Genomic DNA, 57299 nt, shown 5'->3' with positions numbered 1-57299 from the left:
CATCACGCTGCCCGTCCGAATGGAACAGGTTGATGATCCCGCGTTGCGAATGCATGACATTGTAGTTCAGATCCTGCTCAAGACCTTCCCACAGCTTCAATGAGTGCGAGTAGAACTCGGAATTGCCCTGCAAAAAGTAATTCGCGCGCACAATGGTGGTGTTGCGCCCGACATTGCCCCCACCGATATAGCCCTTTTCCAGAACAGCGATATTGGTCAGACCATGTTCCTTGGCCAGATAATAGGCCGTGCTCAACCCATGACCTCCGCCGCCGATAATGACGATGTCATATTCGGATTTCGGTTCAGGCTCGCGCCAGTGCGGCGTCCAGCCTTTGTTGCCGGTCAGGCCCTCTTTCAGGACACGTAAGCCGGAGAAACGCATTCAGACCTCCCTACAGGTGTGTCGGCATCAAACCAACTTCACCCAGCAGTAACAACGCCGGAATCCGGTTCCACTCCTGTTTTCGACGAAAACTTGTCGCTGGGCGACCAATCCACACACTCTGACGACTTCGGCCGAAATGAAAAGTGGCCAACCCATTGGTTGGCCACTCAAGAAGTTTCTGCTCTTTGCGCGCTCAGAGGCCCTTGGCGCGATAGCTTTTTGAGACGCGGTCGATCGCAACGATATAGGCCGCCGTGCGCAGATCGTCGACATCCGCGCGATCATGCCAGACTTCGCTCATCGACTGATAGGCAATGCGCATCGTGTCATCGAGACCAGAACGCACCAGCTCCAACTCGCCAGCGCCCTTTAGGTACTTGGCCTTGAAATCCGGAGACATCGACCATGCGTCACCCAGATACCGATCTAGCCGCTGCAATTCGCTAACGATCAACTCATGCCGAGCTTCTTCCTGACGCCGCTGCATCCGGCCAAAACGGATGTGGCTGAGGTTCTTGACCCATTCGAAATAGGACACGGTCACACCGCCGGCGTTTGCATACATGTCAGGGATGATCACCGTACCTTTCTTGCGCAGGATCTCATCCGCACCCGCCGTGACAGGCCCGTTGGCGGCCTCGATGATCAGTGGTGCCTTAATACGTTCGGCGTTGGATAGGTTTATTACCCCCTCCAGCGCCGCCGGAATCAGGATGTCACACTCGGCTTCAAGTACCGCGCCGCCCTCGGCGGAATGCGTGGCGTCGGGATAGTCCTTCACGCCGCCATGCTTGACGATCCACTGCCGCACGGCTTCTACGTCGATGCCATCGGGATTGTACAGTGCGCCATCCCATTCGATGATGCCGACCACACGCGACCCGTCTTCCTCGCTGAGGAACTTGGCTGCGTGATAGCCCACGTTACCCAAACCCTGCACGACGACGCGCTTTCCGTCCAGCGTGCCTGACAAGTTCGCCTTCTTGACGTCTTCCGGGTTTCGGAAGAATTCGCGCAACGCGTATTGGATGCCGCGCCCGGTTGCTTCGACCCTGCCCGCGATGCCCCCCGCGTTCAGCGGTTTACCTGTCACACAGGCTCGCGCGTTGATATCGGTCGTATTCATCCGCGCATATTGGTCAGCCATCCACGCCATTTCGCGCTCGCCTGTTCCCATATCGGGCGCAGGCACGTTCTGTGAGGGGTTGATCAGATCGCGCTTTGCCAGCTCATAGGCAAAACGACGCGTGATCTGTTCCATCTCATGTTCTTCATACTGGCGAGGATCAATGCAAAGGCCCCCTTTCGAGCCACCAAAGGGCGCTTCGACCAGTGCACACTTGTAAGTCATGAGCGCAGCCAGCGCTTCGACCTCATCCTGGTTCACCGCCAAGGCATAGCGAATGCCACCCTTTACCGGCTCCATATGTTCCGAATGAACCGAACGATATCCGGTAAAGGTGTGGATCTGCCCCCGCAGACGCACCCCGAACCGAACGGTGTAGGTGGCATTACAAACCCGTATCTTCTCTTCTAGCCCGGGCGGCAAATCCATCAGAGACGCCGCTCTGTTGAACATCAAATCAACACTCTCACGAAAGCTGGGTTCTTTAATGCCGGTCATAAAATCCTCCGTGCCGGTAGACGAGATACGTCATGACTTTTTGTCGCACTGCTTGCTAAATACCGCAATCAGTAACTGCACGTATTTTCATCAGTTTGTGAACTTTACTTTTTAGCTCCATTGGTGAGTCGGGCGTTAACGAAAGCCGCGCGATTGTCCAAAGTAGCGAAACAAAACCGTCAATAACACCGGGAATAAAGCTGAATCTCTTTAAAAACGAGCAACATAGTGTCCACTGCGCCCAAATCTCGCCACGATCCGTGGATAAATTATCAAAGTTGCGAAGTGCTGGCATCAGTGTGCCTGATCGACCGAGGAACCAATTATGCGCAAGTTTGATTTGAAAGCTCAATTCAACCGTCTCTGCCACGAAAACAGATGCTCGCGGCACTTGCGTCACTTTGTTTCTTCGACAGAAGGCACGATGACAATACTCGCAATGTTCCTAGTCATGATGGTTTTTACCGTGGCCGGGTTTGCCGTCGACGTCATGCGATATGATCGCGAAAGGGTTAGGCTACAATACGCACTGGACCGCGCGGTCCTTGCCGCAGCTGACCTGGACCAAGAGCTTTGCCCACGTGTCGTAGTGAATGATTACATCCGCAAAGAAGGCTTCGATACGGATATCATCAAAGATATCAAGGTCGAGCCTGAGACATGTACTACGAACGACGACGGAACGGTGTCTCAGGTTGCCGAACTTGAAGGAAAACGGAAAGTCGAAGCCAGCGCCGATATGAGTATCGAAACACATTTCATGAAATGGAGTGGTGTCGACTCTATTGATACAACCGCCACCAGCATCGCCGAAGAATCGATTGGTAATGTCGAAATCTCTTTGGTCTTGGACGTGTCGGGTTCGATGCGTGGTACGAAGCTTACCAACCTCAAAAGTGCCGCTGAGGACTTTATTGATGAAATGATCCTGAAGTCGGAAGACGGCAGATTGTCAATCTCAATCGTGCCCTACTCGGAACAGGTCTCGGTGCCCGACTATCTAATGGATGCGATTAACACGATCGGAGCTAACGAAAGAGCCAATTGCATCGACTTCCAGCCTTCGGATTTCACAACGACCGACTTCAACTACTACGACATCGTGGATGACGGCGGCAACATCATCAGACCTGGGGACTATGTCCCACAGACTCTTCATTTCAAGGATAATGGTTCTAGCGACAAAAGGTTCAGCGATACGCTGGTAAGCAGCAATACCTGTCGCCTTGAATCCGACACCGACCGTCGAGAGATGACCGTAATCCAGAACGACCCGGACATTTTGAAGGGTCAGATCCAGAACCTTGTGGCAAGCGGCTGGACTTCAATCGACGTAGGTCTGAAGTGGGGTCTGACCTTGCTTGATGACAGTGTTCAACCGCTTATCGCTCAGATTGCAGACAGTTCTGAAATTCCGAACTCATTTGCGATCCGACCGGCTCCGAACAAGACCTCTGACACTCTTAAGGTTCTAGTGTTGATGACGGATGGTGAAAACACTTATCAACACAAAGTGAATCCGCCTTACAATGACGGCCTCTCGGACATCTATTGGAATGAAGATGCCGAAGTGTATTCTATCTACGATGAAGAGTATGACCGCTGGGCTTGGCCTAATGTCGCCACAACTGTACAGGACAGTTCGTACAGGCGCTGGACCCGCGACAAATACCAAGATCATGCCTATGGCGATGAGACTTATATACGCTACCGCTGTACGGATTACTACAACGGCACCTGCTATTCGATGGACAGATCGCAAACACGCGAAGACTCCGAAGGGCTTTCAACAGATTCCGATCCGGTAGAACTGGAATGGCCTGACGTCTGGGCGCACACGGAAAAGTATGCAATTCGGAATATGTTGCGTCACGCTTATGGCTGGGATCGCGGCGACGAATTTGCATCAGACTCTACAACCGAAATTGGTCCATCGACCAAAAATCCAAACGTTGTGGATCTTTGCAATAAAGCCGAAGAAGAAAAGGTCATCATTTTCTCCATCGCCTTTGAAGCCCCGTCCGGCGTTAAGCAAATGTTGAAAGACTGCGCGGTCAAAGATGCGCGGTACTATGAGGCGACTGGTACACAAATCGAGCGGGTTTTTGACTCGATCAGCACCTCCATTCAGAATCTGAGGCTGACCCAATGATTACGACACTGCGGAAGCGGCTGCGTAGATTTTACAATAATGAGGATGGAAACTCGACTATCGAGTTTATGTTCTGGTTTCCTTTCTTCCTCTATGTCGCTTATTCCGGCATGGATCTGGGACTGCAATCCTTTCATCACGCCGATCTTGAACGGTCTCTGGACATAACAGTCCGAGAGGTTAGGCTCAATCGCTTGCCAGAGGGTGAAACCGAATGGGATCATGAGCTTCTCAAAGAAATGATCTGTGACGAGGCAATGATCACAAATTGCTTGGAAGACTTGGCGCTTGAGATGACTCCTATTGATCCACGCGTCGGCAATCCCCTGGACAACCCTTCTTATTTGAACCCTTATTGTGTCGACACGCCAGCGACTGTCAGGCCACCCGAGAATGTCCTTTTTGAATCGGGCACTTCAAACGAGCTGATGATCATCCGCGCTTGTCTTGAAGTCTCACCTGTCTGGGGTTTCACGATGATTGGCGGCCTTGCGAAACAGGACCCCGACGGTCAATGGGAATTGCATGCGACGACAGTGTTCGTACATGAACCATTCGGTGGGTCATCAAGCTCCCCAGACGAAGATTCGTCTGAAACTGTGGATGTAGCCGATGCCTCGAACTAAAAAATCAATTCAGGACTTTGCCAACGCGTTGCTCGTTCGCTTTCTGAAACGAGAAGAAGGTTCGATTACAGTCGAGGCGGTCCTGATCGTACCGCTGGTGTTTTGGTCGATTTTCGCGTCTTACACCTATTATGACAGCTATCGTCAAAGCGCCCGTAACATCAAAGGGGCGTATGCAATAGCTGACATTATTTCTCGCGAAGACAGCGACATGAATGTGAAATACGTTGACACCTTGTACAACCTTCTAGAGTCGATGGTCTATACGAGATCTCCGGTGTCTATGCGCGCTTCTTACATTGAGTATGATGCTGATGCCGATGCCCACAACGTAGTTTGGTCTTGTACACGGGGTGAGAAGTACATTCAGTTGACAAACACGGAGATCGTAAAGATCAAGCACCGAATTCCGGTCATGCCTGACAACGGATCCATGATTATCGTCGAAACCAATAATACTTACAGAGCTCCATTCCGGTTTGCGCTCGATTTTGCTGACTTTGAGATGGACAACTTTGTGTTTACGCACCCGCGTGTTTTTGACCAGGTCGTCAATACCCCTTGCACGGTGAGCTAATCCCTTTCCGCTAGAATCCCCGACAGCATTTCCGACATGTATTTGGTCTCGGCGGCGGCTGTCATGCCGCCTATGCCAATCCTTCGTCCGACACGCCACCAAAGACCGGGCGCCCACTGGTTTGAGCTTCGTGCATGAGTGATTACCAAGAAGCCATTTGATGGCTTAAATGCGAACACGCCCCGGTCTACGCCTTCGACATCCTCGATATTGCAGATCACCTGCCCCGAGCCTGTGCGCAATTGGGATTGGGTCAGCTCGATCCTGTCTTCGGTCGCGTACCACATGCGACGGGCTAACCAGAACGCAGCTGCCCCGGAAACCAGTAAGAAGACCTGCCAGCCTAACTCAGGCGGCGATGCCAACGCGACGTAAATGACCAACGCCCCGACCGTGACCAGCATCCCTACCCCAGTCCAGCGCCGCGGTGCCGAGGCCGCGACCGTGGCCAGCACTTCTTCTTGCATGTTGTTCTCCTGATTGTCCGCCCGCTTTAACCGCTTTGATAAGCAAAGGACAGCGCCGCGTCACCTGTCTGAGCATCTTCGCACAGCTTCAGTGTTCCAGCGCAAATTGACTACCTCAGGCCGACGCATAAGTTCCGGTCAAAGGATCAGGAGGCTTTCATGTCACTCAGACCAACTTTGGAATTCCGCAAGGCGGTCCCGACGATGGAAGGCGCGGGCGTCAAACTGCACCGGGCGTTCGGGTTTCAGGACCCGTCGGAACTGGACCCGTTTCTGCTGTTCGATGATTTCCGGAATGACAACCCATTGGACTATATGGCCGGTTTTCCGTGGCATCCGCATCGGGGCATCGAAACGATCACTTATGTCCTGTCCGGCACAGTCGAACACAGCGACTCGCTGGGCAATAGCGGCACGCTGGGTGCCGGAGATGTCCAGTGGATGACCGCCGGGTCGGGTATCCTACATCAGGAAATGCCCAAGGGGTCGGCCAGCGGTCAGATGCATGGGTTCCAGCTGTGGGGCAATCTGCCATCAGATCAGAAAATGGCCGCCCCGCGCTATCAGGACGTTCAAAGCACTGATATTCCAGAAATCATCGATGATGATGGGACAAAGGTCCGTGTGATTGTCGGTACATTCTGGGGACGTACGGGCCCAGTGGACGGTATCGCTGCCGATCCGCAATACCTGGATATCAGCATACCGGCAGGGGTGAAAAAAACCATTCCGATCGACACATACCGCCGGGCCTTCGCCTATATCTTTGAAGGCAGCGCTGCCTTTGCGGGCGCGTCTCGGCCAACTGGAATTCTTCTAGAGAAAGAGGTCGCCGGGCAAGAGGTCAACATCCGCGACATGTCAGGAGACAGGACGTTGGTTCGGTTCGGGACCGGAGACGAAATCACGGTTCAGGCCGGGCCCGAGGGTGTACGGTTTCTTTTGATCTCGGGCGCTCCGATCGATGAACCCGTGGCGTGGCATGGCCCGATCGTGATGAATACGCAGGCAGAATTACAGCAAGCGTTTCGGGAGTTGCGGAACGGAACGTTCATCCGGCCAGCGCACTAGGCACGAGTCAGGCGGTGACTGCCTTGCGGACCATGTCCCAGTATATCTGCTCGACCTCATCCAGAGACAGGCGGCCACCGCTGCGATACCAAGTGATCACACCATTCAGCATGGCAATCACCGCTAATGTGGCGATCTTGGTATCGGTGACCGAAAATTGACCCGATTGCTGCCCGTTACGCAGAATATGCTCTAACGAGTCCTCGTAACGGCGGCGCAGGGCCTCGATTTCGGCAAAGTTTTCGGGGTTCAGATTGCGCAGCTCCATGTAAGCGATGAACACCTCGTCGGGACGCTGCAGGTGAAAACGGATGTGGAACCCGACAAACTGACGCAAAGCATCTTGTGGATTATCAAACCGGTCGAGAGCGTCATAGGCGGCCATCAGATCCTGCATGTGATCGCGCATCAGCCGAAACAGCAGGCTCTGCTTGTCGGGCGTGTAATTATAGAGTGCCCCAGCCTGCACCCCCACCTCCCCTGCGATCTGCCGCATTGAAACCGCAGCATAGCCATGACGGGCAAACAGCCCCAGTGCGGCCTCGCGAATGCGGGGGCCGGTGATATCGGAATGAGAACCTTGTGTACGCGCCATGCTCCGATCGTATCTGAACAGACGTTCAGATAGAACCCCGCTTGAACCATTCCGACAAAACGTGCATCACGGGATACACGCTGCGACCCGAAGGACTGCGATGAAGCTTTTGTTGCCCATTCTCTTTGTGCTGGCCACCGCCGGCTGCGCAAATATCCCTGAGTTGGAAGGCAGCGAAACCGCCGCATTGCGCAAGGCACCCTACCCCAAGCTTATTGCTTTAGATCCCGCCCTCGGTCCTCCGACCGATCCAATCAGCGAAGCGGAAGAGGTAGAAGAAGACCTGACAGCACGCAGCGAAGCGTTGGCGGAAAAGGCCGAAGCGCTGCAGAATGCCGAGATTAACTAGGATTTCGGCCACGCCACTAGCTCCAAAAGATTAGACGGATTGCACCCCTGCCTCGAACCCGCTAAGGCAGCCCGCAAAGGACACTTCGCCATCGCGGGCGGTATTGCGAGCAGAAAGGACCCAAGGGAATGACACAGGCGCTGAGGCTTGGAATTGCCGGATTGGGAACCGTTGGCGTGGGTGTGGTCAAAATTGTGCGTCGTCATGCCGATTTGTTGCACGCCCGCACCGGGCGTCGCATCGAGATCACCGCAGTTTCGGCCCGTGATGCCAGCAAGGACCGTGGCGTAAACCTCTCGGATTATGCATGGGAAACCGATCCCGTTGCATTGGCCAAACGCGAAGACATCGATGTTTTTGTCGAACTGATGGGCGGCGAGAATGGCCCCGCGAAAGCTTCGGTCGAGGCGGCGCTGAACAGTGGCAAGGATGTCGTCACCGCAAACAAGGCACTGCTGGCGATTCATGGGCAGGAACTGGCGGAATTGGCCGAAGCCGCAGGTCGTGTCATTCGCTTCGAAGCGGCTGTCGCGGGTGGTATCCCGGTAATCAAATCTCTGACCGAAGGACTGGCGGGTAACGAGATCACGCGTGTCATGGGCGTCATGAACGGTACCTGCAACTATATTCTGACCCGGATGCAATCGCAGGAGTTGGGCTATAACGCCCTGTTCGAGGAATGCGCGCAGCTTGGCTATCTTGAAGCCGATCCGAATCTGGATGTTGGCGGCATCGACGCGGCGCACAAACTGGCGCTGCTGTCTTCGATTGCCTTTGGCACCAAGCCGAATTTCGATGGGATCGAGATCGAGGGCATTCAGCATATTAGCCTCGATGACATCCATCAGGCCCACGACATGGGGTATCGCATCAAGCTGTTGGGTGTAGCACAGCGAACGGCGCGCGGACTGGAACAGCGGATGCAACCCTGTCTAGTGCCGAGCAATTCTCCGCTAGGTCAGTTGGAAGGCGGAACAAACATGGTTGTGCTGGATGGGGACGCAGTTGAACAAATCGTTCTGCGCGGCCCCGGTGCCGGTGAAGGTCCCACTGCCAGCGCAGTGATGGGCGACGTTTGCGATCTGGCGCGAGGCTTGCATATACCGACATTTGGCCGCCCCGCGACGACCCTGCAAGACGCAGCCTCCGCCGTTACTGGCCTCCCTGCACCCTACTATCTGCGGCTCGGCCTTCTGGACAAGCCCGGCGCGCTGGCAAAGGTCGCGGCGATTCTGGGCGATGCTGGCGTCTCGATCGACCGGATGCGGCAGTATGGGCACACAGAAAGCACAGCGCCCGTGCTGATCGTGACCCACAAAACCACGCGGGCGACGCTGGACCATGCACTGGATGGCCTGCGCGCCACCGATGTGGTGGCCGGAGAACCCGTCGCCCTGCGTATCGAACAAGTCTGACCCCTTGCGGCCTATGCTGCGCGCAGGCTATGCCGGATAAAACGCCTTAGCTGACCAAAGGATATGCGAAGATGAACGCTGCCAAGATCGATTTCAACGACCGCCTGCTGTCTCTGGGCCTTGCACGGGTGGCAGAACAGGCCGCGCTGGCGTCCGCCTCTCTGGTTGGCCGGGGTGATGAGAAAGCTGCCGATCAGGCTGCCGTCAACGCTATGCGTGAACAACTGAACCTTCTGGACATTGAGGGTGTCGTTGTCATTGGTGAGGGCGAGCGTGATGAAGCGCCAATGCTCTATATCGGCGAAGAGGTTGGCACTGGTAACGGCCCGGGCGTAGACATTGCGCTGGACCCGCTTGAAGGCACAACCCTGACCGCCAAGGATATGCCCAACGCGCTGACCGTCATTGCCATGGGCCCGCGCGGCTCAATGCTACACGCTCCGGACGTATACATGGACAAACTGGCCATTGGTCCGGGCTTTCCCGAAGGTGTCGTAAGCTTGGACATGAGCCCGCGCGAGCGAGTTGAAGCGCTGGCCAAGGCCAAAGGCTGTGAGCCTGCGGATATTACCGTATGCATATTGGAGCGTCCCCGCCACGAAGCGATGATTGCTGAAGTCCGCGATACCGGTGCGTCGATCCGCCTGATCACAGATGGCGACGTCGCAGGTGTGATGCATTGCGCCGAAAGCGAAGTGACCGGCATCGACATGTATATGGGTCAAGGTGGTGCGCCCGAGGGTGTGCTTGCCGCAGCCGCGCTGAAATGCATGGGCGGTCAGATCTTTGGCCGCCTGTTGTTCCGTAATGACGACGAACGTGGCCGGGCGGCCAAGGCGGGCATCACAGATCTGGACCGTGTTTATGCGCGCGACGAGATGGTAACGGCGGATGTAATCTTTGCTGCTACTGGGGTCACCGGAGGTTCACTGCTGCCGCGCATCAAGCGGGAACCGGGTTGGGTTGAAACAACAACGCTGCTCATGCGATCAAAAACGGGCTCGGTGCGGCGGATGTCCTACCGCACGCCGATGTGGCCACACAACGAAGCATAGCGGCTTGCGCCAGCGCCTTCAGCAAGAGTATTCATAAAAGACCAAGAGGCCGGATCCGCAGGGGTCCGGCCTTAGTGCATGAGGTGAGATGTGGCATTTCTGGGCGTAGAGCAATCTCTGACGGGGCGACGCTGGATCGGACCGGGGATTGAGGTCGAGCGGTCAGCAGAAATGATGGCGCAGCAGACAGATCTGCCTCGCGCCGTCTGTCAGGTTTTGGCACGGCGCGGTGTACCGGTGATGGAGGCCGCCGGTTTCCTGGAACCCAAGTTGAAGGAACTGCTGCCCGACCCGCGATCGATGAAAGATATGGACGTCGCTGCGGCCCGGTTTCTACAGGCTGTGCGCAAGCGCCAAAAGATCGCAGTGTTTGCTGACTATGATGTGGACGGGGGCAGTTCGGCTGCGTTGTTGTTGGTGTGGCTGCGCCAGATGGGGCTTGACGCGACGCTTTATGTGCCCGACCGGATTGATGAAGGCTATGGGCCAAATGTGCCTGCAATGCAGGAACTTGCGGCTAGCCATGACCTGATCATCTGCGTGGATTGCGGAACGCTGAGCCACGAACCTATCGCGGCGGCGAAGGGTGCGGATGTGATCGTTTTGGATCACCATTTGGGTGCAGAAACCCTGCCGGATTGCGTCGCCGTGGTGAACCCGAACCGACAGGACGAAAGCGGCGATCTGGGCTATCTCTGCGCTGCTGCGGTGGTGTTCCTGATGCTGGTCGAGGCGGGTCGTCAGTTGCGTGAGGCCGGGGCCAAGGGGCCGGATCTGATGGCAATGCTCGATCTGGTGGCGCTGGCCACGGTGGCGGACGTTGCGCCGTTGATCGACGCCAACCGGGCGCTGGTTCGACAGGGCCTGAAAGTGATGACCCAAAGGCAAAGGCCCGGCTTGGTCGCGTTGTCAGACGTGGCGCGCATGGATACCGCGCCCAACAGCTATCATCTGGGGTTTCTGCTGGGGCCGCGCGTCAATGCTGGCGGTCGCATTGGTCAGGCTGATCTTGGCGCGCGGCTGCTGAGCACGGACTCGATCACTGAGGCCGAAGCCTTATCCGAGCGGCTGGATGCCCTGAATTCGGAACGGCGCGAAATCGAAAACGCGGTCCGCGCGGCGGCTTTGGCGCAAGCCGAGGACCGTGGGCTGGATGCGCCGCTGGTCTGGGCCGCAGGCGACGGTTGGCATCCCGGCGTGGTAGGTATCGTTGCTTCGCGGCTGAAAGAGTCGGCAAACCGGCCCGCTATCGTGATCGGGTTCGACGGGGATGAGGGCAAAGGTTCAGGCAGGTCGATCTCGGGCGTTGATCTGGGCGCGTCGATCCAGCGACTGGCTGCCGAAGGGCTGCTGGTCAAGGGTGGTGGCCACAAGATGGCGGCCGGTCTGACGGTGATGCGTGATCAGTTGGAGCCTGCAATGTCGCGCCTGTCCGAGCTTCTGGCCAAACAGGGTGCAGGCCAAGGCGGTCCCGCCGACTTGAAACTGGACGGGGCGCTGATGCCCGGGGCCGCGACAGTCGATCTGATCGAACAGGTAGAGAAAGCGGGTCCTTTCGGGGCCGGTGCCCCTGCCCCGCGCTATGCTCTGCCTGATCTGCAAGTGCGCTTTGCTAAACGCGTGGGCGAAACACATTTGAAGCTGTCACTTTCGGATGGAATGTCTGGCGGACTGGATGCCATCGCCTTTGGCGCATTCGACGGCCCGTTGGGGGATCGCCTGTCTAATCACGGCGGTGCGCGGTTCCATTTCGCGGGTCGGCTTGAGGTGAATACCTGGGGCGGACGACAGAGCGTGCAGCTGCGGCTGGAAGACGCGGCAGAAGCTGTCTGACAACCGTTTCAACGCCGCTCAGGAACGGCCAAAAAAGTTTCACAGCCTTGCGTTTTTCGTCTTGCGGGGGGGGAAGGTAAACCGTAAAAGGCCCTCCACAAGCCAGCGTGGCCCGTTCGTCTATCGGTTAGGACGCCAGGTTTTCAACCTGGAAAGAGGGGTTCGATTCCCCTACGGGCTACCACTTGTGCTTGTCTGGTCTAAATGGCCCGTTCGTCTATCGGTTAGGACGCCAGGTTTTCAACCTGGAAAGAGGGGTTCGATTCCCCTACGGGCTACCATTTTCTTCAATGCTAAAATCGTTCCCGGCGACGTATTCTTACAGCATCGTGTTTAGCACGAAATCTGCGCGCCCCGTTTTGAAGACGCGAAATGCGGTTGAAGGCACGCCTGTCAATGGCTGCCCCGGACCGAGTTCACCAGCATTTGGTATTTGCCATTCCATCACCAAGCCTGCACAGTTTTGGCCAACAACAGATATGATTTGGATTCCCAATGGATTACCTCAAAGAACGCAAAGACTTCGCGATCGCGATCTGCAAGGAAGCTGGCACAATCGCCTTCAGATATTTCTCCGACCGGGGCGGTTTGATCGTCGATCAAAAAGGCGCACAGGATTGGGTCAGCGAGGCAGACCGGAATGTCGAAACCTTCATCCGCCAGAGGATCGCCGAGGCTTGGCCCAACGATGGCATATTTGGCGAAGAGCATGGTGAAACACAAGGTTCAAGCGGATTTGACTGGGTGATCGATCCAATCGATGGCACCACGAATTTCGTCAATGGCATTCCGGCCTGGACCATCGTTCTGGCGGGCGTCGCTGAGGAAAATACCGAGATCGGTGTAATCCATGACCCAAATATCAATGAGACCTTCGTAGCCTCGCGCGGAGGCGGGGCAACACTGAATGATGCGCCAATGAGGGTCGCTTCGGGTGTTGCGCTGCATCAAGGAACGGTGGCAGTGGGTTATTCGAACCGGGTGGATAACCGTAACATTGTTCCAATCGTCGCGAACCTGATCGAGCGTGGGGCCATGTTTCACAGAAACGCCAGTGGCGCGCTGTCACTGGCCTATGTCGCAGCGGGCCGGCTGCTTGGCTATGTCGAAGAACATATGAACGCCTGGGATTGTCTGGCTGGTCAATTGATGATTGCGGAAGCAGGCGGCGTGGTCGAAGATCAGGACGCAGGCGCAATGATCCGCAACGGCGGTCGGGTGATCGCTGGTACTCCGGATGTGTTTGATACTTTGCGTGAAATCTCTGAGAACGCATGGCAGGCCTGACAATCTAGTCGATTGAGCGCCATCCGCTCAGCGGTTTGAGGTCCGTTAGATCGGCTTGCCAATAATGGCCTTGCCCGGGCTGATCATACCTCCGATCAATGGGGTGGCCCGACAAGGAGCACCACAGAAGGGTCCCGACGGCCCCATGGGTAACGATGGCGAGGTCACTGCCATCATGCGTTTCGATAATTGAAGTTACTGCTTGGTTTATCCGCCGCTGGGCGGCAACGGCAGTTTCCCAGCCGCGAAAACTGGTGTTGGGGTGGGCAAAAAATGCGTCAGCGGCAGCTTCGAACCGGTCACGCGGCAGAAAACCGGTGGCGCTTCGATCATTCTCGCCAAGTGCGGCATCTTGTTTTGTCGGCAGGTTTCGTGGCGCGGCAAGGATGTCGGCAGTCTCGCGGGCCTTTTGCTCGGTGCTAGCCCATAGGTGAGTGACATGTGCAAAAATCTCGCTGGCTGCAAAGGCCGCAGCCCGATGGCGACCTATCGCGCTAAGCCCCCAGTCCTGAATAGGGATGTTCGGGTCGATGATGACCTCAGGGTGCGTGATGATCAGAAGATTGGGCATCTATTCGGGCAAAAGGACCGGACCTTTCTCGGCGAAGGCCATCCGTACTTCTGTACCCGGCTCAAGCGGAGCATCGACATCGTCATGAACCGCAAAGACCTGCCCGAACGCTCCGGTCAGAGTGTACTCCATGCGGACGCCCACATAGGTGGCCTTTGAGACGGTCGCCGCAACCCCCTGCGCGGCACCGATCACAAGCCGGGAGGGTCGGATGGCAACGGTCGCAGACCCTTTAGGCAAGCCGCGGGAAGGCAAGGTATGGCGATAGCCTTCGATCTCAATGGTGGCCATGTCGCCGTCGACAGAGATGATCTGGCAAGCCAACAGGTTGGCCTCGCCAATAAAATCCGCAACGAAGCGATCGTTCGGTGCATCATAAAGCTGACGTGGCGTGCCAATCTGGGCGATCGCGGCATTCCGCATCACGACGATTTCGTCCGATACTGCCAGAGCCTCTTCCTGATCGTGTGTCACGTAGACGACGGTCAGGCCAAGGTCTTGCTGAATGGCCCGAATGTCCTCGCGCACCTGACGGCGCAACTTCGCATCAAGGTTGGATAGCGGTTCATCGAACAGCAACACCTGCGGTTCCAACACCAAGGCCCGCGCTACAGCGACGCGCTGCTGCTGTCCGCCAGACAGTTCTGACGGCAGACGGCTGTCAAAACCCTTCAGGCCAACCAGCTCTAAACCGTCCAGCGCACGGCGGCGGGCCTCGTGTTTGGCAAAGCCCGAGAACGTGAGGCCATACATCACGTTCTCAAGTACGCTCATATGGGGAAACAATGCGTAGGACTGGAACACCATCGACACGTCCCGGTCCGTTGCGGGCAGTTTGGTCACGTCCCGGTCACCAATCATGATCCTGCCCGAGGTTGCCATCTCAAGCCCTGCGATCATCCTTAGTGTCGTCGTCTTGCCGCAGCCTGACGGGCCCAGCAGCGTGACCAGCTTTCCGGCTTCGACATGCAGGTTGATGTTGTCGACGGCAACGACGTCCTTGCCGAACATCTTGGTGACGGACTCGAACCGAACCGGCGCGGCTTTGGACTGCAGGCTCATGTCAAACTCTCCTAAACATTGGTCCGCGACTGCGTCATTCGCCGCCCGATCTTGGTTCGACCCACGATCAGCTGCATCAGGGCAACCACTGACAGCATCACAAAGATCAGAGTGGTGGAATAGGCGATGGCGAGACCATAGTCGTTATTCTCGACCCGCCCGATGATATAGCTGGTCGCCATGTCATATTCCGCGCTGACCAGAAAGATCACCGCCGAAATCGCAGTCATGGCCCGCACGAAACTATAGACAAGCGCCGCCAGAATTGCCGGGCGCAACAGGGGCAGGATGATCCGGCGGAATGTCTGCCAGGAATTAGCGCCCAGTGTCAGCGAGGACTCGTCCAGGCTGCGATCCAGTTGAGACATGCTGGCGATACCGGCTCGGACACCGACCGGCATGTTGCGGAAGATGAAGCTGACAACAAGGATGACACCCGTGCCCGTGATCTCGATCGGCGGTACGTTGAAGGCGAGAATGTAGCTGACGCCAATCACGGTGCCGGGGATGGCAAAGGATAGCATGGTGCCGAACTCAAAGGCGTCTTTGCCCGCAAAGCTTTGGCGGGTCAGAAGATAAGCCGTCACCAAGCCCACGGCCGCGGTCAGCGGTGCGGCGATTGCGGCGATGGTAATCGTCGTCCAGAAACTATCCCACGCAGCGCCCGTCCAGCGAATGCCTTCAGCTTCAAAGCGAACCGAAAAGGCGGTGACGTAGTGCTTGAACGTAAGGGAATTATTGACTCCCCACAGCTCGACCACGCTGCCGTAAACGATCATGGCATAAACGACGATGGTAAATACGGCCCAGCCAAGGGCAACCGTCAGCACCGGGATGGAAAGGCCGGTTGGCATCAATGGATGTACGCCAGCGTCACCTTTGCCCGTGACTGTGGTGTAGCTTTTCTTACCCAGCCAGGCACGCTGCGCGTAAAAGGCAGAAAGCGTGAAGAACAACAACACCATGGCCAGAACCGCAGCGCGGCCTTGATCGTATTGCGCGCCCACAATCGCAAAGAAAATCTCGGTCGACAACACATCGAAATTGCCGCCCAGAACCAGTGGGTTGCCGAAATCGGCCATGCTTTCGATGAAGCCTAGAAGGAAGGCATTGGCAAGGCCCGGGCGCATCAGCGGCAGGGACACAGTTTTGAACGTCTGCCATCTATTCGCGCGCAATGTCTGGGCTGCTTCTTCCATCGAAGGAGACACCCCTTCAACGACGCCAATCAGCACAAGGAAGGCGATGGGTGTAAATGCCAAAGTCTGAGCAATCAGAACACCCGGCATGCCATACAGCCAGCGCGTGGGTTGTGTGCCGAATAGCTCAGCAAAGAACTGCGTGACCGAGCCCGAAAGGCCAAACAGCAAGATCAGCGCCAGGCCGATGACAAAGGGTGGCGTGATGATCGGCAGAACCGTCAGAGCGCGCAATGCGCGCTTGTAGCGAAAGCCCGAGCGGGTCACGACAAGCGCAAAGCACAGGCCAAGCGCCGTGGTGATGAAGCCAACCAAAATTGCAAGAAATAGTGAGTTCCATGCTGCCCCGCATCGCGCACCCCAGAAGCATCCCAGCCCCCAAAGCCGGTCGTCAAAGAACTTCGAGAAGAACACCGCGATGGAGTACGCGCCCTCTTCCGTCACAAAGGCAGCGAACAGCATCTTGGCGATGGGAAAGAACACAAACGCTGTAACGATGGTGATTACACCACCGATGGCGCTGACGACGAAGACGTCTCCGTTAATCGCCCCGCGCGCAGCAATACCTTGGGTCAGTAGGAACAGAAAACTCGACGCGCAGATCATCGCGCCATAGCCCATGCCGAATTGCCGATCCCCGAGTTCTCCGAATACGGACTCCAGCCAATCGAAATTGTAGCCTCGGATTCCGATGCTGAATCCTTGTGCGATCAGCCAGCCGAACCCAAGTGTTCCCGACAGGATCAGAATACGCGCATAGAGCGGATCTGATTTGGCGCGTCTCAACACCAGAAGTGGCAGCAGGAGCGCAATAAGAAGCGGCGCAAGCCAAAGCTTTTCGCCCTGCCCGATCAGAAAGGCAGCAGGGGCATAGTCTTCTTCGAACGGGTAGCCATCCAGAAGCCACTCGAACGACCAAAGGCCGCCATCGACCATATACCAGGGCAGCAGGCAGAATCCGACCCACCCGGCGATGACCCAGAAGATCAGAACCGGATGGGTCGTTTTTGTCGTGTCGTCAGTCATTTACTGCGGCAGCACCGAAACCTCTTCGTCCCATTTCTGCAATAGGCGCTTCCGCTCATCCGACGAGCCGTATTTCTTGAAATCATAGTCGATCAGCTTGATCTGGCTCATGTCCGGAGCGCTTTCGGACGTTTCAGCACCCTTGTTCGACGGCACCTGAAATGCATTGACCTGAAGGGCAAGGTTTTGTGCCTCGGGCGATAACGCCCAGTCATAAAACTTCTTGGCCTCTTCTTCGTTGCGTGCGCCTTCGATGATCGACATCGAACCGATCTCGTACCCTGTTCCCTCACATGGCGCGACGACCTTGATGGGGAAACCCGAAACAGCTTGTTTTACCGCGTCATGCATAAACACAATCCCGATCGTGTTCTCGCCTCGACCAGCAGCCTTGATCGGAGCCGAGCCCGACTTGGTGTATTGGTTGATGTTCGAATGCAGCCCCTTCATGAACTCAAATCCTTCGTCCTCGCCGAAGATTTGCACCATCGAGGCCAGAGTCGTGTAGGCCGTACCTGATGAGTTCGGGTTCGCCATCTGAACGTGGCCCTTGTACTCGGGCTTCAGAAGGTCCTTCCAGCACGCAGGTTCAGGCAGGTTGTTCGCGGCGACAAGATCGGCATTGTAGCCATAGCCTAGCGCACCGGAATAGATGCCGATGGTCCGGTTACCGGCACTTTCAGCCTGAGAAATCGCCCAATCATGAAGCTGATCGCGCATCGGCGACATGTATTCCATCGTCAGGCCCTCTTCTGCGGCCTGTAGATGTGGATCACCGGTACCACCCCACCAGACATCACCCTTGGGGTTGGAGCTTTCTGCACGGATCTGAGCAAATGTCTCACCTGAGGATTTACGGGTCATGTTGACGTCGATGCCGGTCGCGTCCTCAAAACTGCGCGCCATAAGCTGGCACCAATCCTCTTGCGCAGAACAATAAAGTGTCAACTTGTCAGCCTGTGCCGCTGACATCGATGCGGCAAGGGCAATAAGCGATCCCAACGTTGTGGATGTAAATTTCTTCATTGATTTCTCTCCCTTTAAGTTCACTGCGTCCGGATTTCCCGGCTCTTATATGCCCTTCCTCATGCGGCCTTTCGCAATTTCTCGATAACAGCCAACGTCTCTTGATTATCTGACAGGCTCTTTAATAAACGCGCCAGTTCTTTCTCTTCGACAAGCTTTGCGGCCTTGGCAGGTGAGAACCAGTGGCGCTTGCGTTCGTCGCGTTCCTTCCAACGGCGTTTGAGCCGTTCCACAATCAACGGATAAAGCGTTACGCGGCAAGGCACGCTGCTTTTACCCTCGTATCGCTTGTCATAGTGAAAGCACCCGATCGATTTCTTGGAGATAAAGCCAACCGCTCCGGCCTCTTCCAAAGCTTCGATTTCAGCGGCATGCCAAGGCTTCTTACCATCCATCATCCAACCTTTGGGGATGACCCACCGCCCCCGGTCACGCGAAGTGACCATGAGAACCCGCAGCTTGTCGGATTTGTCCCATCGCACCGGAAGCGCACCGATCTGATCTGTGAATTCGGTCTTGCTCATGCGCGCGCTCTTGGCTCTGGCACTACACAAAGGGCAATGGCAACACATAAGTGCTGTTGAACAAGGTGGCTACATCCAGAACGCCGGTGCACTTCGATTGCTACGCCTCGAAATAGAAACAGTTCTTTGAAGTCTCACAATGAATCGTGGGCTTTGCAACAGAAATTGTTGCAAAACGACTGAAACGCCACAAAAGTGAGATTGAAACCGAGTCGGATTGCCAGATGCCCAAAGCGGAAACGCGCGATAAGAAAACCAACAAGGGCCAGAGTCGGTTCAAGAAATCCGACCGCCGCCGTGAGATATTGTTGGAGTTGAAGCTTCGCCCGCACGTCCGGATCAGCGAATTGGCGCAGCGTTTCAATGTTTCGGCGGAAACGGTGCGCAGGGATTTTGATGCCCTAGCTGATGATGGGCTGATCTCGCGGGCGCATGGCGGTGCCTCTGCCCCGATACAAGGACGTTATCCAAGTCTGGATGAGCGCACCCACGCCCGCCTTGATGAGCGTGAAAAGATCGGCAAATGCGCAGCTGACCTGATTCAGGAAGGCGAGACGGTGATGATCGATTCCGGCTCAACCACCATCGAGATGGCCCGTATGTTGGCGTATCGGGGCATTCACTGCACGGCAATTACGAATTCGATACCGGTGGCCATGACCCTTGGTCACGCACCCGTTGAAGTCATTCTATGCCCAGGCGAATATCTGACCGCCGAGTCCGCCACGATCGGGACAGATACACTGGATTTTCTGTCTCGTTTCAACGTCGATCGCTGCATGATTGGCGCGTCCGGCCTGTCAGAAGAAGGGCCGTCAGAGACCGTGCGCGGTTTCGCAACCGTCAAACGGATGATGCTGGCACGCGCCGCGACGCGACATCTTCTGATTGGGTCCGAGAAATTCGACCGCAAAGGTTTGACTCGTGTGGGCGACCTTGACGGGCTGAATTCAATCGTAACTGATACCAAACCAACAGGGGATTTGCTTGGTGCGATCAACGACGCCGGGGTGAAGATTCTTGTCGCTGAGCAGTCCTTACAAAGAACGACAAACCGTGGACAGAAAAGCCACGCATGACTGGGAGGAAGAAATGAAATTTGATATCAAACTACTGATCGGAGCTTCCGCAATCGCGCTCTTGTCACTGTCGGGCACGGCTTCGGCGCAAGACTGCCCGCGCGGTGATCTGGATGCGCGGTTCTGCGATGCCGATGGCGATCTGATCGCGGATATCCCCGCTGATCCTGCCGATCAGATTGATCCTGATACTCTGATCTTTGCCTACACCCCGGTTGAAGACCCTGCCGTATACAAAACTGCTTGGTCGGACTTTCTTGATCATCTGAAAGCGGAAACTGGCAAAGACGTTGTTTTCTTTCCAGTTCAGAACAACGCGGCCCAGATTGAGGCCATGCGTTCGGGGCGTCTGCATATTGCGGGCTTCAATACCGGTTCAAACCCGTTGGCCGTGAACTGTGCTGGTTTCCGACCCTTCACGATCATGGCGTCGAAAGACGGAAACTTCGGATACGAGATGGAGATCATCACCTATCCCGGTTCAGGCATCGAAAAGGTTGAGGATATCAAGGGCAAGCAATTGGCCTTTACTTCTCCTACTTCGAACTCGGGCTTCAAAGCGCCGTCAGCGATCCTGAAAAGCGACTTTGATCTGCTACCCGAACGCGATTTTGAGCCGGTTTATTCGGGCAAGCACGACAACTCGATCTTGGGTGTCGCCAATAAGGACTATCTGGCTGCCTCGATCGCTAATTCGGTCAAATCGCGGATGATCTCGCGCGATGTGATCAACGAAGACGACGTAATCACGATCTACAAGTCGCAGACCTTCCCGACGACAGGCTTTGGAACCGTGTACAACCTGACGCCGGAGCTACAGGAGAAAATCCGCAATGCCTTCTTCAGCTTCGACTGGGAGGGAACGACGCTTGAGGCTGAGTTCTCGAAATCGAATGAAGGTCAGTTCCTTGAGATGACCTATCAGGAGTTCTGGGACGTCATCCGCAAGATCGACGCGGCCAACGGCGTTTCCTACGCCTGCCAGTAGTCGATACTACATCCAACGGGCCCTGCGGGGCCCGTTACCATCCGAACCGGGGGCATAAATGCTGCGGCTTCAAAAGCTTACAAAAACTTATAAAACCGGCGATCAGGCCCTGAAGGCGATCGATCTAGATGTGCCAAAGGGCCAGGTTCTGGCGCTGATCGGGCCTTCTGGTGCTGGCAAATCCACCATGATCCGCTGCATTAACCGTTTGGTTGAACCCACAAGTGGCGAGGTTCTGCTGGACGACGTGGACCTGGTCAAACTCGGCTCGGGCGCGCTGCGGAAAGCACGTCGTGAAATGGGGATGATCTTTCAGGAATACGCACTGGTTGAACGCCTGACCGTCATGGAAAATGTACTGTCGGGACGGCTGGGATATGTTGGGTTTTGGCGGAGCTTCCTGCGACGTTACCCCCAGTCTGACGTGGATGAAGCATTTCGCCTGCTGGATCGCGTGGGTCTGTTGCATATGGCCGACAAACGAGCGGACGAACTGTCAGGTGGTCAGCGTCAGCGGGTTGGAATATGCCGGGCGCTAATCCAAAATCCCAAGCTTCTGCTGGTCGATGAACCGACCGCCTCACTGGACCCAAAAACCAGCCGTCAGATCATGCGCTTGATTACCGAGCTGTGTCAGGAACGCGGATTAGCCGCGATAATCAACATTCATGACGTGGCCCTTGCGCAAATGTTCGTACCGCGCGTCGTTGGCCTACGCTTTGGTGAAATCGTATTTGACGGCCTCCCCTCTGGGCTTACGCCTGACAAGTTGACCGAAATCTATGGCGAAGAAGACTGGGAAGCGACCATAGAGAAAGTTGAAGACGACGAAGAGATCGAGGCCGCGGAATGAGCCATCCCGAACTTGATGACCTGCTGGGCAAAGGCTGGCGGAAACCGGCATTCGTCAAAAACGCCTTACTGCGCTGGACCTTGATCGTTGGATTCGTCGCCTATCTGATTGCGGCATTTATGACCATCGAGGTGGATTGGGGCCGGGTTTATGAAGGCTTGGATCGCGGTTGGGCTTTTGTCCTTGCTTTCACAAGCCCGGATTTCATATCGCGCTGGAGCGATATCTGGAGCGGTCTTCTTGAGAGCATCGTGATGACGGTTGCAGCGTCGGTGGTGGGCATCCTGATATCGATCCCGATCGGACTGGGCGCTGCACGCAATATTGCGCCTCTCCCGGTCTATGTGATCTGCCGAGGCATTGTTGCGATCAGCCGCGCCCTGCAAGAGATCATCGTCGCCATTCTTCTGGTTGCCATCTTTGGGTTCGGACCTTTGGCCGGCTTCCTGACACTGTCCTTCGCCACTATCGGTTTCCTGTCCAAGCTCTTGGCTGAAGACATCGAGGCCATGGACAAAGTGCAGGCCGAGGCGATCAAAGCCTCGGGCGCGCGATGGATGCAATGGATCAACTACGGCGTGCAGCCACAGGTCATGCCGCGACTGGTCGGGCTGTCGATGTACAGGATCGATATCAACTTTCGCGAAAGTGCAATTCTTGGGCTTGTGGGGGCCGGTGGCATTGGGGCAACGCTGAATACGGCGTTTGACCGTTATGAGTATGACACTGCGGCAGCCATTCTGATCCTGATCATCGGGATCGTCATGGCGCTCGAATACCTCTCGGGTATCATCCGCGCGAGGGTCCAGTAATGCCAGTGCTTGAACATGAAGGTACGCAAATCTGGCGCAGACGCACGACCGGTCAAAGCCTTGTGCGTTGGTTTTGCTGGCTGTTGGGTGTGGCGGTCTTTGTCTACTGCTGGCAGATCATCTCGGCCTCGACGACATGGTTCTTTGTGTGGGACGCACCCCGGATCGCGAACGATATCTGGACCCGCGCGACACCACCAAAGTGGGACTACATCACGCAGTTAGGCCGCCCGATCTGGGACACGCTGAACATCGCCACACTTGGTACGATCATTGCGCTGTTCCTTGCCGTACCGGTCGCCTTTCTGGCCGCCCGCAACACCACGCCGTCGGCCGTGTTCATCCGCCCCATCGCGTTACTGATCATCGTCTCAACCCGCTCGATCAACTCGCTAATCTGGGCGCTTTTGTTAATCGCAATCATTGGACCCGGAGTATTCGCAGGTGTTATCGCCATTGCCATTCGTTCGATCGGCTTCTGCGCCAAGCTTCTCTATGAAGCCATCGAGGAAATTGATCACACCCAAGTCGAAGCCATCACCGCCACCGGCGCATCCCGCTGGCAGGTCATGGCCTATGGAATCGTCCCGCAAATATTGCCCGCCTTTGCCGGGATCGCCGTATTCCGCTGGGACATCAATATTCGCGAGTCTACGGTTCTTGGCCTTGTGGGCGCAGGCGGCATCGGGCTGCAATTGTCGGCGTCGCTGAACGTTCTCGCATGGCCGCAGGTCAGCCTTATCCTGATCGTCATTCTGATTGCCGTCATGATCAGCGAATGGGTGTCTGCCAAAGTACGAGGGGCAATTATTTGAGCCGCTTCACGACCCAAGAGGCTTTCGACGCCTACGAGGCCGTTCGGCATCGACTTCCGGCTGCTGAACCAGCTGTTCAATCCTATCAGCATGCGAACACTTTGATGGATATTGCTGAAGGCTTCGATGTATTCCTTCTGGATGCGTTCGGTGTCCTCAATATCGGCGAGACTGCGATTCCCGGTACAGCCGCACGGATTGATCAGCTCAAAGCCATGGGTAAACGTGTTCTGGTCGTCTCGAATGCAGCTGGTCACCCTCATGCGGCGCTCGTCGAGAAATACGCCCGGCTGGGATATGATTTTGCGCCAGAGGATATCATCACAAGCCGCGCAACACTGCTGGCTGAGCTAGGCGGTCAACGCGCGCTGCATTGGGGTTTGATGGCAACACCCAGCACCGGCCTTCGCGATCTGGAAGATTTGAACCTGACTTATCTCGATGACGATCCCGAGCCCTATGACTCGGTTGAGGGGTTTCTGATGATCGGCTCAGCCGTCTGGACCGAGGCACGTCAAGTCCATCTGGAAGCAGCCCTGCTAAAACGCCCGCGTCCTGTATTGGTTGGAAATCCGGACATAGTCGCACCACGCGAGCACGGATTTTCAAACGAACCCGGTCTGTTCGCGCACCGTCTTGCCGATCGAACCGGCGTTGTACCCGAATTCTTCGGCAAACCATTTGAGAATATTTTTGACTTGGCTTTCAAGCGACTTGGCCGGGTCGATAAAACTCGCGTGCTTATGGTTGGTGACAGCTTGCATACCGACATATTGGGGGCCCATGCTGCCGGAATCACCTCAGCCCTGATTTCGGGGTACGGTTTTTTCGCAGGGCATGACGTCGATGACGCAATCACACAGGCGCAGATCATGCCGGATTTCGTTGTGAACCGACCATAATCTGATCACGCCTGCTTAGTTCCGCTTCAAATCCAAGCGCCCGTCAGTGCTTTTCAATACTCGCCATGTAATCAATTCGCGAAGGCATCACAGGTCGTTGTTGGCTCATCGCTTCCCAAATACTGAACCCTGCGCCCTTCATCGAAGGTTGGACTGCCCAACGCACATGCGATCTCTAAGCTCAACCTGTCCCAAACCCGAACATCACCGGCTTCGCTGGTTGTCGCAAAAGAATGTCCGTCAGGTGCCAGCGCGATACGCCAGGTCGGGCCTGCATGGATCTTTTCGACAGGCATGAGCCGACGGTGCGTCGCGGTATCCCACCAATGCAGTTCCCCAGATCGGTCGATTGCCACCAAGGTTGCCTCATCCGCCAAAAAGGCAACATCCGTCGCCCCTCCTTTATGGCCACCATAAGCGGCAAGCTCTTCGCCGGTTTCAACATCCCAGACCTTGACCACCTCATCGCTGGAAGCAGTTGCAGCCTGTGTGCCATCACGACTGAAAGCAACACTCCAAAGCGTGTTGTCATCAGCTTCAATCACTCTGATCAACTGACCGTCGCCAATCGACCAAATATAGACCTTACCATCCACCGAGGCCGCTGCCAGCATGCCGCCATCTTCAGAGACGGCGACACGATTTGCCTGAATGTCAGCTGGCGCAAAGCTCTTGACCAAATCAGCCTCTGAGATATCGATTTGCAGCACTCCATCTCCTGTCGCCACAAAGACCTCGGGACCTGACCCCGGCATGATCGACCAGACGGGAGCCTGCCCCAGATCGAGTTGATTTTTCAGCCGCATCGCAGCCGTGTCCCAGATTTTCAAGCCGCCTTCGCGATCACCAGTCACCATGGTTTTGCCATCCAGCGAGAAAGAGATCGCCCACACCTGGCTTTCATGCCCCTTCAGCTGCATGGGTTTCATGGAAGCCCCCATCTTCCAGACCCAGATGTTCCCCTCACTGTCACCGATGGCTATAGACTTTGCATCCGGTGTATAGGCGATGCCCAGCGCCTTTGCCCCGTTCTGCAAAACAAGCGTGTCTTTGCCGCCGGGGTCGATCCCAATCCGCCAGAGACGTACCTGCTGATCCCGGCCCAAAGTCGCCAGCAACGGGGCATTTTGGGCAACTTCAAGGTCCACGACCCTCTGACTGTGCGCCTGCACCACGTCGCCAACACGTTCCATGTTTGAATTTTCCAATCGCAGCGTTCCGTCTGATCCTGCCCCTACCAGCAGATTGTCCGGCGCGGTAAATGCTGCTGCTACGATGTCGGTACTATCTGAAAAACGATCAACAATTGGAAAACCATCCGGAAAACCAATCGTCGTGACCTTCCCGTTCGTATGGGATATCGCGAATGTTCTCCCGTCGCGGCTGAAGGACAGGTGATCGGGGTCAGGCCCCAGCGGACCGCCCGGTATCGGCGGAAATGCAGGCGTAGCCTTTGCGTCGACCCAGCCGAATATGCCACCATCGACATTTCCGGCAACAAGTCCTTCTGAAACGGGCGAAAACGCGACCTTTTTGAAGCCCAGCGGCATTTTCGCCAATGGCTCTCCAATTTGCATTCCATTGGAAACGTTCCAGAGGCGAACGGTCCCGTCACCGGTCGCCGACGCGATACGCTTGCCGGTGGAATCAAAGGCCACGCCGAATGCGACGTCATTGCCAGAGAACAGTGTCGTGATCGGGCCGTATTTGGCCGAACCAACATTCCAAAGGCGGACATCCCCATCCGTTGCCGCTGAAACCAGCAACTCACCATCGGGAGAGAATGCAACATCCCTTATCCCGCCGGAATGCCCCACCAGTTCAGCAATAACCGCTCCGCCGGATTCAGCCCTATGAACCACGATGCGCCCATCACGCAATCCAACCGCAACACGCGTACCAGATGCATCAATAGCCATCGTCTGCGCGTCACCAACCGTAAACGGGCTGCCCAATGGGACAAGCCCACCCTCACCCAGATTTTGCCGAGCCATCAGCATCGCCGCCCTCGCTTCTGATGTCGAACCAGCAGTTTCGGCTCGGACAATCGCTTCGGCGCTGAGTGACAGGGCAAGCAAGGGATCTGTATCCGATAACCCGTTCGCCGCAGCGCCTAGCGCCCTTGCGAACCTTTCATTGGCTTCAGCTGTTGCGGCAACGGCCATCTGTCTGTTGCTTTCGGCAAGGTTGGACGCGCGGATAGCCAAGAAAGACGAAACCGTTGCGCCAATGGCCAGCAAGGCAAGGGCAGCAACGGCAACTTGATTGATACGTCGACGCCGACGCCGGCGCATCTTGGATGCAGCCTGCGCTTGGTCACGCGCGTCTCGTGCAGCGCCCAGAAATTCCCGCTCTAACGCACCGAGGATATTCTGGTTCTTCACCGACCATTCTTCAGCCGACAACAACCTTGTGCCGCGATAAAGTAAATCGGGCTCGCGATTTTCAACATCCCACTCTGCAGCGTCATGCTGAATACGCTGACGCATGCGCAGATCATCGCGGCTTTCTTCGATCCATGAATTAAGTCGCGGCCATGTACGCAGCAGCGCCTCATGCGCAATCTGAACATTTTTGTCATCCAGCGTCAGCAACCGCGCATCTGTCAAAGCTTCAACGACCCGCCGCGTTGTGTCCGGGTCCGAGTCGCGCTCGATCTCATCGATCGGCAACAACCGCCGTGTGTCCGGAGTCCCCTCGCCGGGCGTAACCAGACGCAAGAATAGCCGCCGGGTTGCCTCTTGCTGAACTTTGTCAAAAACGTCTGTAAAAAGTGTCTCTGCTGTCTGGCTGATTGCCCCTGTGACACCACCGGACTGACGGTAGCCGTCCAGAGACATGACCGCACCTTTACGTCGGCTCCATGTTTCATACAGAGAATGCGCCACCAGCGGGAGCGAACCCGCTTCGCGCCCGGCCTCATCAACGATCGCATCAATAAGGGACCTGTCCATGTGCAAACCAGCTGCATGTGCCGGTTCGCTGATTGCGCGGCGCAGCTCGGGCCGTGTCATCGGCCCGACCAAAAACTGGTTTTCCGAGATTCGATCCGCAAGCCACGGTATCTCTGCACAGGATGCATAAAAGTCCGCACGGATTGTCAGCACGATACGAACGCGGCTATCTGCAGGGTCCGTCATGGCTGACAAAGCTTCGATGAACTTGCTTCTGCGTTCATGTTTGACCAGCGTGAACAATTCTTCGAACTGATCAATGCAGATCAACAACTCTCCTTCATTCGCGGTGGCCAATCGGCGCGCCGCACTCGGATAGGCGATGAAGTCGTTGAGCGAGACCTGAGCCGTAAGGTGAGAATTGTCGCCGATGAGTTGAAAGTACAAATCGGTCATTGGATCGCGCCCGGGGGTAAAAACACAAACGCGCCAGTTTTCGCTACCGGATATCGCGTTGGCAGCGATCGCTGGCAGCAGCCCTGCTCGCAGAACGGATGATTTACCACTGCCGGATGAGCCACCCAGAACCAATATCCGGCTCTGTTGAAGCCGGGTCACAAGTTCCTCAACAAGATCCTCGCGTCCAAAGAAATAGTCGGAATCCTCTGGCTGGAACGCGGCGAGCCCTTTGTAGGGGCATTCCACCCTACTTTCCGATATCTGCGTCACCGCTTCGGATGCGGCCTCTCGCCGGTCACGATCCAACGCATCATTCATTGCACTGCGCCAGGACACCATATCCAGAAAACGCGCCTGCGGGTCCATTGCCATCCCGTGCTCAATGCAATCGCGCCACATTTCCGGCAGGCTGGAAAGATACTCGGTAACGCGATGGAATGGCGGCGGCGCCTTTCCCGTCAGGACATGCCACATCAGCGCGCTGGCCGAATAGATGTCGGTCATCGGCGTCACGGGTTGCCCGTGCTCAGCTTGTTCTGGCGCTTGGTAGAGCGGTGTCCCAGCCATCATGGTCGCGCCGGTCACACCGATCGCTAAATCCTTCGCAATACCGAGATCCGCCAGAAAAACCCTCTCGTCTAGGCCGACCAAAGCATCAGAAACCGTCGTGCTGTTATCGTCTTTGGACCGCTTCACTCGTTGCAGAAGGACATTTGCGGGTTTGACGTCCCGATGCACGACATTCGCGTCGTGAACCGCAGACAAGCCATCTGCCATTGCATCAATCAGTATTTCCACACCTTCGCGTTTGGCCAAAGCAGCGGGGCTTAGACGCTTTAGTCGGTCGGCCAATGTGCCGCGATCCGCGTAGTCCATGACAAAATAGGGCCGCCCGTCCTCCAAACGCCCCACGTCATGCACGGAGACAACGCGCGGAGATCGAATGCGCCGCAACAGACGGGCTTCTTCGAGAAAATGGGTGATGACTTTGTCATTGGTCGCAAGGTTGGCGTGCAGAATCTTGAGGGTTACCGGAACCTCCAACTCGTCATCCCGCGCAAGGACAACCGCCGCGAACCCACCGCTCGCGATTTCACGGTCAACAGCGTAACGGCCGATGAACGCGGGAAAAGTCATGATATTCTTGGCGCTTCAGAGGTGCTCTTGCACATCCACGCAATGATACTTGGTCGCATCCAATATGTTGTGGTCCCTATCGGCAGCAGTAACGCACAGTGTCGTCCCTCCCTCGCGCGCCGATGTCGAGGCCGCCTCCTTCGTCACATAGCTTGGGTAATCATCGTGCCGATGCCACCTGCCTTGAACGGCATTGAATTCGCTTTGGGCATTTCTGCCGACTTGCTCAACGGAATAGCTTTCGCCCCACCATGTATGGAAATGGTTCTTCGATACGTCCGGAGTGAAATTCGCATCGTAGTTTACAAGCAGTTCGTCACCCTCTTTGGCGACCGATACAATCTGCACCTCACACCCATCCACAGGGCAGGCATTGGGCATCGCTGACTGGGCAGTTGCATCAGCACCGAACAAGAGTGTAGCTGCACCCAGGATCAGAGCGCCCTGACGAAGCTGGTTTCCTGAAGTATTCAATGACATCATTCCCTCCCAATCTTGGTTGAAATACGCAATTGGTGCCGATTCTAGCACAATCGCGAGTTTCTTTCTGAGACTTTCACCACAGAAGCCAGAATTCAGGCGTGCCACGTCGTTTATCGGCGGACGACCTCAAACTCTAATGGGCGCGCATCAGAGTGCAAAATTGATAGTGCAGGCGATATCAGCCCGCTATCGGCCAGCATTATGTTCTCGCGCTTAAGCTGGATTTCACGCGCATTCTCGAATTGTACGTAAGTTCCCGACGAACTGCGATCCGCCAGCATCAGCTTCCCGCCTTTCATGCTGAGTACCGCATGCAGTCGCGAAACCCACGGCTCAGGCAGGATGACATCGCATTGACTGGATCTGCCGATCGTTAGCTCCCCGCCTTCCCGACACCGCCAGGTATGATCGTCGTGATAAAGAATGAGCGCAAAGCTTTCATTCTGCTGCATGCCCTCAGATCCGCTGGCCGTCTGCGTCGGCAGATGCATCACGGTGCTTAACCCGTCCGTTGAGGCCACGATTGAATAGGCTTTGACCGGTTCACTCACACCTTTCAGGCGAAGCGATCCGATTGGGGTGAGCATCTGGAGACTTTCGGGGCTTAGATCCTTGGCGACGCTTTCGCTGACACAAGCTTCACCCGGATTGGCCGCGGCCGCCAAACGTGCGGTCAGATTTACTGTTTCGCCAAATATCCCATTATCGCCAATAACAACAGGACCTTGATGAACACCCGCGTGGACCGACAGTAATGTTCCAGGCGGTTTCTGAATCATCTCTACAACCGCGTTTACGGCGGCCTCGGGTTCCTTGAAATAGGACAAGACGTCATCGCCTTTCTGCCCCACAGGAACTCCGCCAAACCCAAGTAGAACCTCACGCAATCGATCGATTTCAAACTGAATCAACTGCTGCGCCTGATCGTCCCCCATTTCTTCGTAGAACGGAGTGCTGTCAGAAATGTCAGCAATTATGGTCGTGACGAGCTTGGTTTCCACGGTGCTACTCGCAATTTTGCTTGTCCGGAACGGCAAACCCTATTTGGGATCATAAACATAACCTATACCCCGCACGGTTCTGATGATTTCCGGCTTTTCCGGGTTGGTTTCAAGCTTCCGGCGCAGTCTGGATATTCTGATATCAATGCTGCGATCGAACGGGTCCCAGGACCGGTCATGCGCTTGTTCTAGCAACTGATCACGGTTCAAAACACGCCCTTTGTTTTCAGCAAACACCTTGAGCAGACTATACTCCATCGCCGTTAGCGGGACCTCGGATCCATCCGGCGCAAGAAGTTTGGCTGCCTCTTTATCCAGCGTGTAGTCGCCAAAAAGGGCCAAATTGCCTTCGGAGGCATCTGCGGGCAGACTTTCGTTGATGGCCCCTCGGCGCAATAGGGCCTTGATCCGCGCTTCCAGTTCCCGAAGATCAACCGGCTTTCCAAGATAGTCATCTGCCCCCATCTCAAGCCCGATGATCCGGTCCACTACATCGCCTGCTGCAGTCAACATGATCACGGGCGTCGTGTTTTCAGGACGAAGCGATCTGAGGATCGAAAGACCGTCTTCCTTTGGCATATTGATATCCATGATCATGACATCAACAGCACGAGAGGAGATGACAGACCGGAGCTCTTCTCCGCCAGCGGCTGCAGAAACCTCGTACCCGCGTTTGCTCAGATATTCCTGAAGCATCTCGCGCACGTCGATCTCGTCATCGCAAACCAGGATATGGGTTTTCTGGTCATTCATCCGTTTGATCCTTCTGATCGGCGAGCAGCTTTCCGACAAGTATTCTCAGTTCCGAAGGCGAGACGGGTTTTTCCAGATAGGGCAGACCGGATTCCTTCAGCAGTCCCAATGAGCTTTCACCCATGGTGTCCCCGGTGATGTATGCTGTCCGGGTCAGCATTTTCGGAAAACGCGCCACCAGCGCCTCATAAATCTTGCGTCCGTCAACACCGGGCATGTTCATATCACTTAGGAATACATCGTAGTTGGCGGACTGCAGTTGCCTGAGCGCCTCTTCCCCTGAGGTAACGAAATCAACGTGAAAGCCGTCCTTCCGCAGTATCTCGGCATTGATCTCACCCACTTCGACCTCATCATCCACGACCAATGCACGGTGCTTGGCAAAATTCGCGGCGGGTTCGGGTTTTTCTTCAGCCACATCATTTTGCATCTTTGCGACGGGCAGAGTTATCCGGAAGCAGGTGCCGGACACTGCGGCCTGATCAAGCCTGATCTGACCGCCATGGGACAGAATGATCCGGTGACAGAAAGCAAGCCCAATCCCGGTGCCGTCACCCACTTCTTTTGTGGTGAAGAACGGCTCGAAGATACGTGCGCGTATGGCTTTGGGGATACCGGGGCCATTGTCCTGAACCGTGATCTCAACCATTCCGATGGCAGGCTTGACCTCGGCAGACAGCATGATCTGGTCGCCGATGCCGGATGCGGTCATGGCCTGCTCGGCATTGATGATAAGATTCAAGACGACTTGCGTAAGCTGGTCCGCATCCCCGGCAACTGCAGGCAGGTCTGCTGGCACACTTTGCTCAATGCGAATTTCACCTGATGAGCTACCGTACCCGGCGACATCCGCAGCTGTTTCGATCAGGCTGGGAACATCAACCTGCTCGATCTTGCTGGGCTGCTGACGCGCCATCGCCAGAAAGGTCTTTACAATCTTCGCGCAGCGTTCTGCAGCATTGCCGATTTTTTCAATCCTGACACCGAGATCGGGGTCGGAAATTTCTTCCTTCAACATCAACGAATGACCCACAACAACCGACAATGGATTGTTAAGCTCATGCGCCACACCGGCGAGTAGTTCGCCAAGCGCAGACATCTTTTCGTTCTGGAACAGCAGCTCTCGTTGCTTTTCAAGCTCAGCCTCAATGGCCAATTCATCGGTCAGATCGCGGGTATTGGAAACGATTACTTCTTCACCGTTGAACTCGATCAGCCGTGAAGAATCCGCCCCCCAGAACTTTCGTCCGCTTGCATCGACGAACTCCATACGTCGATCCTTAAGCGCCCCCGCTTGCCGGAGGTCTTTCAGGTACCGTTGGCGCTCATTCGGGTCCGCATAGTAGGATTTCGAACTTTCTGCTTCACCAAACAGCGCCTTTATCTCGGGCGTAGCAAACAGCACCTCTCCGGTGTCGGCATGCGTCATGTTGATGGCTGCTGGATAAGCCTCCATGACCTGACGGATCAGGGCATCAGCCTCTTTCTGGACGGTTAGATCGATCACGCTGGTCACGATGACTTCTTCGCCTTTGTAATCGATCAATTGAGACGAAATCGACGCAGGGAAGGTTTTGCCAGCCGCATTAATCAAGTCGAGCTTGTAGTCATCGACACGACCATCGGCCAAAAGCTGGGTTACAAAATCCGCGCGCTCTTCCGGCTTTTGATAATGTTGTTTTGCGGATTTGGAAGGTCCGAACATCTGCAGCGCAGCAGGCGTGCGATACAGTATCTGACCATCACCAATCCGCGCCATAGTTACGATTGCCGAACTGGCATCCAGCACCTTTCGGATCAATAGATCGCCGTCGCGCTCTTCGACCTCGGCTTGTTTGCGTTCGGTGATATCCTCACGCGTGACGACAAATCCGCCGAACTTGGTGGGATGAACAGAAACCAGATAGGTGCGCCCATCCGTTTCCGTCAGCTCAAAGTCTTGGATGAACTCGACACCGTTGGCCAACCGGTCCGAAACCCACTGCTGTTCATTGCCGATGGCGTCCGCATATATCCCGCGGCGTGCCGTCTCGCGCATCAGGATTTCCCAGTCCAGTCCGGGTTGCAGCAGGTCGGCGACCCCCTTGTTCATCTCGGCATATCGTTGGTTGAATAGGACAAGGCGGCGATCATCATCATAGAGGGCGAACCCTTCTTTGAGAGATTCGATCGCATCACGAAGAAGGTCCCTCGCCTTCTCGATTTCTTCAAATTCGTTCGCCATGCCCATCGTCATCCTGAATTTTTAGGATACCATTGTTTCAATGCCATTTCAAAATCAGCATCGCGTGTTTCAATTGTTTCAATAGGTGCCAACTCAGCCAAGTACCGGCCGATAAACCTGTTTGTTTTTGAGCCGGATAGCAAGTTGTGTGACCTGCTTCACAGAGCAACAACTGAAACACTTGGCACCGCTTCCAGACATCACAATGAAACATAGAAAGGTCAGTTATTGCCCATCTTAAGTGCGATTGGGTAAGAACGATGACTATTTCTTTTAGAACTACTGAAATGATTAACGCACCTATTTTTGCGTTGCATTCTTCGGCGTCCAATAGTGGGCAATGGAACCAACTGGCGGCGGATCTGGAAGGTCGCTTTAGTGTTCACGCTGTTGATCTTCCCGGGTACGGTCGTAGCCCGTTGACTGGAGATAACTCTCAAAACGGTGCGGCGTTTTCTGCCATACCGGTAATCCACGAAATCGAAGCGCTGGGACGCCCCGTTCATCTTGTTGGACATTCCAACGGCGGAGGTATTGCCATCAAAATCGCGTTGATGCGTCCTGATCTTGTCAAAAGCCTGACGGTATATGAGCCTGCAGCCTTTCATTTTCTGAAGGCTGGCAATGAGGTCAGCAAGAAACTGTTCGGGCAAATCCAGCTTCTCGCGGGTGTGGTGAGCGCCGCAGCAGCGGATGGCGATGCCGCTGCTGGTATGCATCACTTTTTGGATTTCTGGAACGAGAAGGGGTTTTGGAACTCGCTGCCCGCGCAGGCCCGGGACCGGTTCATTGGGATGATCCCATCAGTCATGTCTGATTTTGCAAAAGGTTTTGCTGAAACCTGGCAACTGAAGGACCTGTCCAAGCTTGAAATACCGACGTTGGTAATGACTGGTTTGGAGTCACCTGAGATTGCGCAGCACGTCTCGGTCGAGATCGCGAAGGCTTTGCCCAATGCGCGGATCGCGTTGCTGCCCGAGCTGGGCCATATGGCGCCGGTCTTCCAGCCCGAATGGATCAACGCAAGGATTTTCGAACACGTGGCCAATGTGGAGCGGCCCGTTGAAACTGTCAGCTGGCCAGAACGTCAAGCTGCCTGACCGGGGCCGCATTTAGCAATGCGGCCTTCATCAAACCACTGCCACATCAAAAGGAGCAATATCATGGGTATTCAAACATCGATCAACGCCACCACAGACTTTGCGGCAATCAAAGCAAAGCAAAACGTCGCCTGGGGCTCCGGCGACTACAGCAAAGTGGGTGTCACCCTTCAAATTACGGGTGAAGAACTGGCTGAAACCATGGATCTGATGCCCGGTTCCAAGGTACTGGATGTCGCCGCCGGGAATGGTAATGCCACCCTGGCCTTCGCCCGGCGCTTTTGTGATGTTACATCGACCGACTATGTAGAAGCCCTGCTGGACGCCAGCAGCCAGCGCGCCAAAGCGGAAGGTCTGTTCGTGACCTACAAGGTTGCCGACGCCGAAAACCTGCCTTTCGATGATCAATCCTGCGACGCGGTGGTTTCGACGTTCGGCGTGATGTTCACACCGAACCAACAACAATCAGCAGCAGAGCTGCAACGGGTCGTCAAACGCGGCGGCAAGATTGGTCTGGCCAACTGGACGCCGGACAGCTTCATCGGCCTTCTGTTCAAAACGATCGGTAAACATGTGCCTCCACCTGCTGGCGTAAGCTCTCCGGCTTTGTGGGGCAGCCGGGACTGGATTGAAGAAGCCTTCGGATCGCACAGCACCATCGTTTCGTTCCGACGCAAGAACTTCATGTTCCGCTACCGTTCAGCCGAACACTTCCTAGAGTATTTTCGGACGTTCTATGGCCCGATGCAAAAGGCCTTCGATGCACTGGACGCATCGGGACAAGAGGCGCTGCAGCGCGATATCATGGCCCTGATCGAGAAGTTCGATATCTCAGGCAATGACACACTTTGCATCTCATCCGAGTACGCTGAAATTGTCATGCAGCGCAGCTGAGATCGTGAATCACTGGCTCATCGTTCTTTGACCCAACCGTCAAAGAACGATGAAGATCACCCGGTGTAGTCGATCCACCATTTTCTTGGTATTAGTTTGTTTAAGGGGGATTTTGTTATGGCCGAGCGCACACTTTATGAAAAGTACGGTGGGTTTTCACAGATCAGCAAGATCGTGTTCTCGTTCTATGACATCCTGCTCGACAATGACGAGGTTGGACCATTCTTCGACAACGTGGATATGAGTCGCATGGTCGACCATCAGACCAAGTTCATAGCGTCGCTCCTTGGTGGTCCGGCCTCCTACACCGACAATCAACTGCGCCAGTTACACTCTCATCTCGCAATTACGGATGACCATTTCGACGAGTTGGAGGTCGTGCTCCGTGATGCTTTGCAAAGACACGGCGTGGATGCCGAGGATATCGATATCGTTGTCGCGGAATTCAGTAAACGTCGCCCCTTGATTGTTGGATAAATCATGACCATCGAAGCCATCAATGAACAGCTCCTTCGCGCGATCGGTGTGGGCGTTGCCCTACTGGACCGTCAATCGCTGAAGTTTGGGTTCCGCAATGATACGTTTGACGAGTGGTTCAGTGCCGATGGCCCTTCAGACCAATTGCAGCAGCTCTTTCCTGATCTAGATATCGACACAGTGCAAACAAGCCTGTCCGGCACCGGGCGACATACATCAGAAATCACGTTCAAAAAGAAACGCCGCACACTGGTGATCGCACTCGATTTCACGGTCGCGCATGACGATGTGCTGGTTCTGGTATGTCAGAACATCACCCGCATCAAAGAGCTGGAGTCCATGATCGACTCCTATTCGATGATGGTGGAACGGAACACCCGCGAGTTGAAGCGGGAAAAGGAGCAGGTTGAAAAACTGCTGCTAAATCTGATGCCCCGGTCGGTCTACGAAGAGTACAAGACTTTCGGCGTGGTCACGCCACAACTCTATGATCCCGTCTCCGTCCTGATGCTCGATTTCGTGGGGTTCACGGATATGGTCGCCTCGCAGGACCCAAGCGTCACCGTCACTGAGCTGAACGATATTTACAGCGCGTTTGATCGCATAGGTGAGCAATTCGGTTGCGAACGGATCAAGACAATCGGAGACGCATATATCACCGTCGCTGGTCTGCCCGACCCGACTCCGGATCACGCCAAGGCAATCGCAAACACAGCCATTCGTTTCGTACGCTATTTGACCCGCCGAAACCTTAGCCATCCGCATCAGTGGCGGTGCAGAATTGGACTGGCCACGGGATCGGTCGTCGGGTCGGTCGTTGGCATCCAGAAGTATGTGTACGATATCTTTGGTCCGGCTGTGAATCTGGCCTCCAGACTTCAGGAATTCTCTGACCCGATGCAGATTTCAGTCCAGGACGAAGTCGCGCAGGTCCTCAAAGATCAGTTTGACCTTGAGAATGTCGGCGCGCGAACAATCCGTGGGTTTGGAGAGCAAGACATCTGGCGCTTGTCCGACGATAGCTAAGCGTCAATGCCCGCTGTAATCCTTAGTTCGCACTAAATATTGACTGATCGCTGCAGTGAAGAAAGTAGGTTGTTTAACCAGTCCCAAAACCACTGATCTTGATCCCGAAATAAGCGGCTACTCGTTTCGGCGTTTGGTGACAACGGTTTCCAGCACCTCGCCTTCGTGATCAACAACCCGCCAGAGGCAGTGTCTCTTACCATTCACCTTCACAAAATCTCGTCGGCGTGCCACTTCCATATCGAGAGTGCGCGCAGTTGTTGCACCCGCATTCTTCGGATATCAAAGGCAAACATCGGACCGAACCTGTCCCAACAGTAGCAGTCGGTTTCTTGACTCAGGTCGATGCCTCGCTCGTGCAACAGATCTACGGCATTCCGAAGCGAGAGCGGGAATCGGATGTACAGCATCTCGGTCAAGCGGATGATCTCAGAACCGGTTGTTATAGTATTTGAAAGATGCAGGTCTGGTCATGGGCAAAAGCTACGCAACACCCCTACCCCGCCCAAGCAAAGTTCTTCTGACAAGATTCTTTTGACAGTTCCCCGATTGCAGTTTTCCTTGGTCACACAAACCTGTTCACATAATTCTCCAGAATCTCCTGACGCCCAGATTGTGGTTTCGGGTTGGTATTTTCCTGCAGAACCCGGGCAGAAATCTCTTCCAGACTGCTACCCAACATAGACACTGCTTCCGGCGTGTTCCAACCGGAATACCGTTCCGTCAGCGCGTCCTCCAAGCCACCGTCTTCAATCATAGCAGCCGCAGCTTTCAAGCCTCGTGCACAAATGTCCATTCCACCGACATGGGCTGCAACAAGATCTTTTGCATCAAGCGACTGCCGACGTATTTTGGCGTCAAAATTTGTGCCCCCAGTTGTAAAGCCACCAGCTTTCAGGATGTAGTAATATGCCAAAGCAACCTCTGGCGTGTTATTCGGGAACTGGTCCGTATCCCATCCGGATTGGTAATCGTTTCGGTTCATGTCGATCGAGCCAAGCATCCCTTCGGCAGCGGCAACCGCAATTTCATGCTCGAAACTGTGTCCGGCCAGGATCGCATGCCCCTGCTCCAGGTTCAACTTGACCTCGTCCTCCAACCCGTACTTCCTGAGAAATCCAATACAAGTCGCGGCGTCGTAGTCGTATTGGTGTTTGGACGGCTCCTGAGGCTTGGGCTCAACGAGAATAGTTCCTTTGAACCCAATCTTGTGTTTGTATTCAACGACCATGTTCAAGAAACGGCCCATGTGGTCCAACTCGGTTTTCAAATCCGTGTTCAGAAGGGTTTCGTAGCCCTCACGACCACCCCACAGAACATAGTTTTCGCCGCCGAGCTTGTGAGTTGCATCCATGCAGGATTTCACGGTCGCTGCAGCGAATGCAAAAACGTCGGGATCAGGATTGGTACTGGCGCCAGACATCCAGCGACGATGGCTGAACATATTGGCCGTGCCCCAAAGCAGCTTGGTACCAGACACCTGCATCTTTTCACCGATATAATCGGTGATATCTTCCAATGTGCGCAGGTTATCGGCAAAATTTCCCTGTTCGGGCCGGATGTCAGCGTCGTGCCAGCAAAAGAATGGCTGCCCCAAAAGCGCAAACAATTCGAATGCAATATCTGCCTTCTGTCGGGCCCGGCCCATATCGTCCTGAGGATACCATGGGCGTTCGAACGTAGGTCCACCAAAGGGGTCTCCGCCCTCCCACGCGAATGAATGCCACCAGGCCACTGCAAACCGCAGATGATCCTCCATACGCTTGCCCATGATTATTTCATCCGGGTCGTAGTGACGAAAGGCCAACGGGTTCTTGCTGTCCACGCCTTCAAACTGGACCTTCTCGATCCCTTCAAAAAATCCACTTGGCATTTCTGCCCCCTACTCTGCTTTTTGTGCTGGCTGTTTGCCGAGAATGATCATCGACAAAAGATCGTCATCAGTTACGTCTGAGATATCGACCGTCCCAACCAGTTTTCCGTTCTTCATGACCGATGCGCGGTCGCACAGTTCCATGACGGCATGCACGTCGTGATCGATCAGAAATATCCCGATGCCTTGCGCCTTCAGCTGGTGGATCAGATCCGCCACCATCTGAGTTTCATGCGGCCCAAGCGCTGCTGTGGGTTCATCCATGATCAGGATACGGGCATTGAAATAGACGGCCCGAGCAATCGCCACTGATTGTCTTTGCCCACCCGACAAGGCGGAGACCGGGTCATTGAACTTCTGAAAGTTCGGGTTGAGCTGCGCCATGATCTTTCGGCACTCGGCCTCCATGGCTGCGTCGTTGACCAAGCCAAAAGGCGTCGTCATCTCGCGCCCCAGGAACAGGTTTGATGTCGCGTCCAGATTGTCGGCCAAGGCGAGCGTCTGATATATCGTTTCGATATTGTTCGCCCGGGCGTCACGGGGATTGCCAATCTCGACCGGCTTGCCATCGATCAGAATTTCGCCGTGGTCCATCTGATAGGCGCCGGACAATACCTTGATCAACGTGGACTTTCCGGCCCCGTTGTGGCCAAGCAGGCCAACGACTTCACCCGGATAGAGATCGACCGACACATGGTCGACGGCCTTGATCCCACCGAAGGAAATCGAGATGTCGCGCATCTCGACCAATGGCGGCGCGCCTGAACCGCGCCCAGTGCCAGAAGGTTTTTTCTGCGTATCCTGAGCTTGCATCACTTTGCCCCCAGTCGCTTGCGGTAAACGATGTCGATATAGACGGCCAACACGAGGACGCTGCCGACGACGATGTTCTGAAACGGCGCGTCAACGCCAACCATTGCCATGCCCGATTGCAGCGCCTGCATGATCAATGCACCCAGGATCGCGCCATAGATAGTGCCGATGCCGCCCGACAATGCGGTTCCTCCGATCACTGCAGCTGCTATGACCCGAAGTTCGTCGAGCGTACCAATGTCGTTCGAATGGTTCGCCAAGCGGGCCGAGGCGACCACCGCGGACACGGCGCACAAGAAACCCATCAAAGCAAAGATTTTCACGGTTAGCAGTCGAGTGTTGATACCCGAAAGCTCTGCCGCATCCGGGTTGCCGCCAGTGGCAAAGATGTACCGACCAAACCGGGTTTTTCGCGCCACAATTGTCAGCGTGACAGCCACGATGATTAGGATGAGTACAGAAATCGGTATGCCGTATCCGACGACCAGCCCCTCTGGCATTGTCTCTCCGCGCGCTTCGAACATACGTTGCAGCCGACGCGTTGGTATGGCGTAGCTGTTTACGATGTAAACGTACCCGAGGATGGCGATCGCGATTATCCCGGCCAAAGTGGCCTCGGCCCAGACAGGTTTGACGGGGAACCCATGCGCCGCCTTTGCGCGACGACTGCTCCACAAAGCCCAGATCGCGATTGCGGTAGCAAAAAAGCCGAACAGCCAGCTTGTCGTCGTTCCCAATGTCCCGTTGGTCCCGCCAAACATCAGGAATGTACTATCCAGAGGACCAATCGTCTGACCGCTAGTCAAATACCACGCCACGTTTCGCCAAACCAGAAACCCACCAAGCGTAACGATGAAGGCTGGTATCGTCAGGTATCCGACCATCCAGCCATGAAACGCACCAATCAGCGTGCCGACAAACAACCCGACGACAATGGTGATCGCCCAGGTTGCAGGATTGTTCAGACCCATACCAAGTACTTGCGGCAAAAGCTCGGTTTGCGTCATCGCCATCACGGCCGAGGTTGTTGCCAGCAGTGCACCAACCGACAAGTCGATGTGCCGCGTGACGATAATAAATACCATCCCGCATGCCATAATGGCGACCGAAACCGTCTGGATGGACAGGTTGAATAGATTGCGCGGCGTCAGGAACCTTCCATCTGTGAAGATGTTGAACCCGATGCACAGGATGACAAACGCGCCGATCATTCCCAAAAGCCGCATATCCAGTTCCAGTTGCTGGAACAGGCTGGGTTTCGCTTTTTCAGGTACCGGCTGAGACGAAGTTTCGGTCATTTCCGATCTTTCATATTCAGCGATAGTCCCCGGCCCAGACGGGGCCAGGGACTTTGAAGTTTAGTTGCAGGGAGCAGGTCCGTTTTCAACGCCCTGACACAGATCTTCCAATGGGATCCATCCAGCGTCCACAACAACGGATAGGTTGTCCTTGGTGATCGGAACGGGTGCGAGGAAGACCGAGTTCATCTCGGTGCCACCAGGTGATGTCCAACTAACTGCACCTTCGACATCAGCAGGGCTTGTCCCACCGCTCAATGCGACTGCGATTTCGCCAGCGGCCTTTCCGAGTTCACGAGCGTCCTTCCATACCGAAACGGTTTGAGTGCCCAGCGCAACGCGGTTCAACGCTGCGTGGTCGCCATCCTGACCTGACACCGGAATGCCTTCCATACCCTGTGCGGTCAGCGCAGCAACAACACCGCCTGCAGTACCGTCATTCGACGCAACGACTGCATCCACGTTGTTTTCGTTCGCGGTCAGGATTTGTTCCATGTTCCGCTGCGCGTTCGCGGGCAACCAACCATCTGTGTAGGCTTCACCAACAATTACAATGTCACCGCTGTCGACGGCTGCTCCGATGATCTCTTGCTGACCACCGCGCAGGAAATCTGCGTTCGGATCAGTAGGAGAGCCTTTGATCATCACGTAGTTGCCTTTGGGCATGGCCTCAAAGACAGCCCGAGCCTGCATTCTGCCGACTTCCACGTTGTCGAAGGTCAGATAAAATGCTCGGTCGTCCTCGATCAGACGGTCATAGGCAATCACAGGAATACCTTCGTCCGCCGCGGCCTGAACCGCGGGACCAATGGCCTGCGCGTCCTGCGCTAGGATGATAAGCGCGTCCACGCCTTGCGCAATCAGGCTTTCGATATCCGAAAGCTGTTTGGCCGAGGATGATTGCGCATCGGCCGAGATATACTCGGCACCGCCGGCTTCTAGCGCCGATTTGATCGCGGCTTCGTCTGTCTTCCAGCGCTCTTCCTGAAAGTTGGACCAGCTTACGCCGACTACCGGCTCTGCGAACGCAGTCGAGGCCAGCAGCGTGGCTACAGCTGAGAAGCTGAGAATTTTTTTCATGATTTCCTCCCATATGCAGAGCCATCTCAACTCGATTCGCGGCTCTCACAATTTTAAATAACACATTTATTTCAGTCGGTAAAATATTTAGTCTATAAGACACATCAAAATTCAAATAGATTGAACCAAAGGTAAGATTCGCGAGGGCAAGATGCTGAAAAGCAAAGCGTCTGTAGTTTCTTTGGACCAACGAAACGCGACCCGCCTACGGGTGTTGGAACAGATCAGAAGCAATGGATCCGTATCGCGGATTGATATCGCATCCGCCTTGGAGACCAGTCCTGCCACGATCACTTCAGCGACGGCTGATCTGATCTCGGCAGGGCTGATCAAGGAAACCGAAGGCGAAGCTCAGTCAAAGTCTGGAAAAAGAGGTCGGCCCAGAGTTTTGCTGCAATTGGATGGCCAATCCATTCTTGTTGCGGGCCTGAAGATTGCTCGTCAGGTGATCTCGGTCATATTGGTGGATTTTGAAGGCAACGAGGTGACGTCGCACAACGTCCCGCTTGAAGACGCCCGAATGTCGCCGACGAACCTTATATCGACTATTCGCGAAGCCCTTGAAGTTACGTGCCAACGGGTCGGTCTTTCAATCGGACACTTGGCTGGCGTTTCAATCGGATTGGCCGGGCAGATTGATGCGGCAAGGAACTTTGTCCACTGGTCATCCTCGGTAACTGAAAGAAACATTGACTTCAGCCCTTTACTTGCGAAAGAACTCCCCTGCCCTGCATTCGTGGAAAACGACGCGAACCTTGTCGCAAAGGCTGAACAGCTTTCTGGGCTAGGCAACGGGTTGAAGAATTTCCTTGTCGTCACGATCGAACATGGTGTTGGGCTTGGCATCGTTCTGGACGGCCGACTTTATCGCGGGGAAAGAGGGTGCGGGGCCGAATTTGGGCATACTAAGGTGCAACTCGATGGCGCATTATGCCAATGTGGACAACGGGGGTGTCTGGAAGCCTATGTGGGGGACTACGCCCTGATCCGGGAAATGACTGTCACAGGTCACGCCGATAATATGCAAACGGTCTCGGATATCCACGCTCGTGCCAATTCCGGTGATGATAGAGCCGCCTCGGTTCTAGCGCGTGCAGGACAGATGTTCGGGCTTGGGGTATCCAATCTGATTAATCTGTTCGATCCCCAGTGCATTATTGTATCGGGCGCGCAAATGAGTTTTGAACACCTTTGCTCAGCCGAAGTTATGACGCGCATTCGAAATGGTGTTGTGAATGTCGACGCACCCTTGCCTGAAATCAAAGTGCATCACTGGGGTGATCTGATGTGGGCCAAAGGTGCGGCCGCCTATGGGATCGAACAAGTCTCGATCCTGAAGGTGAAGGAGCTTGCGGCGAATGCGTCCTGAACTTGCGGCATTACTCTTTCTTGCCACGGCTGCCGAAGCGGGCACTCAACCGCAATTCAAAGTAATAGATGTACCTGCACATATCTACGACGGCGGTTGGGAGCATTTTGTGGGTGGTGGCGTAGCAGTTTTCGACTGTGACGGCGACACGTTTCCCGAATTGTTCGTCGCGGGCGGATCCAATCGATCTCAGCTGTTCAAAAACACCTCTCAGGGCGAGATTTCTTTTCGGATTGAAACGCCGGATCCACTGTTCTTGACGGGAGTAACCGGTGCTTACCCATTAGACATTAACGGCGATGGCTTGACTGACCTGGCCATTTTGCGCGTTGGCGAAGATGTGCTGCTTCAAGGGCAGTCGGATTGTCAGTTTCGTCCCTTCGATAACATCGAGTTCCAATCCGAAGATCACTGGACCACAGGGTTTTCAGCCACTTGGGAAGAAGGCCAGTCTATGCCGACTCTGGCGTTTGGAACTTACGTGGATCGCTTCGATCCAGAAGGTCCGTTTGAATCCTGCGGGCCAACCCTACTCTATCGCCCGAACGGGAACAGTTATGGCCAACCCCAGCATCTGAAACCGGGATATTGCTCGCTTTCCATTTTGTTTTCAGACTGGGCGCGAACCGGACGTGCTGACCTCCGTATCAGCAACGACCGCCACTATTATGTTCGTGGCGGGCAAGAGCAACTATGGGCCATGGAGCCAGAGCCCCGATTGTATTCGCCCGAAGACGGATGGCTGCCCTATTCGATCTGGGGCATGGGAATTGCCTCTCGCGATCTGACCGGAGACGGCTTTCCTGAGGTTTACTTGACTTCGATGGGTGACCAAAAACTCCAAATTTTTGACCCCGATACCGGCGGCCCGACGTGGCGCGATGCAACTTATGAAAAAGGCACGACTGCCCACAGGCCGCATGTCGGCAATGACGGAAGGCCGTCGACCGGTTGGCACGCGCAGTTTGGAGACGTCAACAATGACGGCAGAGACGACATCTTCGTCGCCAAAGGCAATGTCGAGCAAATGCCCGATGCAGCACTGAACGACCCGAACAACCTTTTGGTTCAGGATTCGGAAGGTCAGTTTATCGAAGCTTCGGCAGAGGCTGGTGTTGCGTCGATAGCGAAGTCTCGCGGCGCAGCGCTTGCGGATCTGAACAACGATGGGCGGCTCGATCTGGTGGTCGTAAACCGTGGATCAAAACTTGAGGTCAACCAGAATATGTCAGCAGGTGACAATTGGCTGTTGGTAGAAGTTACTCAGGACAAATTCAATTGGGCAGCGGTAGGCGGATTTGTCGAGGTTCGAACCAGGCGGGGATTACAGACCCGCGAAATTACCATTGGCGGCGGACATGTAGGAGGCACGGCCGGCTATCATCATTTCGGCTTGGGGGCCGAGACCCAAGTACAGTTACGAGTTATATGGCCGGACGGAGAAGTCGGTGCGTGGCAGGAGGTCGTGCCGAACCAGATCGTTGAAATGCACAGGTGACTATTGATCTACCGGCAGACCGCTTGGAACAAAGGCAGGAACGCCCAACCTCTGAGCAGGGTCTTCAAGGCTTGCCAGAAAGCTCAATAACGCGTCGATCTCATTATCCGTTAGAACAACCTTCGGTAAACCGTTGCTTTTGGCTATGGCATCTAGATGTTGCTGATCCAGCAGCGGAGTTTCGTCTTCAGAACCCGGAAAATCTGGCAAATAAGCCATTTCAGTAGTGTAGCTTCGCAAAGAAGAAACCGAATCCAGATGGTGGCGTACGATATCCTCCAGCCGTGCAAATGCTCCATTGTGCCCGTAAGGAGCGGTTAGCGTCACATTGCGGAGCGATGGCGTACGAAAGGCAAACGCGTCCTCGGAGTTACCCGTGACGCGAAGACGACCATCATCTCTGATATGGTTCTCAAATCGAGCGGCCTTTCCGGGCCCGATTTGCGGAAGAGCGATCGAATGAAACTTGTGATCTGTTTGGAACCATCCCACGTGGCATGCGCTACACCCCGCCTCTCCATAAAACAGGTTCATGCCAAGTTCGGCGTCTTCGGATAGTGTGCCCTCACCTCGCATCGCGCGATCAAAAGGACTGTTATCTGCGCGCCATTCGAACGCGATGAAATCTGCGATCACATTTGCTATGGCCGTGAAAGATATCTCACCACCCGGCGTAATGGCTTCAAACCGCTGCTTGTATTCTGGGATAGCGGCAACACGTGCTGCAATCAGATCCCACGCGCCGCCTTGCTGTGTCAAAAGCCCGAGTCGAACTGCCTTGCTGACGTCATTTTCCGAGTAATGACCAGCCATTTCGTCTGGTGAAAGAACCGGGAACATCGCCTGCGCCGCTAATGCCGATTGGAAACCGGACCGCATATGTGTCCCCAAAGGTGTTCTAATCCCGTTGGGTTGTGATGGATCGGCCTCAAGGCGCCCATCATGAAAAAACGTCGTAAACTCTGTCGCACCAAGATTCCAAAGCGCCGGTGAATTACGGGGGATGCGTTGCTCCGGCGTATTCTGGGGATCCAGCCTGCGTTCAGCAGCCAGGCCAATCCCGCCTTCCCCGATTCCTAACGAAAGGCCGTCCGAAGTGCCAAACCTCGGGTGATGGCATGTCGCGCAACTGATGTTCTTGTTGCCGGACAAAATCGGGTCGTAGAATAGCAACTGTCCTAGTTCAACGCGGTCGAAATCAGGTTCTAGGAAAGTTGGAGGTGGCCCAAGCTCCTGAGCATTGGCGCCATTGCCGGCAATCAAAAAGCCAATGGTGGAAATGACTAACCTAGCTCTCATTGCCATCTTCCGAAATCTCGAGCGTGAGCACCTGCCTGTACGGTTTCTCGTAGGTGCATATGATCGAAGGAAACGAGGGTATGTTGGGCGCATTCGGATATCCGGAGGGTTCGATGCACAAACCAGCCGAACCGCTTAGCGGCTTCGCCAATTGGGCACCCGAATAGACCTGTACTCCGGGTTGGTCAGAATATGCAGTCAGAGAAAGACCAGACGGTGCGGTGAACTTCGCGATCGGACCAGTTGGATCGCGATTCAGGTCAAAGCAGAAATAGTGGTCTATGGCCTTTGGAACATGCCCGATCGATCTGGGCGCAGAGAAATCAAGTTCGCCGTTCTTGGTCGAACACACCGCACCGGACGGAACTCCTTGTTCGTCTAGTTCCAAGTAGCGGACAGAGGCCAGTTCCAGCTTGTGTGCGTCGACACCTTTTGAGCTGCCCAACGAATAATAGTTATGCTGCGTTAGGCTGATCGGCGTAGGACGGTCAGGATAACCTTTTAATATATAGGTCAACCGTGGGTACCGCAGCGTGACGCTGACCTCGAACCGGACATTCGCAGGAAAACCGCTTTCCCCGTCGTGTGAAAGGTAGTGCAATACCACTTCGTTCGGTGCGGTCTGTCTAAGGTTCCAGAATTGTTTGGAAAGCCCCTCAGCCCCGCCATGCAGAGTATTCTTACCCTCATTGGCGCTAAGCCCAAAACGTGTGCCTGCCAACTCGAACCGCGCGCCGCCGATCCGGTTCGCAACACGACCTACAACTGCGCCCACATAACTTGTATCGAGTAAGTACTTGATTGGATCATCAAACCCCAAAATAAGCGGTATATCCTTGAACCACCAACTTTGAGTGATTGCCCCGTAGTTCAGCACCGATGCCCGCATATCGCCATCGATCAGCATAACCGTCTCGACCCGAGAAGAATATTCCATTGCAGGCGTCATCCTGCCGCCAAGGGCGCCAGCGCCATGTAATACTGTCGATATCGCCCATATTCCTTTTCATAGTGTTCGGCCAGATCGTTACGTGGATCGATAACTTCCTGAATTTTGGGCGGTGTCATGATGTCCCCAAGGTTTGCGTTGTTGGCCGCGCAGATAGCGAGGCGCGCTGCGCCCATCGCCGCTCCGAAATCACTGCCTTTTGGCAAGCCCAACGGCACTTGCAATACGGTCGCCATTGTTTCCAACCAGAACCTGGATCGTGCACCTCCTCCAACAGCCATCAAGTTGGTCGGTACGGTTCCTGTGCTTTTTAAGGCTTCAAGACAGTCCCGCATCGCAAAGGCGACGCCTTCCATCACAGATTGTGTCAGTTCAGCGGGGCCCGACGCGACATCTACGCCTAAGAAAGCTGCTCGGATACGGCTGTTGTTATGCGGCGTTCGCTCGCCTGAAAGGTACGGTAGGAACGCGATCGAGGAGGGTCCGGTTATACTGTCGGGTACCATCGACGCCAGTTTTTCCACAGATTGACTTAGATTGCGAGACAACCAATTCATACTGTTTGTTGCCGAGAGTATGACCCCCATTTGTATCCACATTTCGGGAACAGCGTGGCAAAAGCAATGTACTGCAGTTTCAGGTGCCGGAGCATATGCATCCCGAGCAACAAGAAGAACTCCGGACGTTCCCAAAGATACAAAACCCGCGCCGTCCCGAATGCTCCCGATGCCACACGCGGCGGCCGCATTGTCACCTGCGCCACCTGCCACAACGACAGGATTGGAAAGCCCCCACGCCCGCCGCAGCTCAGTTTTCAACTCACCAGCCGGTTCGTTCCCTTCGACAAGACGCGGCATCTGCGAGGCATGCATGTGACCCAAACCCAAAGCCGTTTCCGACCATTGACGATTGTCTACGTCCAACCATGATGTGCCGGCACTGTCTGACATGTCCGATATGTACTCACCCGTCAGCCAAAACCGCAGATAGTCTTTAGGCAATAGAACCTTGGCTGTTTTTGAGAACACCTCGGGCTCGTGCGATCGCACCCATTCCAGTTTCGGGGCCGTGAAGCCAGGAAAAACGATGTTTCCTGATATGGTGCGCATCTGTGGAATCTGGTCGAGTGTACTTGCCTCGTCCGCCGAGCGTGTATCATTCCATAGAATGCAGGGCCTAAGAACCCTTCCACTGGCATCCAATAAAGTGGCACCATGCATGTGTCCGCTCAGACCAATGCCGCGAAGTTTTGCGAATGCCGGTTCGTTGTCCGCACGGAGATTCGCGACGACTTCTAAGCAAGCGCTAATCCAATCTGACGGATTTTGCTCGGACCAGCCGGGTTTTGGCGTCGATGTAGAAATGCCAGCTTCTGCGTCGCTGACGACGAGACCGGATTCATCGATCAGAATGCCTCTGAGTCCCGACGTTCCCAAATCCAATCCAAGATACATTCGGCGCCATCCTTTGAGTTTTATTTTAGTTGATAAAATTAATCATGGAAGACGCAGTGTCAAGGTGACTGTCGCGCTACTCCAACTTTACCCAAGCCGCATTTCTTGCAGAACTTTGCACGCAAGCTGCAACGAACCTGACACCATTCAATCCATCCTGAACAGTGGGATAGATCACCGATGGATCAGCTGAATTGCCACTTCGAAACGCTGTTATGGCGTCCGCAGCTTCACTATAGACATTTGCAAAACCTTCCAGATACCCTTCCGGATGGCCCGGAGGCACCCTGCTCAGACGGTTGGCGGCGTCCCCGGCTCCGGCCCCATTGCGGGTGATCAGTCGTTTTGGCTCACCATAGGGCGTAAACCAAAGATAGTTTGGATCTTCCTGCGCCCACTCGATCCCACCTTTTTCACCATAGACACGCAATCGCAGTGCGTTTTCGTTGCCGGGGGCAACTTGGGACGACCACAGCATCCCGCGCGCGCCACCGTCGAACCGCAGCAGGACATGTGCGTTATCGTCGACCCTGCGCCCCGGCACAAAGGCCTGCAAGTCAGCCGCAAGGCTTTCCGCCTTCAAGCCTGTCACAAAGCAGGCGATATTGTAGGCGTGGGTTCCGATGTCACCCGTCGATCCCCCTGCTCCGGAACGCTCAGGATCGGTTCGCCATTCGGCTTGCTTAAAGTCTTGCTGCTCGGTCAACCAGTCCTGCGGATATTCAACCTGAACCACGCGGATATTGCCAATCTCTCCGTTGGCGACCATCTCACGCGCCTGCCTGACCATTGGATAACCGGTGTAGTTATGGGTTAGAATGAACAGCGCGCCTGAACTCTCCGCCGCCTTCACGAGCTTCTTGGCATCCGCAAGGGTCGAAGTGAGGGGCTTGTCGCAAATCACGTGAATACCGCGCTTCAAGAACTCTCGCGCTGCGGCGTAATGAACGTGATTAGGCGTGACGATCGAGACTGCTTCGATCCCCGATTTCAAACGCGCTTCTCTGATCGCCATCTGCTTAAAGTCGTCATAGACCCGTTCGAGCCCCAACGCTTCTCCGCTTTCTCGAGATTTTTCTGGCGTTGAAGACAAGGCACCTGCGACCAACTCGAACTTGTCATCCAAGCGCGCCGCAATTCGATGCACACCTCCTATGAAAGCATCAGTGCCGCCACCAACCATGCCAAGGCGAATGCGGCCTGATTTTACTTCACTGCGTCCAGTTACCATCAGTCTATCCCCAGCATTTTTCGATTGGCCGCCATATCGCTGCCGCCATCCGCAAAGTCGTCGAATGCTTTCTCTGTGACACGGATAATGTGGTCAGAAACGAATTGCGCACCTTCGCGCGCTCCGTCTTCTGGGTGTTTCAAGCAGCACTCCCACTCGACCACGGCCCAGCCGTCAAAATCGTTTGCAGCCATCTTCGAAAAAACGGCCCCAAAGTCGACCTGACCATCACCAAGCGAGCGGAAACGCCCTGCCCGGTTAACCCAGCTTTGATAACCAGAATAGACGCCCTGCCGACCGGTCGGGTTGAACTCGGCGTCTTTGACATGGAACATCCGGATTCGGTCTTTGTAGATGTCGATATTATCAAGGTAGTCGAGACACTGCAGAACGTAATGCGACGGGTCGTACAGCATACAAGCCCGAGTATGATTGCCCGCCCGTTCGAGGAACATCTCATAGGTCACGCCATCATGCAGATCCTCGCCTGGATGGATTTCATAACAAACATCGACTCCACAATCTTCTGCGTGATCCAGGATCGGGACCCAACGGCTGGCAAGCTCATCAAATGCTGTTTCGATAAGGCCAGCAGGACGTTGCGGCCAAGGGTAAACATAAGGCCATGCGAGCGCGCCAGAGAATGTCGCGTGCGCAGATATCCCTAAATTTTTGGAAGCTGACAGCGCCTTCTTAACCTGATCAACGGCCCACTCCTGCCGGGCTTTTGCGTTTCCCCTGACGCTTTCGGCAGCAAAGCCGTCGAATGCTGCGTCGTATGCGGGATGCACGGCAACAAGTTGGCCCTGAAGATGCGTGGACAACTCCGTCACTTCCACGCCGTTCTCTTTGGCCTTGCCCTTGAATTCATCGCAGTAATCCGTGCTTGAGGCAGCGGTTTCAAGATCAAACAACCGGCCGTCCCAACTGGGCACCTGAACGCCTCTGTACCCACAATCCGCCGCCCATTTGGTAATGGTGTCCCACGAGTTGAAAGGCGCTTCATCTCCGGCGAACTGTGCCAGAAACAACGCCGGGCCTTTGATCGTTTCCATAATGTCTCCTCCCCAAAAACCGATGCCTCTATGGCGGTAAATTTTCCTTCAGATAGATATCGATGCGAATACGTTCTTGTGCCTTGTTGAACGGAACCTTGTCTGATGTTGCGCGCAACAGACGGACCGCGGATCGGACCAAGTGACCTGAATCCTGCGAGATTAACGCATCAAATGTTCCACGGCTCAGTGCGTCACGGCTGAGCGGCGTGAGTTCATGGGCTATGATCACCAGATCTTTGCTGATTTTGCTGTCGGACAGAAACTGGATCAAACCGGCGTTGCCAGCAGCGGAAGAATAGATACCGACAAGATCTGGATAGGTCTCAAAAATCTCGGGCATCATCTTGTAAATCAGTTCAGGGTCATCGCGACCTTCGACCGACGCCACAACTTCGAGATGCGGAAAATCTTCGGCAATCACCAGATCAAAACCCTGCCGTCGTTCCAAATGATCCCGTGCCAAGCGCGAGCCTGTCAAGACCAACAACTTTCCCTTGCGATGCACAAAGCGCCCCATCAACTGTGCCGCAGTCCGACCAGCCGATACGTTGTCAACTCCGACGAAGTGGTCGCGCTCCGAGCTGGGGAGGTCGGACACCAACGCGACGACTGGAACGCCTTTGTCCCGGACCCGTTTCACTGCATCACGTACCGACGGTGTTTCCGGACCGAAGACAGCGACGCCATCGACTTCCCGAATGTCCAAGGCGTCTAGGATTTCGACAATTTCCTGGGGATCAAATGGAGCGACACGTTGGATTTTCATACGAGTCCGCTCGATGAACTGATCGCGCGACTGGTCTACGATTTGCTTGCTGAGCGCTTCGACAAACTCGTTGTCGCTATCGGGCAGCACAAACAAGAAGTTATAGACACGCTTTCTCGCAAGGTTGGCTGCAGCGGTGTCGCGGACATAGCCAAGCTCATTAATTGCCTGTTGAACCTTTTGTACAGTCACTGCACGAACGCCCGGCCGTCTGTTCAGGACACGATCAACGGTTGCCAGACTGACACCCGCAACACGCGCAATGTCATTCACAGTTGGTTTGTTCACCAATTCTAGTTTGTGTTTTTGCTCTTTCACGTGTCGTTCAGCCTTTAATCTCCCGCGCCAACCCCTCGAACAGCAAGGCGACGGCTTCAGCGCCAGGGTCGTTGTTTCCCATCAGGTTTTCCTCGGGAACATAAGCGGCCCGACCGGCCTTGGCACGGTGAATATTTGCAGTGCTGTCCGCGCCTTCGCGCGCTGCATGTGCAGCTTGGACCAATCCCAAAGGCAGAGCGTCCAAAGCGGGTGCCAACGCGTCGATCATTGTCCTGTCGCCGACCTTCGCGCCCCCAACCTGGCTGACGCGGTTCAAACCTTCCGCCAAAGACTTCGGGATCGATGCGCCACTGGCGCAGGCGTCTCCTGCTGCATTGAAAAAGATGGCAAGAATGACCCCTGAAGAACCACCCATTGTTTGGCTGAGTTCGTTGCCCAAAGCCGGAAAAAGTTGCGTCAGATCCGCAAGTGGCATTCGGTCGAGACTACCCTGCAGAGCCCTGGCCGCAGTTGCCAATGTGCTGCCGGTATCTCCATCGCCGGACTTGGCATCTAACTCATTCAGGTCCTTCTCAGCATTTATCATCAATTCGGACAATCGCGTGATCGTTTCCTTCGTCGCGGGATTGTTGGATGGAATAGGATCAATCGGTGTCAAGCCATCAGGCAAAGGCGCGACTTGAATTGGATCAATAGAATTGACGCCTGGCCATGCCACGAGAGCGACCGGAGCTTCAAGCGCCGATAGTTCGCCTTCGCTCACGGGCAAGACAGAAACAGAGAATCCGTGCATGTCCAGAGATGTCATCATTGGCGAAGGACCGATAATGTGACGCGCCATCCCTGTTTCGGATAACGCGTGCGTCAACACGGACATTTCCAGCGGGGTTGTAGACCCGAGGTTGTTAACCAACGCAACACATTCCCCCGAGCTAATCCGTTGTTTTAACTTTCCTACGACGGTGGACATAGCCGTGACCGCGTTGGCAAAATCCACCTGCTCAACACCCGGTTCGCCATGGATTCCCAAGCCCAACTCGGCTTTGCCCGGTGCAATCCTGTCCTCTTTCGGAGATCCCGGAACGGTGCAGGTATCGAGGCTCATCCCGATACTGACCACTTTACCGATGACGCTTTTTGCAGCCTTGGTCACTGTGTCCAGGTCAGCGCCATCTTCCGCAAGCGCGCCTGCAATTTTGTGTACGAACAAGGTCCCGGCCACTCCACGCGGCTGCGGCAGATCCGGCAAGGCGATGTCATCATCGACTACCACCATCTCAACCTTGCGCCCCAAGGCGCGGGCGCGTTCCGCCGCAAGCCCAAAGTTCAACCGATCACCAGTGTAATTTTTCACAATTAGCAAACACCCCGCCTCACCGGTCACGGCCAGAATGCCCGCAAGAACCGCCTCAACCGAAGGCGATGCAAACACCTCTCCACACACAGCCGCAGTCAGCATGCCAGCCCCGACAAACCCAGCATGAGCAGGTTCGTGACCAGACCCGCCACCAGACACCAATGCCACCTTGGATTTGTCCCAATCCGAACGGTAAACAACCTTGATGTGCGGGTAACCGTCCAACCGGGTCAGTTGCCCTCCGGAAGACGCCAGAAGACCGTCTATGGCCTCTGTAACCAAAGTTTCTTTTGTGTTGAGGAACTGGGCCATGCTTTTGCTCCTTAATTCACGCGCGCGCCGGACGCGTCAAAATACAACGGGTTGTGTGGGCGGATTTTTATAAGTTTTCCAGATGGATAATCCTGATGTACATCAATCAAGGTCACAACCGGGTGACCGTTCAGGTCCAGGTGTAGCCGCGTTTGATCCCCCAGATGCTCTGCGCGTATTACCCGCGCTTCGCTGCCTTCTCCTTCGATGATGTTTTCCGGGCGAAGACCTATTTGCGGACCTTTGTGATTGCCTCCGAACAGCTCGGAAGGCAGAATGTTGATCCGCGGCAGTCCCAACCGGCTGGCGACATAAACGCTACCGGGGTTTTCATAGATGTCCCGGGGTGTTCCGTACTGAACCAGCCTGCCGTTTTCCAAAACGCCGATATGCGTCGCCATTGTCATGGCTTCGACTTGATCATGGGTCACGTATAGCAAGGTCGATCCCAGATCCGCCTGAATCCTTTTTAATTCGACCCGCAAATCCGCCCGAAGCTTGGCGTCCAAAGAGCTGAGGGGTTCATCCATCAAAAATATCTGGGGGTCTCGCACCAGCGCTCGTCCAATTGAAACGCGCTGCATTTCACCGCCAGACAGTTCAGTCGCTTTGTTGTTCAACTTGTGCGGAATCTGGAGGATGTCCGCAACTTCGTTAACCTTCTTCTTGATCTCATCCTCTGGCGTCTTCAGGATCGGCGACCTCAGAGGAAAAGACAGGTTCTCCCGCACTGTCATATGCGGGTACAGTGAGTATTGCTGGAAAACCATAGCCACATCGCGCTGGGCTGGCGTTTCTATTCCAACATCCCGTCCAGCAATGCGAACGGTTCCAGAATCCAGTTTCTCAAGTCCGGATATCAATCTCAGCGTCGTTGTCTTTCCCGCGCCCGTTGGACCCAATAGCACCACAAAGGCGCCGTTGGGGATCGTCATTGAGATATCATCCACCGCCTTTAGATTGCCGAATGACTTCGAGATATTCTCTAAAACGACTTCAGCCATTACTTAGTACCTCGTCGTTCAGAGCGGACCTCAACGCGCGTCCGGTGGCCTTTTCAAACAGTGTTACTGAGGGTGAGCGGAACTCTAACCCCACCGTCTCGCCGGGATTTACGACTTCGCGCGCATCAATCCGGGCTTTCAGCTCTCCGTTCGGGCTTTGCAGCGTCACGATCTGGGTGGTTCCCAAATATTCTGTCGCCAGAACCTTGGCTCTGTAGGCGCTCGCATCCGATAGAAAAACATGCTCAGGGCGAACCCCAAAAACTAAGTCACCTTCCGCCCCCTCCATCAGTTTGGGCACGGCTTCGTCATGGCCATTTAGTCGAACCATTTCCGAGTCAGGCGCGACCTTTCCTTGAAACGGCAGGAAGTTCATGGAAGGGGACCCGATAAAATCTGCAACGAACATTGTGGCTGGTTTGTCGTAGATTTCCTGAGGTGTGCCGAATTGCTCAATCACAGCGTTGTTCATCACTACGATCTTGTCGCCCATTTGCATGGCTTCCAACTGGTCGTGTGTCACGTAAACAGTGGTTGCGCCCATACGGTCATGAAGCGCGCGTAACTCTTCGGCCATGTGTTCTCGAAACTCGGCATCTAAGGCACCCAACGGTTCGTCCATCATGAATGCCTTGGGTTCGCGAACGATCGCGCGGCCCAGCGCCACGCGCTGCCGGTCGCCACCTGACAGTCCACCTACCGGGCTATCGAGGATGTCGTTGATCCCCAGAATTCCCGCGACTTCTTCTACTTTGGCTTTTACAGCAGCACGCGGCATGCCCTGCGATATCAGGGGGTAGCTGATATTTTTGCGCACGTTCATGTGGGGATACAGCGCAAACATCTGGAACACGAATGCAATGTCTCGCTCTGATGGGGGTCGCTGGCTGATTTCTTCGCCGTCGAGATAGATCTCACCCGATGTTGGAAGCTCCAAGCCTGCGATCATCCTCAGCGTCGTTGTTTTGCCGCAGCCCGATGGACCAAGCAGCATGAAGAATTCACCATCTTCAATCGTGAACGAGCTTTCCCGCACAGCGGTGAAATCGCCGAACATCTTCTTTACGTTTTTGACAACGATCTGGGCCATTTCTACTCCGGAAAATGGCTGACGATGATGAACATGACAGTTCCGATCAGCGTAACGATGAAGGAATAAGTGAACGCCCAAAGGACGAACGGTTGCATCAGCATAAATACGCCGACCGCGATGAGGATGGTCGCGACCATCTCCCATGGGCCTCGGCGAAAACGCATTAATCCTGATAGAAACTCGCTCATTTGCGCACCGCTCCGAATGTGATCCCGCGCAGCAGGTGTTTGCGCATCAGGATGGTGAAAATCATGACCGGAATCAGGAAGATCGTGGCACCAGCCGCAACTGCAGGCCAATCCAGCCCACCGATCCCGATGATGGTGGGAATAAAGGGCGGCGCGGTCTGCGCATTCGCGGATGTCAGCAACACGGCAAACGCATACTCGTTCCATGCAAAGATAAGGCAGAAGATCGCTGTCGAAGCGATACCCGTCGCAGCCTGCGGCAGTACAACTTTGTAAAACGCCTGAAACCGGGTGTAGCCGTCTATTAGTGCCGCTTCCTCGTACTCTCGCGGGATTTCGTCGATGAACCCTTTCAGCAGCCAAACAGCCAACGAGATGTTCACACCCGTATAGAGAAGGATCATCCCCAAATGCGTGTCGCTTAGACCGAGGTTTCTGAACATCAGGAAGATTGGGATCGCAACGGCAACCGGGGGCATCATTCTCGTACTGAGGATGAAGAATAGAAGGTCATCCTTGAGCGGCACCTTGAAACGGCTGAATGCATAAGCAGCCAAGGTGCCAAGGAAGATGCTTAGGAACGTCGATCCAAACCCGATGATCACCGAATTCATAAAACGCTCGCCAAACTTGGATGGCCCGACAATAACCATGTCATATTGCCGGACGATCTCATCGGCCCAGTTCTGTGGCGGGTTTGCTTCCAGGAACTCCTGCGTCTGCCGTGTGCGAGTGGTGAAGAGATTGACATAGCCTTCAAGCGTTGGGTCAAAGACAACCTTGGGCGGATAGCTGATCGCGTCGGCTGGAGACTTGAAGCCAGTTAGCAAAATCCAAACCAGCGGGATCATCGTGATCAGCGCATAGGTGATAACCAGAAACCCGGCGATCCACTTTGAACGGTTCGAAGGTTCGGTGACGGAAAAACTGCTCATCTCTGTTTCACCTTGTTCAGGGCTTTGACGTAGATCGACGCAAGGCCGAACACGGTGACGAAAAGGATGATCGCATAGGCCGAGGCATAACCCGTGCGCCATTTCTCAAAGGCTTCGCGCTTCAAATTGATGGAGGTCAGCTCCGTAACAGACCCTGGCCCGCCGCCCGTCAGTTGCACCACCAGATCGAACATCTTGAAGTTCTCGATCCCTCTAAACAGCACCGCCAACATGAGGAATGGCAGGACCATCGGGATGGTAATCGTAAAGAACTGGCGCAGCTTGCTGGCCCTGTCGATCTCAGCTGCCTCGTAGATGTAATCGGGAATACTGCGCAGCCCGGCCAGACAGATGAGCATCACGAAGGGGGTCCACATCCAGGTGTCGACAATCACGATGGACCAGGGCGCCAGCGTTACGGACCCGAGCATCTCAAAGCTCGACGGGTCTTTGCCGGTAAACCACGATACGATGTAGTTAAACAGACCGATCTGGGGCTGATAGAGAAACTTCCAGAAGTTCCCGACGACGGCAGGCGACAACATCATCGGCAGCACGATGATCGTGGTCCAAAGATCATTGCCCTTGAATTTCTTGTTGATCAACCACGCCAGAGTAAATCCGATCAGGACTTGAAAAAAAATCGTCCAGAACAGGAAATGCGCCGTCGCCTGCATGTTCAGCCATGTGTCCGAGTCT

At 55.0% G+C, this 57299-nt stretch carries 52 protein-coding genes, 2 tRNA genes and 1 pseudogene (2 of these 55 only partly in view); 23 read left to right on the top strand and 32 right to left on the bottom strand.

Features of this window, described 5'->3' with window-relative positions; genetic code table 11:
* From ACR0MP_RS02795 to ACR0MP_RS02785, 3 genes are all read right to left on the bottom strand, one after another.
* Positions 1 to 385, bottom strand: partial view of a sarcosine oxidase subunit beta family protein gene (locus ACR0MP_RS02795; protein WP_170512810.1) — the 5' end (the start) only. Its footprint begins 869 nt before the window's first position; only the first 385 of its 1254 coding nucleotides appear in the window; its start codon is at positions 383 to 385; its stop codon lies beyond the left edge, outside the window.
* Positions 386 to 581: 196 nt separating this feature from the next.
* Entirely contained in the window at positions 582 to 2012 is a 1431-nt protein-coding gene (locus ACR0MP_RS02790; RefSeq protein WP_170403353.1) for a Glu/Leu/Phe/Val family dehydrogenase, read from the bottom strand.
* 55 nt (positions 2013 to 2067) lie between these two features.
* Entirely contained in the window at positions 2068 to 2382 is a 315-nt protein-coding gene (locus tag ACR0MP_RS02785) for a hypothetical protein (RefSeq protein WP_170734619.1), read from the bottom strand.
* Between the two features lie 54 nt (positions 2383 to 2436).
* Here ACR0MP_RS02785 and ACR0MP_RS02780 point away from each other — a divergent pair, with 54 nt between their 5' ends.
* From ACR0MP_RS02780 to ACR0MP_RS02770, 3 genes are read left to right on the top strand one after another with little or no spacing between them, the layout of a single operon-like run.
* The gene (locus ACR0MP_RS02780; RefSeq protein ID WP_480885759.1) at positions 2437 to 4164 is read left to right on the top strand and encodes a Tad domain-containing protein; all 1728 of its coding nucleotides are present in this window, start codon (positions 2437 to 2439) and stop codon (positions 4162 to 4164) included.
* Positions 4161 to 4790 (top strand): hypothetical protein, encoded by a 630-nt coding sequence (locus ACR0MP_RS02775; RefSeq protein WP_170403359.1) that lies wholly within the window; start codon positions 4161 to 4163, stop codon positions 4788 to 4790. The genes ACR0MP_RS02780 and ACR0MP_RS02775 overlap by 4 nt, the downstream gene beginning before the upstream one ends.
* Positions 4777 to 5367, top strand: coding sequence for a hypothetical protein (locus tag ACR0MP_RS02770; protein WP_170403363.1), 591 nt, complete (start codon positions 4777 to 4779; stop codon positions 5365 to 5367). The genes ACR0MP_RS02775 and ACR0MP_RS02770 overlap by 14 nt, the downstream gene beginning before the upstream one ends.
* Here ACR0MP_RS02770 and ACR0MP_RS02765 read toward each other — a convergent pair.
* On the bottom strand, positions 5364 to 5834 hold the full coding sequence (locus ACR0MP_RS02765) for a hypothetical protein (RefSeq protein WP_170403365.1): 471 nt from the start codon (positions 5832 to 5834) through the stop codon (positions 5364 to 5366). The two genes, ACR0MP_RS02770 and ACR0MP_RS02765, sit on opposite strands and share 4 nt — an antisense overlap.
* Before the next feature lie 159 nt (positions 5835 to 5993).
* On the opposite strand from ACR0MP_RS02765, the gene ACR0MP_RS02760 reads away from it, so the two are divergent.
* Positions 5994 to 6905: a pirin family protein gene (locus ACR0MP_RS02760; RefSeq protein ID WP_480885755.1), complete on the top strand. Its 912-nt coding sequence runs from the start codon at positions 5994 to 5996 to the stop codon at positions 6903 to 6905.
* Between the two features lie 7 nt (positions 6906 to 6912).
* Here the strand turns inward: ACR0MP_RS02760 and ACR0MP_RS02755 are convergent, their stop codons facing one another.
* Positions 6913 to 7500, bottom strand: a complete 588-nt coding sequence (locus ACR0MP_RS02755; RefSeq protein WP_170403371.1) for a TetR/AcrR family transcriptional regulator — start codon at positions 7498 to 7500, stop codon at positions 6913 to 6915.
* A gap of 100 nt (positions 7501 to 7600) precedes the next feature.
* Between ACR0MP_RS02755 and ACR0MP_RS02750 the strand changes: the two genes are divergently transcribed.
* The 7 genes from ACR0MP_RS02750 (at position 7601) to ACR0MP_RS02720 (ending at position 13439) form a co-directional block, all read left to right on the top strand.
* On the top strand, positions 7601 to 7849 hold the full coding sequence (locus ACR0MP_RS02750) for a hypothetical protein (RefSeq protein ID WP_170396262.1): 249 nt from the start codon (positions 7601 to 7603) through the stop codon (positions 7847 to 7849).
* Positions 7850 to 7977: 128 nt separating this feature from the next.
* Positions 7978 to 9264, top strand: coding sequence for a homoserine dehydrogenase (locus ACR0MP_RS02745; protein WP_170403375.1), 1287 nt, complete (start codon positions 7978 to 7980; stop codon positions 9262 to 9264).
* A gap of 71 nt (positions 9265 to 9335) precedes the next feature.
* Positions 9336 to 10319, top strand: a complete 984-nt coding sequence (gene glpX, locus ACR0MP_RS02740; protein WP_170422349.1) for a class II fructose-bisphosphatase — start codon at positions 9336 to 9338, stop codon at positions 10317 to 10319.
* A gap of 90 nt (positions 10320 to 10409) precedes the next feature.
* Positions 10410 to 12152 carry a single-stranded-DNA-specific exonuclease RecJ gene (recJ, locus tag ACR0MP_RS02735; protein WP_170817961.1) on the top strand — a complete coding sequence of 581 codons (1743 nt, stop codon included), beginning with the start codon at positions 10410 to 10412 and terminating at the stop codon, positions 12150 to 12152.
* A 109-nt stretch (positions 12153 to 12261) separates the two neighbouring features.
* Positions 12262 to 12336, top strand: a tRNA-Glu gene (locus ACR0MP_RS02730).
* A 22-nt stretch (positions 12337 to 12358) separates the two neighbouring features.
* Positions 12359 to 12433, top strand: a tRNA-Glu gene (locus ACR0MP_RS02725).
* Positions 12434 to 12647: 214 nt separating this feature from the next.
* Positions 12648 to 13439, top strand: coding sequence for an inositol monophosphatase family protein (locus ACR0MP_RS02720; protein WP_480705239.1), 792 nt, complete (start codon positions 12648 to 12650; stop codon positions 13437 to 13439).
* Between the two features lie 4 nt (positions 13440 to 13443).
* Here ACR0MP_RS02720 and ACR0MP_RS02715 read toward each other — a convergent pair whose 3' ends face one another.
* The 5 genes from ACR0MP_RS02715 to ACR0MP_RS02695 are packed head-to-tail and all read right to left on the bottom strand — an operon-like array spanning position 13444 to position 18847.
* A complete protein-coding gene (locus ACR0MP_RS02715) occupies positions 13444 to 14010 on the bottom strand; it encodes a histidine phosphatase family protein (protein ID WP_170403387.1) in 567 nt (188 codons plus the stop codon).
* The gene (locus tag ACR0MP_RS02710; protein ID WP_170403390.1) at positions 14011 to 15072 is read right to left on the bottom strand and encodes an ABC transporter ATP-binding protein; all 1062 of its coding nucleotides are present in this window, start codon (positions 15070 to 15072) and stop codon (positions 14011 to 14013) included. It lies immediately after the preceding gene.
* Positions 15073 to 15083: 11 nt separating this feature from the next.
* On the bottom strand, positions 15084 to 17297 hold the full coding sequence (locus ACR0MP_RS02705; RefSeq protein ID WP_170403394.1) for an ABC transporter permease: 2214 nt from the start codon (positions 17295 to 17297) through the stop codon (positions 15084 to 15086).
* A complete protein-coding gene (locus ACR0MP_RS02700) occupies positions 17298 to 18323 on the bottom strand; it encodes an ABC transporter substrate-binding protein (protein WP_170403396.1) in 1026 nt (341 codons plus the stop codon).
* 59 nt (positions 18324 to 18382) lie between these two features.
* Positions 18383 to 18847: an NUDIX hydrolase gene (locus ACR0MP_RS02695; protein ID WP_170396245.1), complete on the bottom strand. Its 465-nt coding sequence runs from the start codon at positions 18845 to 18847 to the stop codon at positions 18383 to 18385.
* Positions 18848 to 19071: 224 nt separating this feature from the next.
* Between ACR0MP_RS02695 and ACR0MP_RS02690 the strand changes: the two genes are divergently transcribed.
* Genes ACR0MP_RS02690 through ACR0MP_RS02665 form a run of 6 tightly spaced genes read left to right on the top strand, consistent with a single transcriptional unit; the run spans position 19072 to position 24296 of the window.
* Positions 19072 to 19926: a DeoR/GlpR family DNA-binding transcription regulator gene (locus tag ACR0MP_RS02690; protein ID WP_170403399.1), complete on the top strand. Its 855-nt coding sequence runs from the start codon at positions 19072 to 19074 to the stop codon at positions 19924 to 19926.
* Positions 19927 to 19939: 13 nt separating this feature from the next.
* Positions 19940 to 20914, top strand: coding sequence for a phosphate/phosphite/phosphonate ABC transporter substrate-binding protein (gene phnD, locus ACR0MP_RS02685; protein WP_170396240.1), 975 nt, complete (start codon positions 19940 to 19942; stop codon positions 20912 to 20914).
* 58 nt (positions 20915 to 20972) lie between these two features.
* Positions 20973 to 21767, top strand: coding sequence for a phosphonate ABC transporter ATP-binding protein (gene phnC / locus ACR0MP_RS02680; RefSeq protein WP_170403402.1), 795 nt, complete (start codon positions 20973 to 20975; stop codon positions 21765 to 21767).
* Positions 21764 to 22579, top strand: a complete 816-nt coding sequence (phnE, locus tag ACR0MP_RS02675) for a phosphonate ABC transporter, permease protein PhnE (RefSeq protein WP_170403405.1) — start codon at positions 21764 to 21766, stop codon at positions 22577 to 22579. The genes phnC and phnE (ACR0MP_RS02675) overlap by 4 nt, the downstream gene beginning before the upstream one ends.
* Positions 22579 to 23394 (top strand): phosphonate ABC transporter, permease protein PhnE, encoded by an 816-nt coding sequence (phnE, locus tag ACR0MP_RS02670; RefSeq protein WP_170396234.1) that lies wholly within the window; start codon positions 22579 to 22581, stop codon positions 23392 to 23394. The genes phnE (ACR0MP_RS02675) and phnE (ACR0MP_RS02670) overlap by 1 nt, the downstream gene beginning before the upstream one ends.
* Complete coding sequence (locus ACR0MP_RS02665; protein ID WP_480885750.1) at positions 23358 to 24296, top strand: HAD-IIA family hydrolase; 939 nt, start codon at positions 23358 to 23360, stop codon at positions 24294 to 24296. Before phnE (ACR0MP_RS02670) ends, ACR0MP_RS02665 begins: the two co-directional genes overlap by 37 nt.
* 71 nt (positions 24297 to 24367) lie before the next feature.
* On the opposite strand, the gene ACR0MP_RS02660 is transcribed toward ACR0MP_RS02665, so the two are convergent.
* From ACR0MP_RS02660 to ACR0MP_RS02640, 5 genes are all read right to left on the bottom strand, one after another.
* Positions 24368 to 28786, bottom strand: a complete 4419-nt coding sequence (locus ACR0MP_RS02660; RefSeq protein ID WP_480885748.1) for a WD40 repeat domain-containing serine/threonine protein kinase — start codon at positions 28784 to 28786, stop codon at positions 24368 to 24370.
* Positions 28787 to 28801: 15 nt separating this feature from the next.
* A complete protein-coding gene (locus ACR0MP_RS02655; protein WP_170396227.1) occupies positions 28802 to 29266 on the bottom strand; it encodes a hypothetical protein in 465 nt (154 codons plus the stop codon).
* A gap of 113 nt (positions 29267 to 29379) precedes the next feature.
* Positions 29380 to 30270: an adenylate/guanylate cyclase domain-containing protein gene (locus tag ACR0MP_RS02650; RefSeq protein ID WP_170403417.1), complete on the bottom strand. Its 891-nt coding sequence runs from the start codon at positions 30268 to 30270 to the stop codon at positions 29380 to 29382.
* A gap of 39 nt (positions 30271 to 30309) precedes the next feature.
* Positions 30310 to 31023 carry a response regulator gene (locus ACR0MP_RS02645; protein WP_170396223.1) on the bottom strand — a complete coding sequence of 238 codons (714 nt, stop codon included), beginning with the start codon at positions 31021 to 31023 and terminating at the stop codon, positions 30310 to 30312.
* A complete protein-coding gene (locus ACR0MP_RS02640; protein ID WP_480885746.1) occupies positions 31016 to 33247 on the bottom strand; it encodes an ATP-binding protein in 2232 nt (743 codons plus the stop codon). Before ACR0MP_RS02640 ends, ACR0MP_RS02645 begins: the two co-directional genes overlap by 8 nt.
* 287 nt (positions 33248 to 33534) lie before the next feature.
* On the opposite strand from ACR0MP_RS02640, the gene ACR0MP_RS02635 reads away from it, so the two are divergent.
* The 4 genes from ACR0MP_RS02635 (at position 33535) to ACR0MP_RS02620 (ending at position 36744) form a co-directional block, all read left to right on the top strand.
* On the top strand, positions 33535 to 34347 hold the full coding sequence (locus ACR0MP_RS02635) for an alpha/beta fold hydrolase (RefSeq protein WP_480885744.1): 813 nt from the start codon (positions 33535 to 33537) through the stop codon (positions 34345 to 34347).
* A 63-nt stretch (positions 34348 to 34410) separates the two neighbouring features.
* Complete coding sequence (locus tag ACR0MP_RS02630) at positions 34411 to 35241, top strand: class I SAM-dependent methyltransferase (protein ID WP_170403428.1); 831 nt, start codon at positions 34411 to 34413, stop codon at positions 35239 to 35241.
* 117 nt (positions 35242 to 35358) lie between these two features.
* The gene (locus tag ACR0MP_RS02625; RefSeq protein WP_170403431.1) at positions 35359 to 35718 is read left to right on the top strand and encodes a group I truncated hemoglobin; all 360 of its coding nucleotides are present in this window, start codon (positions 35359 to 35361) and stop codon (positions 35716 to 35718) included.
* A 3-nt stretch (positions 35719 to 35721) separates the two neighbouring features.
* A complete protein-coding gene (locus ACR0MP_RS02620; RefSeq protein WP_170396212.1) occupies positions 35722 to 36744 on the top strand; it encodes an adenylate/guanylate cyclase domain-containing protein in 1023 nt (340 codons plus the stop codon).
* Positions 36745 to 36867: 123 nt separating this feature from the next.
* Here the strand turns inward: ACR0MP_RS02620 and ACR0MP_RS02615 are convergent.
* The 5 genes and pseudogenes from ACR0MP_RS02615 to xylF form a co-directional block, all read right to left on the bottom strand.
* Positions 36868 to 37218: pseudogene (locus tag ACR0MP_RS02615) on the bottom strand (DDE-type integrase/transposase/recombinase); the annotation flags it as partial.
* Between the two features lie 91 nt (positions 37219 to 37309).
* Complete coding sequence (xylA, locus tag ACR0MP_RS02610; RefSeq protein WP_480885741.1) at positions 37310 to 38617, bottom strand: xylose isomerase; 1308 nt, start codon at positions 38615 to 38617, stop codon at positions 37310 to 37312.
* 9 nt (positions 38618 to 38626) lie between these two features.
* A complete protein-coding gene (locus ACR0MP_RS02605; protein WP_170403439.1) occupies positions 38627 to 39430 on the bottom strand; it encodes an ATP-binding cassette domain-containing protein in 804 nt (267 codons plus the stop codon).
* The gene (locus ACR0MP_RS02600; protein WP_480885739.1) at positions 39430 to 40728 is read right to left on the bottom strand and encodes a sugar ABC transporter permease; all 1299 of its coding nucleotides are present in this window, start codon (positions 40726 to 40728) and stop codon (positions 39430 to 39432) included. Before ACR0MP_RS02600 ends, ACR0MP_RS02605 begins: the two co-directional genes overlap by 1 nt.
* Before the next feature lie 60 nt (positions 40729 to 40788).
* Entirely contained in the window at positions 40789 to 41808 is a 1020-nt protein-coding gene (gene xylF / locus ACR0MP_RS02595; RefSeq protein WP_170512769.1) for a D-xylose ABC transporter substrate-binding protein, read from the bottom strand.
* A gap of 151 nt (positions 41809 to 41959) precedes the next feature.
* On the opposite strand from xylF, the gene ACR0MP_RS02590 reads away from it, so the two are divergent.
* On the top strand, positions 41960 to 43177 hold the full coding sequence (locus ACR0MP_RS02590) for an ROK family transcriptional regulator (RefSeq protein WP_170403445.1): 1218 nt from the start codon (positions 41960 to 41962) through the stop codon (positions 43175 to 43177).
* Positions 43167 to 44675: a CRTAC1 family protein gene (locus ACR0MP_RS02585; protein ID WP_170403447.1), complete on the top strand. Its 1509-nt coding sequence runs from the start codon at positions 43167 to 43169 to the stop codon at positions 44673 to 44675. Before ACR0MP_RS02590 ends, ACR0MP_RS02585 begins: the two co-directional genes overlap by 11 nt.
* Here ACR0MP_RS02585 and ACR0MP_RS02580 read toward each other — a convergent pair whose 3' ends face one another.
* From ACR0MP_RS02580 to ACR0MP_RS02525, 12 genes are all read right to left on the bottom strand, one after another.
* On the bottom strand, positions 44676 to 45974 hold the full coding sequence (locus ACR0MP_RS02580) for a cytochrome c peroxidase (RefSeq protein WP_170403449.1): 1299 nt from the start codon (positions 45972 to 45974) through the stop codon (positions 44676 to 44678).
* Positions 45964 to 46911, bottom strand: coding sequence for an aldose epimerase family protein (locus tag ACR0MP_RS02575; protein ID WP_170403451.1), 948 nt, complete (start codon positions 46909 to 46911; stop codon positions 45964 to 45966). The genes ACR0MP_RS02580 and ACR0MP_RS02575 overlap by 11 nt, the downstream gene beginning before the upstream one ends.
* Before the next feature lie 8 nt (positions 46912 to 46919).
* Positions 46920 to 48377, bottom strand: coding sequence for a xylulokinase (gene xylB / locus ACR0MP_RS02570; RefSeq protein ID WP_170403453.1), 1458 nt, complete (start codon positions 48375 to 48377; stop codon positions 46920 to 46922).
* A 76-nt stretch (positions 48378 to 48453) separates the two neighbouring features.
* Entirely contained in the window at positions 48454 to 49608 is a 1155-nt protein-coding gene (locus ACR0MP_RS02565; protein WP_170403456.1) for a Gfo/Idh/MocA family protein, read from the bottom strand.
* Positions 49608 to 50663 carry a sugar phosphate isomerase/epimerase family protein gene (locus ACR0MP_RS02560; RefSeq protein ID WP_170734717.1) on the bottom strand — a complete coding sequence of 352 codons (1056 nt, stop codon included), beginning with the start codon at positions 50661 to 50663 and terminating at the stop codon, positions 49608 to 49610. The genes ACR0MP_RS02565 and ACR0MP_RS02560 overlap by 1 nt, the downstream gene beginning before the upstream one ends.
* 28 nt (positions 50664 to 50691) lie before the next feature.
* Entirely contained in the window at positions 50692 to 51750 is a 1059-nt protein-coding gene (locus ACR0MP_RS02555) for a LacI family DNA-binding transcriptional regulator (protein WP_480758950.1), read from the bottom strand.
* A gap of 7 nt (positions 51751 to 51757) precedes the next feature.
* A complete protein-coding gene (locus ACR0MP_RS02550; protein ID WP_480885735.1) occupies positions 51758 to 53380 on the bottom strand; it encodes a dihydroxyacetone kinase subunit DhaK in 1623 nt (540 codons plus the stop codon).
* A gap of 11 nt (positions 53381 to 53391) precedes the next feature.
* Positions 53392 to 54384: an ABC transporter ATP-binding protein gene (locus ACR0MP_RS02545; protein ID WP_170819497.1), complete on the bottom strand. Its 993-nt coding sequence runs from the start codon at positions 54382 to 54384 to the stop codon at positions 53392 to 53394.
* Positions 54377 to 55474: an ABC transporter ATP-binding protein gene (locus ACR0MP_RS02540; protein ID WP_170734706.1), complete on the bottom strand. Its 1098-nt coding sequence runs from the start codon at positions 55472 to 55474 to the stop codon at positions 54377 to 54379. The genes ACR0MP_RS02545 and ACR0MP_RS02540 overlap by 8 nt, the downstream gene beginning before the upstream one ends.
* A 2-nt stretch (positions 55475 to 55476) precedes the next feature.
* Positions 55477 to 55665 carry a hypothetical protein gene (locus ACR0MP_RS02535; protein ID WP_170399676.1) on the bottom strand — a complete coding sequence of 63 codons (189 nt, stop codon included), beginning with the start codon at positions 55663 to 55665 and terminating at the stop codon, positions 55477 to 55479.
* On the bottom strand, positions 55662 to 56600 hold the full coding sequence (locus tag ACR0MP_RS02530) for a carbohydrate ABC transporter permease (protein ID WP_010442361.1): 939 nt from the start codon (positions 56598 to 56600) through the stop codon (positions 55662 to 55664). Before ACR0MP_RS02530 ends, ACR0MP_RS02535 begins: the two co-directional genes overlap by 4 nt.
* Positions 56597 to 57299: the 3' portion of a carbohydrate ABC transporter permease gene (locus ACR0MP_RS02525; RefSeq protein ID WP_170403466.1), read on the bottom strand. It continues 245 nt past the right edge of the window; only the last 703 of its 948 coding nucleotides appear in the window; its start codon lies beyond the right edge, outside the window — the gene reads right to left on this strand; its stop codon occupies positions 56597 to 56599. The genes ACR0MP_RS02530 and ACR0MP_RS02525 overlap by 4 nt, the downstream gene beginning before the upstream one ends.

The organism is Ruegeria sp. K3, from assembly GCF_056531845.1.
The sequence above is the reverse complement of the archived record's forward strand: the minus strand, read 5'-3'. Positions and strand labels throughout refer to the sequence as shown.

Bases quoted from the DNA above. Each gene is read 5' to 3' on its own strand.
- ACR0MP_RS02790 (WP_170403353.1), bottom strand. From the start codon at position 2,012: ATGACCGGCATTAAAGAACCCAGCTTTCGTGAGAGTGTTGATTTGATG.
- ACR0MP_RS02780 (WP_480885759.1), top strand. From the start codon at position 2,437: ATGACAATACTCGCAATGTTCCTAGTCATGATGGTTTTTACCGTGGCC.
- ACR0MP_RS02775 (WP_170403359.1), top strand. From the start codon at position 4,161: ATGATTACGACACTGCGGAAGCGGCTGCGTAGATTTTACAATAATGAG.
- ACR0MP_RS02770 (WP_170403363.1), top strand. From the start codon at position 4,777: ATGCCTCGAACTAAAAAATCAATTCAGGACTTTGCCAACGCGTTGCTC.
- ACR0MP_RS02765 (WP_170403365.1), bottom strand. From the start codon at position 5,834: ATGCAAGAAGAAGTGCTGGCCACGGTCGCGGCCTCGGCACCGCGGCGC.
- ACR0MP_RS02760 (WP_480885755.1), top strand. From the start codon at position 5,994: ATGTCACTCAGACCAACTTTGGAATTCCGCAAGGCGGTCCCGACGATG.
- ACR0MP_RS02755 (WP_170403371.1), bottom strand. From the start codon at position 7,500: ATGGCGCGTACACAAGGTTCTCATTCCGATATCACCGGCCCCCGCATT.
- ACR0MP_RS02750 (WP_170396262.1), top strand. From the start codon at position 7,601: ATGAAGCTTTTGTTGCCCATTCTCTTTGTGCTGGCCACCGCCGGCTGC.
- ACR0MP_RS02745 (WP_170403375.1), top strand. From the start codon at position 7,978: ATGACACAGGCGCTGAGGCTTGGAATTGCCGGATTGGGAACCGTTGGC.
- glpX (WP_170422349.1), top strand. From the start codon at position 9,336: ATGAACGCTGCCAAGATCGATTTCAACGACCGCCTGCTGTCTCTGGGC.
- ACR0MP_RS02720 (WP_480705239.1), top strand. From the start codon at position 12,648: ATGGATTACCTCAAAGAACGCAAAGACTTCGCGATCGCGATCTGCAAG.
- ACR0MP_RS02715 (WP_170403387.1), bottom strand. From the start codon at position 14,010: ATGCCCAATCTTCTGATCATCACGCACCCTGAGGTCATCATCGACCCG.
- ACR0MP_RS02710 (WP_170403390.1), bottom strand. From the start codon at position 15,072: ATGAGCCTGCAGTCCAAAGCCGCGCCGGTTCGGTTCGAGTCCGTCACC.
- ACR0MP_RS02705 (WP_170403394.1), bottom strand. From the start codon at position 17,297: ATGACTGACGACACGACAAAAACGACCCATCCGGTTCTGATCTTCTGG.
- ACR0MP_RS02700 (WP_170403396.1), bottom strand. From the start codon at position 18,323: ATGAAGAAATTTACATCCACAACGTTGGGATCGCTTATTGCCCTTGCC.
- ACR0MP_RS02695 (WP_170396245.1), bottom strand. From the start codon at position 18,847: ATGAGCAAGACCGAATTCACAGATCAGATCGGTGCGCTTCCGGTGCGA.
- ACR0MP_RS02690 (WP_170403399.1), top strand. From the start codon at position 19,072: ATGCCCAAAGCGGAAACGCGCGATAAGAAAACCAACAAGGGCCAGAGT.
- phnD (WP_170396240.1), top strand. From the start codon at position 19,940: ATGAAATTTGATATCAAACTACTGATCGGAGCTTCCGCAATCGCGCTC.
- phnC (WP_170403402.1), top strand. From the start codon at position 20,973: ATGCTGCGGCTTCAAAAGCTTACAAAAACTTATAAAACCGGCGATCAG.
- phnE (WP_170403405.1), top strand. From the start codon at position 21,764: ATGAGCCATCCCGAACTTGATGACCTGCTGGGCAAAGGCTGGCGGAAA.
- phnE (WP_170396234.1), top strand. From the start codon at position 22,579: ATGCCAGTGCTTGAACATGAAGGTACGCAAATCTGGCGCAGACGCACG.
- ACR0MP_RS02665 (WP_480885750.1), top strand. From the start codon at position 23,358: ATGGGTGTCTGCCAAAGTACGAGGGGCAATTATTTGAGCCGCTTCACG.
- ACR0MP_RS02660 (WP_480885748.1), bottom strand. From the start codon at position 28,786: ATGACTTTTCCCGCGTTCATCGGCCGTTACGCTGTTGACCGTGAAATC.
- ACR0MP_RS02655 (WP_170396227.1), bottom strand. From the start codon at position 29,266: ATGTCATTGAATACTTCAGGAAACCAGCTTCGTCAGGGCGCTCTGATC.
- ACR0MP_RS02645 (WP_170396223.1), bottom strand. From the start codon at position 31,023: ATGAATGACCAGAAAACCCATATCCTGGTTTGCGATGACGAGATCGAC.
- ACR0MP_RS02640 (WP_480885746.1), bottom strand. From the start codon at position 33,247: ATGGCGAACGAATTTGAAGAAATCGAGAAGGCGAGGGACCTTCTTCGT.
- ACR0MP_RS02635 (WP_480885744.1), top strand. From the start codon at position 33,535: ATGATTAACGCACCTATTTTTGCGTTGCATTCTTCGGCGTCCAATAGT.
- ACR0MP_RS02630 (WP_170403428.1), top strand. From the start codon at position 34,411: ATGGGTATTCAAACATCGATCAACGCCACCACAGACTTTGCGGCAATC.
- ACR0MP_RS02625 (WP_170403431.1), top strand. From the start codon at position 35,359: ATGGCCGAGCGCACACTTTATGAAAAGTACGGTGGGTTTTCACAGATC.
- ACR0MP_RS02620 (WP_170396212.1), top strand. From the start codon at position 35,722: ATGACCATCGAAGCCATCAATGAACAGCTCCTTCGCGCGATCGGTGTG.
- xylA (WP_480885741.1), bottom strand. From the start codon at position 38,617: ATGCCAAGTGGATTTTTTGAAGGGATCGAGAAGGTCCAGTTTGAAGGC.
- ACR0MP_RS02605 (WP_170403439.1), bottom strand. From the start codon at position 39,430: ATGCAAGCTCAGGATACGCAGAAAAAACCTTCTGGCACTGGGCGCGGT.
- ACR0MP_RS02600 (WP_480885739.1), bottom strand. From the start codon at position 40,728: ATGACCGAAACTTCGTCTCAGCCGGTACCTGAAAAAGCGAAACCCAGC.
- xylF (WP_170512769.1), bottom strand. From the start codon at position 41,808: ATGAAAAAAATTCTCAGCTTCTCAGCTGTAGCCACGCTGCTGGCCTCG.
- ACR0MP_RS02590 (WP_170403445.1), top strand. From the start codon at position 41,960: ATGCTGAAAAGCAAAGCGTCTGTAGTTTCTTTGGACCAACGAAACGCG.
- ACR0MP_RS02585 (WP_170403447.1), top strand. From the start codon at position 43,167: ATGCGTCCTGAACTTGCGGCATTACTCTTTCTTGCCACGGCTGCCGAA.
- ACR0MP_RS02580 (WP_170403449.1), bottom strand. From the start codon at position 45,974: ATGAGAGCTAGGTTAGTCATTTCCACCATTGGCTTTTTGATTGCCGGC.
- ACR0MP_RS02575 (WP_170403451.1), bottom strand. From the start codon at position 46,911: ATGGAATATTCTTCTCGGGTCGAGACGGTTATGCTGATCGATGGCGAT.
- xylB (WP_170403453.1), bottom strand. From the start codon at position 48,377: ATGTATCTTGGATTGGATTTGGGAACGTCGGGACTCAGAGGCATTCTG.
- ACR0MP_RS02565 (WP_170403456.1), bottom strand. From the start codon at position 49,608: ATGGTAACTGGACGCAGTGAAGTAAAATCAGGCCGCATTCGCCTTGGC.
- ACR0MP_RS02560 (WP_170734717.1), bottom strand. From the start codon at position 50,663: ATGGAAACGATCAAAGGCCCGGCGTTGTTTCTGGCACAGTTCGCCGGA.
- ACR0MP_RS02550 (WP_480885735.1), bottom strand. From the start codon at position 53,380: ATGGCCCAGTTCCTCAACACAAAAGAAACTTTGGTTACAGAGGCCATA.
- ACR0MP_RS02545 (WP_170819497.1), bottom strand. From the start codon at position 54,384: ATGGCTGAAGTCGTTTTAGAGAATATCTCGAAGTCATTCGGCAATCTA.
- ACR0MP_RS02540 (WP_170734706.1), bottom strand. From the start codon at position 55,474: ATGGCCCAGATCGTTGTCAAAAACGTAAAGAAGATGTTCGGCGATTTC.
- ACR0MP_RS02535 (WP_170399676.1), bottom strand. From the start codon at position 55,665: ATGAGCGAGTTTCTATCAGGATTAATGCGTTTTCGCCGAGGCCCATGG.
- ACR0MP_RS02530 (WP_010442361.1), bottom strand. From the start codon at position 56,600: ATGAGCAGTTTTTCCGTCACCGAACCTTCGAACCGTTCAAAGTGGATC.